47 protein-coding genes (2 of these 47 cut by a window edge) are annotated in these 57,671 nt (G+C 59.4%); 28 read left to right on the top strand and 19 right to left on the bottom strand.

Annotated features, from left to right (window positions below):
- Positions 1–323, top strand: partial view of a winged helix-turn-helix domain-containing protein gene (locus ACHZCU_RS07040; protein WP_319518208.1) — the end only. Its footprint begins 688 nt before the window's first position; only the last 323 of its 1,011 coding nucleotides appear in the window; its start codon lies beyond the left edge, outside the window; the stop codon is at positions 321–323.
- Between the two features lie 10 nt (positions 324–333).
- Here ACHZCU_RS07040 and ACHZCU_RS07035 read toward each other — a convergent pair whose 3' ends face one another.
- From ACHZCU_RS07035 to ACHZCU_RS07015, 5 genes are all read right to left on the bottom strand, one after another.
- Positions 334–1,545 (bottom strand): ROK family transcriptional regulator, encoded by a 1,212-nt coding sequence (locus ACHZCU_RS07035; RefSeq protein WP_319518207.1) that lies wholly within the window; start codon positions 1,543–1,545, stop codon positions 334–336.
- An 83-nt stretch (positions 1,546–1,628) separates the two neighbouring features.
- Entirely contained in the window at positions 1,629–4,655 is a 3,027-nt protein-coding gene (locus ACHZCU_RS07030; protein ID WP_319518206.1) for a glycoside hydrolase family 38 C-terminal domain-containing protein, read from the bottom strand.
- A gap of 26 nt (positions 4,656–4,681) precedes the next feature.
- Positions 4,682–5,524 carry a carbohydrate ABC transporter permease gene (locus ACHZCU_RS07025; protein WP_319518205.1) on the bottom strand — a complete coding sequence of 281 codons (843 nt, stop codon included), beginning with the start codon at positions 5,522–5,524 and terminating at the stop codon, positions 4,682–4,684.
- On the bottom strand, positions 5,521–6,453 hold the full coding sequence (locus tag ACHZCU_RS07020) for a carbohydrate ABC transporter permease (protein WP_394706033.1): 933 nt from the start codon (positions 6,451–6,453) through the stop codon (positions 5,521–5,523). The genes ACHZCU_RS07025 and ACHZCU_RS07020 overlap by 4 nt, the downstream gene beginning before the upstream one ends.
- A gap of 75 nt (positions 6,454–6,528) precedes the next feature.
- Entirely contained in the window at positions 6,529–7,833 is a 1,305-nt protein-coding gene (locus ACHZCU_RS07015) for an extracellular solute-binding protein (RefSeq protein WP_319518204.1), read from the bottom strand.
- Between the two features lie 127 nt (positions 7,834–7,960).
- Here ACHZCU_RS07015 and ACHZCU_RS07010 point away from each other — a divergent pair, with 127 nt between their 5' ends.
- Positions 7,961–9,004 carry a sn-glycerol-3-phosphate ABC transporter ATP-binding protein UgpC gene (locus ACHZCU_RS07010; protein ID WP_319518203.1) on the top strand — a complete coding sequence of 348 codons (1,044 nt, stop codon included), beginning with the start codon at positions 7,961–7,963 and terminating at the stop codon, positions 9,002–9,004.
- 427 nt (positions 9,005–9,431) lie between these two features.
- On the opposite strand, the gene ACHZCU_RS07005 is transcribed toward ACHZCU_RS07010, so the two are convergent.
- Positions 9,432–10,145 carry a GntR family transcriptional regulator gene (locus tag ACHZCU_RS07005; protein WP_319518202.1) on the bottom strand — a complete coding sequence of 238 codons (714 nt, stop codon included), beginning with the start codon at positions 10,143–10,145 and terminating at the stop codon, positions 9,432–9,434.
- A gap of 392 nt (positions 10,146–10,537) precedes the next feature.
- On the opposite strand from ACHZCU_RS07005, the gene ACHZCU_RS07000 reads away from it, so the two are divergent.
- On the top strand, positions 10,538–11,557 hold the full coding sequence (locus tag ACHZCU_RS07000) for a TRAP transporter substrate-binding protein (protein ID WP_319518201.1): 1,020 nt from the start codon (positions 10,538–10,540) through the stop codon (positions 11,555–11,557).
- Here ACHZCU_RS07000 and ACHZCU_RS06995 read toward each other — a convergent pair.
- Positions 11,542–11,682: a hypothetical protein gene (locus tag ACHZCU_RS06995; RefSeq protein WP_319518200.1), complete on the bottom strand. Its 141-nt coding sequence runs from the start codon at positions 11,680–11,682 to the stop codon at positions 11,542–11,544. The genes ACHZCU_RS07000 and ACHZCU_RS06995 overlap by 16 nt on opposite strands.
- A gap of 54 nt (positions 11,683–11,736) precedes the next feature.
- Here ACHZCU_RS06995 and ACHZCU_RS06990 point away from each other — a divergent pair, with 54 nt between their 5' ends.
- The 7 genes from ACHZCU_RS06990 to ACHZCU_RS06960 all read left to right on the top strand — a co-directional run bounded on the left by ACHZCU_RS06990 (position 11,737) and on the right by ACHZCU_RS06960 (position 19,542).
- Entirely contained in the window at positions 11,737–12,504 is a 768-nt protein-coding gene (locus ACHZCU_RS06990; protein WP_319518199.1) for an SDR family oxidoreductase, read from the top strand.
- A gap of 30 nt (positions 12,505–12,534) precedes the next feature.
- On the top strand, positions 12,535–13,455 hold the full coding sequence (locus ACHZCU_RS06985; protein WP_319518198.1) for a ribokinase: 921 nt from the start codon (positions 12,535–12,537) through the stop codon (positions 13,453–13,455).
- On the top strand, positions 13,448–14,455 hold the full coding sequence (locus ACHZCU_RS06980) for a phosphoglycerate dehydrogenase (protein WP_319518197.1): 1,008 nt from the start codon (positions 13,448–13,450) through the stop codon (positions 14,453–14,455). The genes ACHZCU_RS06985 and ACHZCU_RS06980 overlap by 8 nt, the downstream gene beginning before the upstream one ends.
- The gene (locus ACHZCU_RS06975; RefSeq protein WP_319518196.1) at positions 14,448–15,380 is read left to right on the top strand and encodes a dihydrodipicolinate synthase family protein; all 933 of its coding nucleotides are present in this window, start codon (positions 14,448–14,450) and stop codon (positions 15,378–15,380) included. Before ACHZCU_RS06980 ends, ACHZCU_RS06975 begins: the two co-directional genes overlap by 8 nt.
- 71 nt (positions 15,381–15,451) lie before the next feature.
- On the top strand, positions 15,452–15,952 hold the full coding sequence (locus ACHZCU_RS06970; RefSeq protein ID WP_319518195.1) for a TRAP transporter small permease: 501 nt from the start codon (positions 15,452–15,454) through the stop codon (positions 15,950–15,952).
- A complete protein-coding gene (locus tag ACHZCU_RS06965) occupies positions 15,952–17,232 on the top strand; it encodes a TRAP transporter large permease (RefSeq protein WP_319518194.1) in 1,281 nt (426 codons plus the stop codon). The genes ACHZCU_RS06970 and ACHZCU_RS06965 overlap by 1 nt, the downstream gene beginning before the upstream one ends.
- Positions 17,233–17,859: 627 nt before the next feature.
- Complete coding sequence (locus ACHZCU_RS06960) at positions 17,860–19,542, top strand: OFA family MFS transporter (RefSeq protein WP_319518193.1); 1,683 nt, start codon at positions 17,860–17,862, stop codon at positions 19,540–19,542.
- Between the two features lie 73 nt (positions 19,543–19,615).
- Here the strand turns inward: ACHZCU_RS06960 and ACHZCU_RS06955 are convergent, their stop codons facing one another.
- Positions 19,616–19,960: a hypothetical protein gene (locus ACHZCU_RS06955; RefSeq protein WP_319518192.1), complete on the bottom strand. Its 345-nt coding sequence runs from the start codon at positions 19,958–19,960 to the stop codon at positions 19,616–19,618.
- Positions 19,961–20,156: 196 nt separating this feature from the next.
- Here ACHZCU_RS06955 and ACHZCU_RS06950 point away from each other — a divergent pair, with 196 nt between their 5' ends.
- From ACHZCU_RS06950 to ACHZCU_RS06930, 5 genes are all read left to right on the top strand, one after another.
- Positions 20,157–21,038: a LysR family transcriptional regulator gene (locus tag ACHZCU_RS06950; RefSeq protein WP_319518191.1), complete on the top strand. Its 882-nt coding sequence runs from the start codon at positions 20,157–20,159 to the stop codon at positions 21,036–21,038.
- Between the two features lie 117 nt (positions 21,039–21,155).
- Positions 21,156–21,635: a formate dehydrogenase subunit gamma gene (locus ACHZCU_RS06945; RefSeq protein ID WP_319518190.1), complete on the top strand. Its 480-nt coding sequence runs from the start codon at positions 21,156–21,158 to the stop codon at positions 21,633–21,635.
- Positions 21,632–23,203, top strand: coding sequence for an NADH-quinone oxidoreductase subunit NuoF (locus ACHZCU_RS06940; RefSeq protein WP_319518189.1), 1,572 nt, complete (start codon positions 21,632–21,634; stop codon positions 23,201–23,203). The genes ACHZCU_RS06945 and ACHZCU_RS06940 overlap by 4 nt, the downstream gene beginning before the upstream one ends.
- A gap of 4 nt (positions 23,204–23,207) precedes the next feature.
- Positions 23,208–26,081, top strand: coding sequence for a formate dehydrogenase subunit alpha (fdhF, locus tag ACHZCU_RS06935; RefSeq protein WP_319518188.1), 2,874 nt, complete (start codon positions 23,208–23,210; stop codon positions 26,079–26,081).
- A gap of 53 nt (positions 26,082–26,134) precedes the next feature.
- The gene (locus ACHZCU_RS06930) at positions 26,135–26,359 is read left to right on the top strand and encodes a formate dehydrogenase subunit delta (RefSeq protein ID WP_319518187.1); all 225 of its coding nucleotides are present in this window, start codon (positions 26,135–26,137) and stop codon (positions 26,357–26,359) included.
- 323 nt (positions 26,360–26,682) lie between these two features.
- On the opposite strand, the gene ACHZCU_RS06925 is transcribed toward ACHZCU_RS06930, so the two are convergent.
- On the bottom strand, positions 26,683–28,863 hold the full coding sequence (locus ACHZCU_RS06925; protein WP_319518186.1) for a TonB-dependent siderophore receptor: 2,181 nt from the start codon (positions 28,861–28,863) through the stop codon (positions 26,683–26,685).
- A 117-nt stretch (positions 28,864–28,980) separates the two neighbouring features.
- Positions 28,981–29,883 carry an AraC family transcriptional regulator gene (locus ACHZCU_RS06920; protein ID WP_319518185.1) on the bottom strand — a complete coding sequence of 301 codons (903 nt, stop codon included), beginning with the start codon at positions 29,881–29,883 and terminating at the stop codon, positions 28,981–28,983.
- A gap of 138 nt (positions 29,884–30,021) precedes the next feature.
- Between ACHZCU_RS06920 and ACHZCU_RS06915 the strand changes: the two genes are divergently transcribed.
- Genes ACHZCU_RS06915 through fhuB form a run of 3 tightly spaced genes read left to right on the top strand, consistent with a single transcriptional unit; the run spans position 30,022 to position 33,669 of the window.
- A complete protein-coding gene (locus tag ACHZCU_RS06915; RefSeq protein WP_319518184.1) occupies positions 30,022–30,804 on the top strand; it encodes an ATP-binding cassette domain-containing protein in 783 nt (260 codons plus the stop codon).
- Positions 30,794–31,699, top strand: a complete 906-nt coding sequence (locus ACHZCU_RS06910; protein ID WP_319518183.1) for an iron-siderophore ABC transporter substrate-binding protein — start codon at positions 30,794–30,796, stop codon at positions 31,697–31,699. Before ACHZCU_RS06915 ends, ACHZCU_RS06910 begins: the two co-directional genes overlap by 11 nt.
- Complete coding sequence (gene fhuB, locus ACHZCU_RS06905; RefSeq protein WP_319518182.1) at positions 31,696–33,669, top strand: Fe(3+)-hydroxamate ABC transporter permease FhuB; 1,974 nt, start codon at positions 31,696–31,698, stop codon at positions 33,667–33,669. Before ACHZCU_RS06910 ends, fhuB begins: the two co-directional genes overlap by 4 nt.
- 43 nt (positions 33,670–33,712) lie before the next feature.
- Here fhuB and ACHZCU_RS06900 read toward each other — a convergent pair whose 3' ends face one another.
- Positions 33,713–34,729 (bottom strand): LacI family DNA-binding transcriptional regulator, encoded by a 1,017-nt coding sequence (locus ACHZCU_RS06900; RefSeq protein ID WP_319518181.1) that lies wholly within the window; start codon positions 34,727–34,729, stop codon positions 33,713–33,715.
- Between the two features lie 302 nt (positions 34,730–35,031).
- On the opposite strand from ACHZCU_RS06900, the gene ACHZCU_RS06895 reads away from it, so the two are divergent.
- The 8 genes from ACHZCU_RS06895 to ACHZCU_RS06860 all read left to right on the top strand — a co-directional run bounded on the left by ACHZCU_RS06895 (position 35,032) and on the right by ACHZCU_RS06860 (position 46,043).
- Entirely contained in the window at positions 35,032–36,321 is a 1,290-nt protein-coding gene (locus ACHZCU_RS06895) for a sugar ABC transporter substrate-binding protein (protein WP_319518180.1), read from the top strand.
- 163 nt (positions 36,322–36,484) lie between these two features.
- Positions 36,485–37,366: a carbohydrate ABC transporter permease gene (locus ACHZCU_RS06890; RefSeq protein ID WP_106307218.1), complete on the top strand. Its 882-nt coding sequence runs from the start codon at positions 36,485–36,487 to the stop codon at positions 37,364–37,366.
- Between the two features lie 10 nt (positions 37,367–37,376).
- A complete protein-coding gene (locus ACHZCU_RS06885) occupies positions 37,377–38,216 on the top strand; it encodes a carbohydrate ABC transporter permease (RefSeq protein ID WP_319518179.1) in 840 nt (279 codons plus the stop codon).
- A gap of 22 nt (positions 38,217–38,238) precedes the next feature.
- Complete coding sequence (locus tag ACHZCU_RS06880) at positions 38,239–39,333, top strand: sn-glycerol-3-phosphate ABC transporter ATP-binding protein UgpC (RefSeq protein WP_319518178.1); 1,095 nt, start codon at positions 38,239–38,241, stop codon at positions 39,331–39,333.
- Between the two features lie 74 nt (positions 39,334–39,407).
- Positions 39,408–41,348, top strand: a complete 1,941-nt coding sequence (locus tag ACHZCU_RS06875) for a heparinase II/III family protein (protein WP_319518177.1) — start codon at positions 39,408–39,410, stop codon at positions 41,346–41,348.
- Between the two features lie 32 nt (positions 41,349–41,380).
- The gene (locus ACHZCU_RS06870) at positions 41,381–41,710 is read left to right on the top strand and encodes a cupin domain-containing protein (protein WP_319518176.1); all 330 of its coding nucleotides are present in this window, start codon (positions 41,381–41,383) and stop codon (positions 41,708–41,710) included.
- A gap of 67 nt (positions 41,711–41,777) precedes the next feature.
- On the top strand, positions 41,778–44,036 hold the full coding sequence (locus tag ACHZCU_RS06865) for a glycoside hydrolase family 2 TIM barrel-domain containing protein (protein ID WP_319518175.1): 2,259 nt from the start codon (positions 41,778–41,780) through the stop codon (positions 44,034–44,036).
- 216 nt (positions 44,037–44,252) lie between these two features.
- Positions 44,253–46,043 carry a glycosyltransferase gene (locus ACHZCU_RS06860; RefSeq protein ID WP_319518174.1) on the top strand — a complete coding sequence of 597 codons (1,791 nt, stop codon included), beginning with the start codon at positions 44,253–44,255 and terminating at the stop codon, positions 46,041–46,043.
- An 18-nt stretch (positions 46,044–46,061) separates the two neighbouring features.
- Here ACHZCU_RS06860 and ACHZCU_RS06855 read toward each other — a convergent pair whose 3' ends face one another.
- Both ACHZCU_RS06855 and ACHZCU_RS06850 read right to left on the bottom strand, forming a co-directional pair.
- Positions 46,062–48,182: a transglycosylase domain-containing protein gene (locus tag ACHZCU_RS06855; protein ID WP_319519757.1), complete on the bottom strand. Its 2,121-nt coding sequence runs from the start codon at positions 48,180–48,182 to the stop codon at positions 46,062–46,064.
- Positions 48,183–48,653: 471 nt separating this feature from the next.
- On the bottom strand, positions 48,654–50,042 hold the full coding sequence (locus tag ACHZCU_RS06850) for a M20/M25/M40 family metallo-hydrolase (protein WP_319518173.1): 1,389 nt from the start codon (positions 50,040–50,042) through the stop codon (positions 48,654–48,656).
- 443 nt (positions 50,043–50,485) lie between these two features.
- Here ACHZCU_RS06850 and polA point away from each other — a divergent pair, with 443 nt between their 5' ends.
- Together polA and ACHZCU_RS06840 are read left to right on the top strand one after the other, a co-directional pair.
- Entirely contained in the window at positions 50,486–53,434 is a 2,949-nt protein-coding gene (gene polA, locus ACHZCU_RS06845; RefSeq protein ID WP_319518172.1) for a DNA polymerase I, read from the top strand.
- Between the two features lie 38 nt (positions 53,435–53,472).
- Positions 53,473–53,817: a multidrug efflux SMR transporter gene (locus tag ACHZCU_RS06840; RefSeq protein WP_106307242.1), complete on the top strand. Its 345-nt coding sequence runs from the start codon at positions 53,473–53,475 to the stop codon at positions 53,815–53,817.
- Here ACHZCU_RS06840 and phnN read toward each other — a convergent pair.
- The 6 genes from phnN to dapB all read right to left on the bottom strand — a co-directional run.
- The gene (gene phnN / locus ACHZCU_RS06835; protein WP_319518171.1) at positions 53,797–54,393 is read right to left on the bottom strand and encodes a phosphonate metabolism protein/1,5-bisphosphokinase (PRPP-forming) PhnN; all 597 of its coding nucleotides are present in this window, start codon (positions 54,391–54,393) and stop codon (positions 53,797–53,799) included. The genes ACHZCU_RS06840 and phnN overlap by 21 nt on opposite strands.
- A 3-nt stretch (positions 54,394–54,396) precedes the next feature.
- Positions 54,397–55,539: an alpha-D-ribose 1-methylphosphonate 5-triphosphate diphosphatase gene (locus tag ACHZCU_RS06830; protein WP_319518170.1), complete on the bottom strand. Its 1,143-nt coding sequence runs from the start codon at positions 55,537–55,539 to the stop codon at positions 54,397–54,399.
- A complete protein-coding gene (locus tag ACHZCU_RS06825; protein WP_106307382.1) occupies positions 55,536–56,240 on the bottom strand; it encodes a DUF1045 domain-containing protein in 705 nt (234 codons plus the stop codon). Before ACHZCU_RS06825 ends, ACHZCU_RS06830 begins: the two co-directional genes overlap by 4 nt.
- Positions 56,241–56,377: 137 nt before the next feature.
- Entirely contained in the window at positions 56,378–56,794 is a 417-nt protein-coding gene (gene fosX, locus ACHZCU_RS06820) for a FosX/FosE/FosI family fosfomycin resistance hydrolase (protein WP_319519756.1), read from the bottom strand.
- A 98-nt stretch (positions 56,795–56,892) separates the two neighbouring features.
- On the bottom strand, positions 56,893–57,528 hold the full coding sequence (locus ACHZCU_RS06815) for a 2,3-bisphosphoglycerate-dependent phosphoglycerate mutase (RefSeq protein ID WP_106307254.1): 636 nt from the start codon (positions 57,526–57,528) through the stop codon (positions 56,893–56,895).
- Between the two features lie 26 nt (positions 57,529–57,554).
- A protein-coding gene (gene dapB / locus ACHZCU_RS06810; RefSeq protein ID WP_319518169.1) for a 4-hydroxy-tetrahydrodipicolinate reductase crosses the window boundary here: on the bottom strand, positions 57,555–57,671 show its 3' portion. It continues 711 nt past the right edge of the window; 117 of the gene's 828 nt are visible here — the last part of the coding sequence; the start codon falls outside the window, past its right edge; its stop codon occupies positions 57,555–57,557.

Below are 57,671 nucleotides of genomic sequence, written 5' to 3'. Positions count from 1 at the left end.
TCAACGCTCATATTGCCGCCGGCCGGCCGGAAGATGAGTGGGTTGAACACGCGGCCAGTCGTCTGCTGGACGCGATTGTCGCGATCTCGGCCTTTGTATCGCCTGGCGAGTTCTGGATAGGTGGAAGCCTGCCTGAGCCGGTTCTCGATACAATCGTTGAACGAGTTGTTGCTGGCAAGGCATTGAAAGCAGGCCACTTCATCGCCACCCGCTGGATTCCCGCAGTTAATCGGCTTGAAGATACGGGGACAGCAATTGCGCGCGGTGCAGCCATGGTTACATTGAAACAGGCATTTTTACCGCTGCCTGCTTCAGATGGGTGATCAACAGCAGTCAGACTGCCATCTCGGTGTCGCTGTTGGCCAGTGGCGTTCTGGTTATCTGAGCTTTATCGGCTGAGGGCAATCCGAGACGATGCGCCAGCGCGATAGCCGCCGCGCCGAGAGCAACCGCATCGGCTGAGGCTGCGGCTCTATGCAGAGAGGGTGCGGTTTCGCCCCTTTTGGCGACCTCGTCATGCACATAAAGCAGCAATCTGTCGATCAGAAGCGCCGGAAGCCTGCCGCCAATGATAATGCCATCCGGATCGGCGATCATGCCGACATTGATAATGGCTTCGGCAAGTTTGACCGCAAAAGCCTTCAGCCAGTCGTCCACGATGGCCTTGCCGCTCGCGTCCAACGCCAGCAGGTCGGAAGGACGCCCGACGGAAAATCCCTGTCGGGCGAGACGGTCCTGCAGGATCAAAAGTGAAAACATGTCGCCAATCGGGCGCGTTTCACCATCCGGGAAGCTGTCGTCAAAGGCCAGTGGAACCCAGCCGATTTCCCCACTGAGGCCACTTGCCCCCTTGTGCAGACGCCCGTCCACGACCAGACTGCCTCCGAGACAGGCATTGACGAGGATATAGAAAAAGGTCGGCATCTCATCGCCGAGACCGTATTCAACCTCGCCGAGAGCTGCCGCATTGGCATCATTGTCTATGAAAACAGGATAATCGGCAAATTCAGCAATGGCCGCTCGCAAATCGAAGTCACGCCAGGCACGATAGCGCTCCGGCAGGCCGATAACGTCGACCTCGCCAAGCCAGTCCGGGATAGCAACCCCGATCCCGGCAAGCCTTTCCTTGTTGATCGCACCGCGACGCATAAAGTCCCGGATCGTGTCCTTCAGACACTTCATGACCGCTTTCGGCATCATGAAAGGCGTTTCATGATGCTCGTGATCAACGACCTGTCCGATTGCATTCACGGCAAGAATGGTCACATGGGAACGGTCGATATGCAGACCGATCGAGCACAGCCCGTCCGGATTGATCTCCAGTTCGATCGCCGGTTGCCCGCGCAGGCCGTGGCGGCGGCGCGCCTCTACCACCAGTCTGTCATCAAGCAACCGTTCGACGATACGGGTCACGGCCTGTTTGGTCAGTCTCGATTTCTCCGCAAGCTCCGTACGTGAGACCGGGCCGTGGCGATGGATTGCACCCAGAATCATAGCACGGTTGCGGATTGCGGCCTGACTGCCATTGGCTCCTGACAGTTTCATTGCTCCTGCGCCTCCGATACCTCTTATAGCCGTTTTTCATTGAAGAAGCAGCAATTGCAAGCCCGGATTGAGTTGGCGGTTTTCTATTTCTTCTCCAATATCCAGCTTTTGACCTCGAAAGGCATCAGTGCGTCTTCCGCCACAAGCGCTTCGAAAGGCTCCTCCATCAATGTCACTGCAGTGGAAACAGCAAATCCATCCGGCGGGCTGATCGCAATCACTCCGCGGCGACCGGCAGGCTCATAAACACGCAGAACAAGGTCTTTTTCGCTGTCCTCACGGCACTTCAACGCAGAAAGTGCGGCAGGAACGCCGGAAACGATCAGAGGCTGGTTTTCACAGACCACCTTGCCAGAAACCGAGAGCGTGAGCGGGGGCTGGTTCAAGAGTTCTGCCTCCTCGCGCACACCGGTGTCGTGCCATGGGCCTTCGTGCGGCATGATCGAATAGGTGAATGCCTGATATCCCTCGTCTGCAAGCGGGTCGGGATAGATTGGCGCGCGCAGAAGGGACAGGCCCAGAATGTTGCCCCGCGCGCTATAACCGTACTTTGCATCGTTCAGCAGGGCCACGCCGAAACCGTTTTCCGACATGTCGACAAAGCGATGGGCAGGAAACTCGAACGCCGTCTGCTGCCAGCTGGTGTTGGCATGCGAAGCCCGTTCTACAACGCCATAGGCGCATTCGCCGGTGACCTTGCCATGGTGAATGGCAACCGGCGTTTCGCTGCGCAACAGAACGCGCCGGTCATGCCAGTCAATCTCCGTATGAATATCGAGACGCGGGCTTCCTGCCATCAGCGAGAGCGTCTGAACGATACGCGAGTGGCGCCATTTACGGGCAATACGGATTGCAACGCGGTGCGGCCCGGTTTCAACCAAGGAAATGTCATCGACAGCGTCCACCGATTCTGCATGGGCCGCGTAATCGTCTTCAATGTCCCAGGCATCCCAGTTGCGCGGCTTGTCCATCGGATAGGCCATCAGCTGATTGCCCGGCCCGGCCATCGTTTCGCGCCCTGACGGCTTGTGAACGAGGCTTTGGATGGTGCCATCGTCGCCAAGCGTCACCTTCAAAAGATCGTTTTCGAGATGACGCTCACCGCCGGAAACCGACCCGGCGGGCTGCATGTCGTTATCGCTCAGGATATTGAGCGACAGCGGCGGCAGCTGTCTTGCGGCAGCGACCGGACCCTGCGGCCCTTCAAAACGCAGCGGCATCGGCTGAAGCGTTGGGTTGATGGCCAGAAGCACGCCATTGCCGCCATCATCGATGCGGTCGGCAATGGCCGTTAACCTGCCCTCGCGGCGTGTCCTCGCCGTTTCAATGATGCCCTCAAGTTCTTCGGCGGCGTCGCGATAAACTTCGGCGATGCTGGAACCGGGCAAAATGTCGTGGAACTCGTTCTTGAGAACCGTCCGCCAGCTTTCCTCCAACGACGCCGGGTAAACGCCGCCCGTGAGATAGTCGAGGCTTGCCAGTGTCTCGGCCGTGATCAGATCGCGTTCCGCACGTCGATGCAGTCGTTTGACGACGCTCTGGCTTGTATAGGTGCCGCGATGCAGTTCGAGATAGATTTCGCCGCGCCAGACGTTCAGCGATTTTGCCGACGCGGTCTCGTGCGCTGCATCGAAGAAATCCGAAACCAGCCCCCAGCGCGTCTCGGGCAAAACCGGGAACATCCGTAACTGTTCTTCGCGCCGCACCATCTCCGGCGTCACGCCACCGCCGCCGTCTCCATGACCGACACTGAAAAGCGTCGTGTCGTGGGTATCCTTCTGGCGGAAGTTGCGCCAGGTGTTCATGATCGAGTCGGGACGGACGACACCATTATAGCCATCGACGGGATTATCGAACGTATGCGTGAGCACCCGGCTGCCATCTAGGCCTTCCCACCAGAACAGGTCTGTCGGAAAGCGATTGGTTTCCGACCAGTTGACCTTGATCGTCAGAAAGCTGGTCATTCCGCCCTGCAGCAGAAGCTGCGGCAAGGCCGGTGAAAAGCCGAAGCAATCCGGCAACCAGCAAACACTGTGCCGCGCGCCGAAAACACGCTCGAAATAGCGCTGGCCATAAAGGATCTGGCGGCTGAGGCTCTCGCCGGTCGGCATATTGGTATCGGGTTCAACCCACATGCCACCGAGCACTTCCCACTGACCGATCTTCGACCGTTCGATAATGGCTTGTAGAAGCTCAGGATCGTCTTCTTCAAGCTGGCGATAGTAATGCGCGGTTGTCTGGTTGAAGCGGAAGTCTTGCGAACGCTCCATCAGGCGCATCGTGGTGTGAAAACTGCGACGGTTCTTCCGGCGCGTTTCCGCATAGGGCCATAGCCAGGCCAGATCGATATGGGCATGACCGGTGAGTGTGACGTGGCCCTGCGGCGGGAACCGTTCCCGCAGTGACTTCAACGCTGCGACAAGCGTATCGTAAACCGCGATCACGCTGTCCCGCTGGGTATCGGAGAGGCTTGCCGGATCATGCTTGAGCGGTGGCAACTGCCAGATTTTCTGCTGCATGGGGGCCGGTGCGGTTCGGGAAATGTAGTCGGCGGTCGACGATGGCCAGTCAAGAGCAGCAAGGGCGTCTTCGGCTGCTGCAACAAGATGTGGAACGGCATCGTGACCTTCGATAACCTCGATGGTTTCAGCGATCTGCCGCAACAGCAGCCAGAGATCGTCGACCGGCCTGTCGAGCCAGAATAGGTCTGCCTTTTCAAGGTGCGGCTTCTTGACCGGCACACCGAAGGGCGCCCGCGCGACCGTTTCAGAACTGATCGTGAAGCGCGCCGCCGGCGCGGGAAACTCCCGGTGAAAAACGTCGAGGCCGTGGCTTTTTTCAATGCCTTCGGACGCCTTGAACGTCACCAGGCTTTCGCCGCCAAGGTCGAGAAAGACTCGGGTGTCATCGAGTTTCCATGTAGACGGCACTTCAACATCAGCGGAAAAACACACTGGTCCCTTGTCGTGAGGCCAGGGGTCTCCAAGTGCGATAGATTGGCCGTTGAACTGCCAACCGGTGATGGTGATGGACGAGCGCGCGCGCCAGTATTCCAGTTCCTGCAGACGTACCTTGAGCCGTTCGAGGCGCTGAGTGAGGGTAAGTGACATGATAAGAATTCCGTATGAATGTTGGGTCAACCCTTGACGGCACCAGCCGTCATGGCGCTGAGGATGAGGCGCTGCAGCAGCAGAAAGGCGATGATGGCCGGGGCGACGGAAACCAGACAGGCTGCGGCCAGCACCTGCATGGAGGAATCGTTCTGCGTTCCGGCATATTGGAAAATGCCGACCGAAATCGGCGTGAGCGATTCCTTGGTAATCAGAAGGAACGGCACCAGAAATTGCGACCAGCTGGTGATCACGGCGATGATGAAGGCTGAGGCAATGCCCGGCGTTGATAATGGCAGGATGACCCTGAAAAACACACCGAAGTGACTTGCGCCGTCGATCAGCGCCGCTTCATCGAGACTGCGCGGAATGCCATCCATGAAGCCCTTCAGGATCCACGTGACCATCGGCACCACAAGCGCGGTGTAGACCATGATCGCACTGAACTGGTTGTCGAGCAGATTGAGGGAGGCCATGTAGCGATAAAGCGGGATCATGATGACCAGAGGCGAGATCATCTGAAGTGCAAGAATTGCCATCAGCCACGGCCCCTTGCCGCGCATTTTCAGGCGCGAAAACGCATATGCAGCAGGCAGCGCAACGGCCAGACACAAAACACCGCTCATGGTAGAAAGCTTGAGTGCGTTCCAGAGGTACAATCCGAACTTCGGCGATGACAGAATCTGAATGAAATTGTCGAGTGTCGGATAGTGCGGGATCAGACGGCTGACGCCCAGATAGATCTCCTTGCGGGTACGAAGCGCCAGCGACAAAAGCCAGAACAGAGGCCAGGCAAAAAAGGTGAAGCAGATCAGCATGAAGAGATAGCTGAATATGTCACCGATGCGGTTTTGAGTGGACGCCTTCATCGGCCCGCTCCTTTCGGCAGGAAGCGTGCATAGACAAGCGCAAGCCCAAGACTGATCACCAGCATCACAATCGACAAAACAGCGCCGACCGAAAGGTCGTAATTGCGGAAGATAACGTTGAACGTATAGAGCGAGAGGACCTCTGTCGCCCGGCCGGGGCCGCCGCCTGTCAGAGAAATGATCGCATCGAATACGTTGAGCGTCTGGATCGTGATCAGGATCATGTTGACGAGAATAGCCCCACGCAACTGCGGCAGCGTCACATAAAGGAAACGCTGTCCGGCACGCGCGCCATCAATGGACGAGGCTTCATAAAGTACGGGATTGATCGCTTTGAGTGCCGCATACATGACCACCATTGAAAATGCGGTGCCGCGCCAGACATTGGAGAGTACGGCTGACCAGACGGCGATATGCGGATCGGACAACCACTGCACAGGTCCCATGCTGAACAGTCGCAGAAGACTGTTCAGGCCGCCGAACGGTGCCTCGTTGAAGAGCATTTTCCAGATAATACCGCCCGCGATACCCGGGACGACCCAAGCGACCAGCGCCGTTGTGCGCAGGATTGTGGTGCCGAAAAGACGGCGCTTTTCGCCGCGTACGACAACCAATGCCACAGCCAGCCCCAAAATCTGCTGGCCGACGACGCTTGCGCCGGTGAAAACGAATGTCACGAACAGAATATGACCGAGCTCCGGTCGCCGCAGCGTATCGATGAAAGTCGAGAGACCATAACTTTCTCCCGGCTGCAGCAAGGTTGCATCGGTGAAAGCAAGTCGAAAGACCTCTGCTACCGGATAGAGGTAGAATGCGCCCAGGATAAGGATAAGTGGCATCAACCACGGCGCAACCGGCGCATTGTTGGCAGCGCTTCTCTTGCGCTTGCTCAGGGCAGCTGCATTTGCAGGACTGGATATTTTGGACATGAAGCGCTCCGCTTGAGATGCCGCGCAGGCAAAGTGTTAACCCGCGCGGCGGCGACCGGAAGTTACAGGCCGGCGTCAGAGCCGGTTGTAGGCGTCCATCGATGCTTTGAAGGCCTCATCGATGGCCGCTTCGGTCTCCTGCGAACCCGTCAGCACCTTGCCGAACATGATCTGGATCTGGTTGGAGATTTCCGGATAAACCGGAACGCCGGGTCTGGCATGGCCGGTTTCCAGCGCCTCTGCGAAAGCCTTGTTCGTAGGCGTGGAGAAGACGTCGTATTCTGAATAGAGGTCCGCGCGCGTCGGCAGCTGTTCCTGCAGTGCATTCGCCGGGCCCATGTAGACTTCGCGGGCAAGAGCTGCACACATTTCGACCTTTGCCGGATCGTCGCTGAAAGATGCAACAGTCCAGCCACCTGTTCCCGTCGCGCGCTGGTCGGCTGTTGGCCCTGGAAGGCGGGAAAACGTCCAGTTTTCAAATGTTTCGGGGTCAAGCGTATTGCGCAATTGCTGTAATTGCCAATTTCCGCCCACAAAGAGTGCAGTGGTGCCTGCGGCCGCGGCGGCGTTGAAGTCATCGTAATTGCCGATACTGGCGACCCGCTTCGGCGCGGCGCCGCTTTCCACCAGATCGCGATAGTAGTTGACCGCGTCGATGAATTTCTGACGGTTGTCGCCTTCGGCAAAACTGGGTTTGCCATTTTCGTCGACGAGTGTGCCACGCTGCGCCCAGAAATTCGCCAGCCAATCGAAGGTCGTCCCTTCATAACGAGCACCGTTGAAGAGAATGCCTTCCATTACCTCCTCCTGCGAATCAAGTGCCGCCTGCTTTGTTTCCTCCCAAGTCTGAGGCGCATCGGGAATGACTGACTTGTTGCGATAGAGGACGCGGAGATCCGTCGACCACCACCAGGCATAAATATCACCATCCTCGCCTGTTACTCCTTCACGCACAAACGGGAAAAGCTGGCTGATCTCTTCCGCACTGAAATAAGGCGAAAACGATTTGAGAACACCGGCTTCCTTGAACCTGGATAGCACGAAGGAATCCACCGCCGCGCAATCCGGCGCATTTCCGGACTGTGCCTGTTCAAGAATGCGGGCCTGTTCCTGGTTGATGTCGCCGGACATCATCTGCAGCTCCATCTTCCAGCCGGGATGATTGGCGATGAACTTTCGGTAGAGATCGGAATAGCCCGCCGCAAGCTCGGGGTCATTGTTGCGCGGCCCGTCTGTCGTCATGCGGAAAACCAGCGTGTTTTCTGCATCGGCGGGTCCAACGCTGTCGCCGGTAATAATGTCGCCGGCCGCCATGGCGGTGGTCGCGCCCATCAGCATGGTGGACGCAAGGATCAAGCTCTGAAGACGTTTCTTTTTCATGTGTTTTCCTCCCAAAAAACTGTTCTGACGATTTTCCGGTTGCCGGGTTGGCAAAATACTTAAAATACGTCATGAATTAGATTAAATCACCTTTGTTTTATGTCAAGCAACAATCTGGGAGGAAGCTATGGCGAAGGTAGATATAATTGATTTATATAAACAATTCGGCTCTCTGGAAGTTATTCACGGAGCTTCATTCGAAATTGATGATGGCGAATTCGTCATCCTGATTGGGCCGTCAGGTTGCGGAAAATCCACCATGTTGCGGATGATTGCGGGGCTGGAGGATACAACATCCGGCGAAATTCGCATCGATGGAAAAACCGTCAACGAGCTTGCGCCGCGCGACCGCGATATTGCGATGGTTTTCCAGGATTATGCGCTTTATCCGCATATGGATGTCGCCACCAATATGGGCTTTTCCCTCAAGCTGCAAGGACGTGACCGGCACTACATCGAAGAGTGCGTAAAAGCAGCGGCATCGATCCTCAATCTGGAGCATTTGCTTGATCGCAAGCCGGCGGCACTGTCAGGCGGGCAGCGTCAGCGCGTTGCCATGGGCCGCTCAATCGTGCGTGCACCCAAGGTCTTTCTGTTCGACGAGCCGCTCTCCAATCTGGACGCCAAGCTGCGCGTGCAGATGCGCTCGGAAATCCGCGAGCTGCAACAGCGGCTGAAAACCACGACGATTTATGTCACGCATGATCAGACCGAAGCCATGACAATGGCTGACAAGGTCGTTGTACTGAATGCGGGTCATATAGAGCAGATTGGCCACCCGCTGGAACTCTACCGCAATCCCGTCAATCTGTTTGTGGCAACCTTCATCGGTTCTCCGCAAATGAATATCATTACGGGACCGGCAGCGCAGGCTTATGAAGCACATACGATCGGCATCAGACCCGAACATCTCGGCGCCAGCCAAACAGGCGACGGCTGGAAGGGGCGGATCGTGTCGGCTGAATATCTGGGCAGCGACACCTTCATGACTGTCGAAACTGAAACCGCCGGACGGCTGAACCTGCGGACCGGTGGTGATGTTGATTTTGCCACAGGTACGGAGATCGTTGTCCAGGCAGCGCGCGAGAAAGTCCACCGCTTTGACGAAAATGGTCAAAAAATGGCTGACTGGCAACAGCCGCGGAGTCACGACACGTCCAAGGCCGAATGAATGACAGCGTTGGTTTGCAGGCCCGAACGGGCTTTCAAGGTTCCCGCAACGACGATGGTTGCAGTGACTTCGGTGGTTCGCTACGTGACTATGGACCCGCGCACGCGGTCAGACGGAAGTTTTTGTAGGGCGTGACCAAGCCTTGAATATTTCAATATTGTCCGCACAAATGAATCGGCAAGCAGATCCCGGATCTACTCTTCGATATGTATCCCGGGCTGTACTTTTTCGAGAAAATCAAATTGGAAGCGAGCGCAGTCCGGGTCTCAGAAATTCACGGTGCCGATCGGCACGATAGGTCTCTGAAATAGTTAAAGAGTGGACAGTGCCGCGCCGACTGACAGCCAAATGCCGCGCAAGCCACGGTGACGGGCGGTGCAGCATATCGAGACACCTCAACGCGTACAAGTGCGAGCCTATTGTCGGCCTATTCGGTGTCGGACGGCACCGTACCGCCGAGAGCGAGTGTCAGTGAGTTTTCTATGTGACGCTCCAGCGCTCGCTTTGCATTCTCGATATGTCCATCGCGCATCGGAACCAAAAATGCCAGATGCTCCCGGCCTATTCGTTCTGCGTTAAACGGCGTCACGCGAAGGCGGTATTGAACTGCCATCCGGATCTTAATCGAGTTCACCCGGTAGACATTCAGCGCCAGCTGATTCTGCATCGCTCCGATCAGTGCATTGTGCATCTCCCAGTCCAGCCGCTGAATTTCGTCGGCTTGGCGCTGGTCCTGTCCCGGCGCAACGTCCCGCGCGGTTTCGAACTCTCGGATCCAGTCTGCGATCAGGTCTTGAGGCAGATACTGCATTGCCGCTTCAACGGCAGCAAGCTCGAGAACTTTCCTCAACTCATAAGCCTCACGCACAAACTGAACGTCCATGCTCGGTACCATCAGTCCGCGTTTGGGGAGCGCCACCAGCAGGCCCTCGGTCTGAAAACGTGCAATCGCTTCGCGTACAGAGCCTAAAGTGGTCCCCGTCAAAGTTACCAGCTCACGCTGCGAAACGAGCTGTCCCGGCTTTAATTCGCCGGAGTTGAGGAGTGTCTCGATGCGGTCATATGCCTTGTCGCGCATCATTTGCTCGGGGCGTGCAGAGGCATGCTCGGTTTGGGCTGACTGACCGGCATTGTCTGTCATATGAACGTGTCCTGCTCTCGTGTAGCTGCGTGTAGCCGCATTATGCAGCTTAACATGTTAGATGGATGTCATTTGGCGTAACATCCGGTTTGGCGGGGTGAACTGCTACTTGTCAAGCGAGGGTTAACCGATTTGATGAAAAATCATCTGATTGCATGCTGACCGTTGACTAACATGTCAGATGGCCATATGCATTGAAAACCAACTCTATGGGCGGCGCTGATCGGAAGGTCGAGCGCAGGTTTCATCTCGTGCACGTAGCAGCCCAATGAGAGGGGCTGGGTGCGGTTGGTGTCGCGCAATGCGGCTAATGCGGGAAGAGGTTTGTCCGGCCGTGGGGGCGTTGAGAGTCAGGCCAATTGCCGCAGGTTCTGTTTTAAGGGAGGCTTTTTATGAACAGACTATTGATGACTGCTGCCGGTAGTGCGCTAGTGGCGATGCTCCAGATTCCTGCTGCGCATGCGGCGGACTACGACATGATCCTGTCGATGCAGGTGACTGATCCCGACAGTCCTATCTATCAGGCGTTCGAGTATATGGAAAAGGAAATCACCGAACGCAGTGACGGCCGTATCAACGCCAAGCTGTTTGGCGGCGGTGCCCTTGGTGGCGACCGTGAAGTTGCCGAGAGTATTGCCCTTGGAGATGTCCAGCTGACCACTATGAGCACTTCGCCATTGGTGCCGTTCGTGAAGCAGCTCGCCGTTTTCGATATCCCATATGTCTTCCCGGCAGACCCTGTAATGCAGCAGGAAGTGCTTCTGAATAGCGACTTCTCAGAGGGCCTGAAACAATATATGGAACCAAGCGGCTTCCGTCTTGCCGGGTTCTTTAATATCGGCTTTCGCCAGTTAACCACGTCAAGCGTTCCGGTTCGCAGCGTCGAAGATATTGAAGCAGCAAAGCTTCGAATTCGTGTGCAGGAAAACCCTTACCACATCGAGATGTGGAGCCTGCTTGGTGCCGCGCCAACGCCGATTGCATATACAGAGCTCTACGGTGCATTGCAGCAGGGTGTCGTCGACGGTCAGGAAAACCCTTACCTCAATATTCTGTCGGGCAAGTTCTACGAGGTTCAGGACTATCTGACCGAAACGAACCACATTCTTCTCGCAAACCTGATCCTCATGGACAATGCGTGGTATCAGACGCTTCCCGCCGATCTGCAGGAGGTCGTTGACGGTGTCCTTGACGACGCCATCGAGCACCAGTGGGCCGCACAGAATGACGCGCTGTCGAAACAGCGTGCCGAATTGGCCGAATATATGGAAATAATCGAGCTTACGCCTGAAGCGCTTGCCGAGTTCCAGGAGCGCACAGCTCCAATGATCGACCAGATCCGTGAGGATGTCGGCGATGATATCGTGGATGGCCTGCTCAATGCTATCGACCAGGCTCAGTCCAACAACTGATCCGTCATTAATGCCCTGGATGCGCGCTTCGAGCGCGCATCCTGCTGTTGATCGTTACCGATTAATTCAATGATCTTGAGGCCGAAAGTTCCAAGGGCCGTCTTCGCTCGGGCTTCTTTGGTCATCGCGTCTCGACGATCTGCCCGTATAGAGCAGACTTCGAACAAGGGAGGGAAAAAGTGATCAAGGAAATGTTCGATCTCAGCGGTAAGGTTGCTTTTATCAGCGGCTCCAGCCGCGGTATCGGATTTGCAATTGCAGAGGCCTTTGCAGATGCAGGCGCTACCGTTGTCATCAACGGACGAAAGCAGGAAAGCCTGCTCGAAGCCCAGTCCAGGCTCAGCGACAAGGGGTATTCCATTCATGTCATGCCCTTCGATGTGACCGACCCGCAATCGGTGTCGGCTGGAATCGCGAAGGTCGAAAATGAAATCGGTCCTGTCGACATTGCCGTCAACAATGCAGGCATTCAGCGCAGAGCTCCCTTCACCGAGATCTCTGAGGAGATCTGGCGTGATGTCATGGAAACGAACCTGAATGCCGTCTTCTTCGTCGGTCGCGAGGTCGCCGCCCGCATGGTGCCACGCAAAAGTGGGAAGATAATCAATATCTGCTCTCTGGCGAGTGAAGTCGGTCGTCCGAGCATAGTGCCATACACCACTGCGAAGGGTGCGGTACGCATGCTGACCAAGGGCATGTGCTGTGAGCTGGCAGGCCACAACATTCAGATCAATGGTATCGGTCCGGGGTATTTCCGCACTGAGCTTAATACCGATCTTTATGAGAACCGTGAGTTCAACGAATGGGTTTGCTCCCGAACGCCGGCTGGACGTTGGGGAGAGCTCGATGAACTGAAGGGCGTTGCCGTCTTTTTGGCGTCCGGCGCCTCGAGCTTCATGAATGGACAGGTGATCTATGTCGATGGTGGTTTGCTCAGCGGCATGTAGGCGTAGCAAGTCGCGACGGGAGATCGCAGAATGATTGTCAATTTTGGATCCTTGAACGCGGATTTGATTTATCGCGTCAGGGCTATCCCTGAGGCGGGGCAGACCATTTCCTCTCAGCACTTTTCTCTTCAGGCCGGCGGCAAGGGAGCCAACCAGGCGGTGGCTGCGGCATTGGACGGTGCGGTTGTTTTCATGGCGGGAGCAGTCGGGCGAGATCCGCTTGCCGAAGTCGCGCTACAGAACCTCAAAGCCTTCGGCATCGATATGGCCGGGATTGCTAGAGTGGATGAAAGGACCGGCAATGCCGCGATTATGGTGGACGCGCAGGGCGACAACCGGATCATCTTGTCAGCTGGCGCAAACGCCTTAGCCGATCAGGCGCTGATCTCTGACGAGATACTTAAGCGTGCCTCAGGCGTCGCGATGCAGCTTGAGACACCTATTCTGCAAGTTGAAGCCCTGCTGGAACGCTGTAGGCATCTCGGCGCCCGCAGCATCGTGAACCTGGCGCCGGCGGGTGAGATAGGGCGTGATGCTTTGCTTGCTGCCGATATCCTCGTGGTCAATGAAGATGAGGCTGAGAGCCTTGCCGCGATGCTTGGAGTTGATCCAACGGCCCGTGGGTTGTCCGGCGCGCTCGGAAGCGTCGTCATTCGTACGCTCGGCGGCGAAGGAGCAGAGTTTTGTGATGATGGTGAAACTCACTTTGTTCCGGCACGCCCCATTTCACCGGTGGATACGACAGCGGCCGGTGACTGCTTCATCGGCGTTTTTGCCGCAGCTCTCGATAGGGGCATGCCACTGAAGGCAGCCGTTGAGCGGGCAAGCCTTGCTGCATCCATCTGCTGCACGCGCGCGGGTAGCCAGACCAGCCTGCCAAAAGCGGCGGAGACTGACTTGATCCAAGGATTATCAATATCCCACCAGAATGTTTGGAAAGAACATGGCTGAAAGTAGAAAAATTCTCGTCAATACAGAACAGTTCAAAAACGGCGATCTGCTGTTTGCTCCACTCGAACAGGCCGGTTTTGAGGTCGAGGTCAACGAGACATTCAGACTGCCGAGCGAGAACGAGCTCATCGACAAGTTGCAGGATGGCGTTGTCGCGACGATTGCCGGCGGCGAGCCTTATACTGCGCGAGTGCTGAGCGCGGCGCCGTCACTTCGCATTATCGCCCGCTGGGGCGTCGGATACGATAAGGTAGATGTCGCAGCGGCGACTGGGGCCGGCATCCCTGTCGCCATGGCGTTCGGTGCCAATCATGAGAGTGTGGCGGAGTATGCCCACGCAATGGCGCTGACGCTCGCATGCCAGATTGTGCCACGTGACGAAATGGTCAAGTCCGGCAAATGGTTCTTTGATGGTTTTCACCCGGGCCTTTGGGGACGAGCAGCCGGTATTGTTGGGCTTGGTCGCATCGGCGGCGCAATGGCGCGGCGCTGTGTTGCTAGCCAGATGCTGACCCTCGTTTACGATCCGTTCGCTACTGATGAGCAAATTGCGGCTCTTGGCGCTGAACGGGCGGAAAGCCTGGAGACCCTGTTTTCGCAGGCCGACCTGATCTCGGTTCATGCCCCTTCTACGCCCGAGACCCGTCATATGGTGAATGCCAGACTGCTTGCCCTGGTCAAGCCGACCGCCATTTTGGTCAACACCTCGCGTGGACCGCTGATCGATGAGACGGCTCTCGTGAGTGCGCTGGAAGAAAAACGCCTCGGCGGTGTGGGGTTGGATGTTTTCGAAACGGAACCGCTGCCCGAGGGGTCGAAGCTTCGCTCATTCCCCAATGTAATTCTATCGCCGCACGTATCTGGCATGGACAAGATGGCAGAACGGTTGGTGACGGAGCGCTGCGTATCAAACATTCTCAATTATCTGGCCGGCGATCACGAGGCCATAAGGCCCTACGTGGTCAACCCCGGCATATTGAAAGGCGAAAGCAATGCATAAGCGGATCGAAGGTATTATTCCTGTCATGATTACCCCGTTCGGCGGGGACGGGAAGATCGATTACGCCGGACTGTCACGCTTGATCGAGTGGTATATCGCCAACGGATGTGATGCGCTGTTTGCCGTCTGCCAGTCGAGCGAGATGCTTTTCCTCAATCTCGAAGAGAGAGTTGAGCTGGCGAAGTTTGTAGTCAGCACCGTCGATGGTCGCTTGCCCGTGGTCGCTTCCGGCCATGTCAGTGACACGCTCGACGAGCAGGCGCATGAACTCAGCGCAATCGCCGAGACCGGGGTCGATGGTATTGTTCTCGTCACCAACCGTCTCGATGCTGCTCGGAAAGGTGGATCGGCCTTCCTTGATGACCTCGGTTGGTTGCTGGAGAGGTTGCCGGAAACGCTGCCGCTTGGACTCTATGAATGCCCGGCACCCTACAGGCGACTGCTGAGCGACGACGAGTTGATGTTTTGCGCACGATCGGGCCGCTTCTCGATCCTCAAAGATGTGTCTTGCGATCTCGAAACGGTTCAGCGGCGGGTCAAGCTCACAGAGAAGACGTCTCTTGCCGTTGTAAATGCAAATGCTGCTATCGCGCATGCGGCCATGCTTTCCGGCTCAAAAGGCTTTACGGGCGTATTCACCAACATTCATCCCGATCTCTACAAGTGGCTTCTCACCGAAGGCGAGAAATATCCGGATCTCGCGAACGAACTTGCGGTATTTCTGGCTCTTGCCGCAATGGCCGAACCGATGGGCTACCCGAAGCTTGCAAAACTTTATCACAAGCGTCTTGGCACGTTTGAGGGAATCGACAGCCGAGCGGTCGACTTTGACATCACGGAACGGTTCTGGGCGGTCGAAGCGCTTCTCGCCCATATTGAGACTGGAACGCGTCAGTTTCGTGAAAAGATCGCTCGACTGAGCTGAAGTAAGAATGTGGCGGGCACGGACAGGTTGACTGTGCCCGTTGGTATTCATGGATACATCGGGAGGAATGCATGAAGGCCCTGCGTTATCTTGAACGGTATTTCGAGCGCATCCTGCTGACCATTGCGCTTCTGGTCATGGCAACGGTTCTGTTTGCCCAGGTTATCATGAGGTATTTCCTGCGCTCGCCCTTCGTCTGGTCGGAGGAACTGGCGCGTTATGTGCTTGTCTGGGCGGCCATCATCGGCGTTAGTCTGGCTGTGCGTGAAAGAAAGCACATCAGCGTTGATTTTTTGCCGCTTATTTTTGGCGAGAGAAGCTATCGTATTTTCGCTGTCATCGCGCATATCGGTGTTCTGGCATTCAGCTTCATAATGATCTCGGCAAGCATTCCACTGATTGAACGTCTGCAGGCGATCGGGCAGACCTCTCCGGCACTCGGCATCCCCATGTGGATGGTCTATGCGGCTATTCCTGTGGGTTTCAGTCTGACGCTTTTGCGCACAATCCAGGCTCTGGTGATGGACTTCGTCTCTCCCCGTATTGAACTGAACGAACAGGGAGACATATGATGTATCCAGCGCTTTCTATCATCTCATTTTTCGTTCTTCTTCTTCTTACGGTTCCGGTTGCAATCGCCTTGGGCTTTGGCGCGATCATTCCCGGCTGGTTTGGTGCACCTGTGAACACGGGGCAAACCGTTCGAACGATCGTAACCGCGATTGACTCGTTTCCTTTTCTTGCGGTTCCGCTTTTCATGATGGCGGGCGACCTGATGACCAAGGGCGGCCTGGCGAGTCGCCTGTTCAGCTTTGCTGATGCTATCCTTGGTCGTTTGAACGGCGGTCTGGCGATCGCGACAGTGCTGGCCTGCATGCTGTTCGGTGCGATCTCCGGTTCATCGCCAGCGACGGTCGCCGCAATCGGGGCCATGGCGATCCCGCTTCTCACAAAACAAGGCTATGATCTTCGCTTTGCGACCGTACTGGTAACGACAGCGGGTACCCTTGGCGTTATCGTTCCGCCGAGCATTCCCATGATCATTTATGGCATGTCCGCCAATGTGTCGGTGAGCGCTCTCTTTATCGGCGGCGTTTTCCCCGCATTGCTAATCGGCCTGCTACTGATGGCATATGCATTCTGGTACGGGACCCGGAACAAGGAAACTATCCAGACCGCTGCGGGCAAGGTCTCAAAGCTGCAGGCAGTGCGGGAAAGCTTCTGGGCACTGCTGGCACCGGTAATTGTGCTTGGAGGAATCTATTCGGGTGTTTTTACGCCCACCGAAGCCGCTGCAATCGCCGTTGCGTACAGCGCATTCGTGTCGATGGTCATTTTCCGGGAGCTGACGCCCTACGGTGTGGTCAAGACAGTTGCCGGAACAGCCCTGACGATTGCGCCGATCCTCATCCTCGCTGGAACCGGCGCGGCCATAGGGCGCACGCTCAATCTGCTCGGGGTTCCCTCCATGATCGGCGAACTGATTGGAGGCAACGTCTCTGATAAGCTTGTTCTGCTGTTGCTGATCAATGTAATGCTGTTGATTGTCGGTATGGTCATGGAAACCATTGCGGCGATCATTGTCCTCACTCCAATACTACTACCTTTGATCACGCAGTATCAGGTCGATCCGGTTCATTTCGGACTGATCATGACTGTGAACCTTGCCATCGGTTTCATCACCCCACCTGTCGGTTCCAATCTCTACATCGCTAGCGGATTGACCGGGCTTAGCGTTGTGAAGATTGTTCAGGGACTGATGGTGCCCTTGTCTCTGCTTCTTCTTGGCCTGATGGTAATCACCTATTGGCCGCAACTTACGTTGTGGCTGCCTTCGGTCGTCGGAGGTTGACCTCCAGAAGAGTTGAAATTTCTACAAGACGAATCCCAGCTGAACTGCATCCCGTGACGCCGAACAGAGTGCGGGCTACGACGCTGATCGGCAGGATAAGTCTCTGAAAACTCACATCTAGCAGGCCATAGGCCGCACCAAGGTCGCCCTTTCGTCCCGGAGAGACTTCATCGTGGCCGAACACATAGTCGAGACGAAAAGTCTTCGGATATCGTGCCTTTAGAGCCCTTCAGGGTTTGCCCAAACCGGCCCCCCACTTTGTCGAAGCCCTTCGCCATAGCTATGGCTATGCCGCGCGGGCTTCTTCGCTTGGAATGACCGGTTTGGGCAAACAGAACTGTTTCCATATAAAACTGAAGGGCTCTAGCCAGAGCAGGACTTGCACCAGAGATACCTGCTGGGCTCTCGGGACGCGCGCAGATCATCAGTCAAACGTTTTATTTACTTAAGGTCGAACAGGCGTAGAATGCCGACCCTCCGAGGTGTGCTCAACTGGGGGCTGTGCAGATTTTCTGCCAGCCTGAGGCGTGTTGACGCTTTATCGGTCTCGGAGAAACCGAACTGCGCCCCGGCGACCGGCCGATCAGGCGGGTGTGGGCGACAGGCGTTCTTGGGAGGGAACGACGCATGTTTGACAAGCTGAAGAAGGAACATATCGTCGCAAGAGACGGTTTCAACCGCTGGAAGGTTCCGCCGGCATCCATCGCCATCCACCTGTGCATAGGCTCCGTCTATGCCTGGAGTATCTTCAACCCGCCGCTGGTCAAGCAGTTCGGCGTGGTTGCGCCGGCGCCGGGCGACTGGAGCCTGTCCTCCGTCGTCTGGATTTTCTCCGTGGCGATCGTGTTTCTCGGGCTGTCGGCCGCCTTTGCGGGCAAATGGCTGGAGGAAGTCGGCCCGCGCATGGTCGGCGTTGTCGCCGCGTTCTGCTGGGGCGGCGGGCTGATCATCGGCGGGCTCGGCATCATGACCCACCAGCTCTGGCTGCTTTATCTCGGCTACGGTGCCATTGGCGGCTGTGGGCTCGGGCTTGGCTATGTCTCGCCGGTCTCGACGTTGATCCGGTGGTTTCCCGACCGGCGCGGCATGGCGACCGGCCTTGCGATCATGGGTTTTGGCGGCGGCGCGATGATCGCCACGCCGATCCAGGAATTCCTTCTCGGGCTCTATTACAAGGCGCCGCAGTTTCTCGGGCCGCAGGATGCCGTCAACATCGTCATCGAGGGCGGCAAGCGCATGGCCGAGGTCAATGGCCAGCTTGTCGAAGTGGTGGTGGCCACCGTCCGGCAGGCGGCCGAAGCGCCCATCGCCATTGATCCCGGCGTCTACGTCGTGGGCACCGGCAATACTGGCGCGGAAGGGACGTTCTTCACGCTCGGCATCGTCTATTTCGTCGTCATCATGATTGCGGCCTTCTCCTACCGGGTGCCGCAGGAGGGCTGGAAGCCGGAGGGCTGGACGCCGCCGACGGCGGATGCCGCCTCGCGCAAGATGATCACCCAGAACCATGTTCACATCGATCAGGCGCTCAAGACGCCGCAATTCTATCTGTTGTGGATCATTCTCTGCTTCAACGTGACCGCCGGCATCGGCGTGATCGGCGTGGCCAAGACGATGATGACGGAGATTTTCGGCACGACGCTGCCGCTGATCGTCAATTCCGCCTTTGCGGCGACCTATGTGTTCATGATTTCGGTGTTCAACATGCTCGGCCGGTTCTTCTGGGCCTCGATGTCGGACTATATCGGACGCAAGAACACCTATTACTGCTTCTTCGTCCTCGGCACGATCCTCTACCTGTCGATCCCGTTCGCCGCGCATCAGGTCAGCATCAACCCGGCAGTGTTGTGGCTGGTGATGTTCTATGCCGCGACGATGATCATCTTCACCATGTATGGCGGCGGTTTTGCCACCATCCCGGCCTATCTGGCGGATATCTTCGGCACCAAATTCGTCGGCGGCATCCACGGACGGCTGCTGACGGCGTGGAGCACGGCGGGCGTTCTCGGTCCGCTGGCAATCACCGGCCTGCGCAACATGTCGCTGAACAGCGCGCTCCACGATCTGGCGTCGAAGGTCGATCCGGCGGCGTTTGCCGAGAAATTCGGCGCCGGCATCGATCAACTCGACCAGCTGATCGCCGCCAAGACGGTCACCATCGCGCAACTGATGGAAATCGCGCCGGCGGGCACCGTCGATCCGACGCCGAGCCTCTACAACACGACCATGTATGCCATGGCCGCGTTGCTGGTCATCGCGCTGATCGCCAATGTGCTGGTCAAGCCGGTGCATGAGAAGCACCATATGTGAGCCGGTTCCCGGTCCGGCCCCGGCGGCGGCAGAGCGTTGCCGCCGGGGTTTCAGCGGGTTCCGCCGGAGCGGTTCAGCCGCCGGTCAGGTCCACATGACAGATATACTTGCCGTAGACCCAGCCCATCGGGCCGCTCGGGTTGTCGGCTTCCGACAGCGAACGCATGACCATGACCTCGCGCCAGCCGCGCGTGTCGTAAGGTTCGAGGGTCAGGACGAAGGTGCCGGGACCGAGGCGGGCAATCTCGTTGCACTTGGAGGAGCCGCAACTGCGCAACGACAGATAATTGTCGCCCTGCGGGTCGAGATGGCAGACGGCGTAAACCTCGCCCGAATAGGCATCGACATGCGCCGGCAGGGCGATGATGGCCAGACCGGCAACAGCCGGAGCCAGCCATTTGAACAATTTGACAGACATTTCAACCTCCCTTGTTCGCGATAGTGTAACCGCGGGCTGCATTCCGCCATTGATTGCAATCAAGTCTTGAAGAAAGCCTTGAGGGGGGATGACCGGACCCTGTTTTGACGCGGCGCCGAAGGCAAAACCGGTCTCCACTTCACCTGGAATTGCTCTAGAATGAGCGCGAGAAACGGCCGTCCCGGATGGAATAAGCATGATCGAAAAACTGGAAATGTTCATAACCCTGGCGCGTGAGCAGCATTTCGGGCACGCGGCGGAAGCCTGCGGGGTTTCGCAGCCGGCGCTTTCGGCATCGATCAAGCAGCTTGAGGAGCAGCTGGGCGTTCTTCTGGTGCTGCGCGGCTCGCGCTATCAGGGGCTGACGGCCGAAGGCCAGCGGGTGCTGGAATGGGCGCGGCGGCTGGTTGCCGACGCCCGCACCATGCAGCAGGAGCTGAAGACCATTCGCGATGGCTTGAGCGGTCATCTGAAGGTGGCGAGCATACCCACCGCGCTATCCTATGTTCCCGCACTCACGGCGCCGTTTGTGGCGAGCAATCCCGGCGTCACCGTCTCCGTGCTGTCGCGCTCATCCGCCGAAATTCTCTCGCTTCTGGAAAATCTCGAGATTGACGTCGGCATCACCTATCTCGAAAACGAACCGGTGGGAAAGGTCACGCAGATCCCGCTCTACCGGGAGACCTATTGTCTGGTGACGCATGTTGATACCCATCTCGGCGACGCCAGGCGGATCACATGGAACGATGTCAGCCGCCTGCCGCTCTGTCTTTTGACGAAGGACATGCAGAACCGGCGCATTCTCGACGGTATTCTCACGCAGGTCTCCGCCGATGTCGCGCCGACGCTTGAATCGGATTCCATCGTCACCCTGTTTGCCCATGTGCAGACCGGGCTGTGGTCGACCGTCATGCCGGAGAGCCTGGCAACGACGCTTGCAAACGAGACCCTGAAAACCATACCGATCATCGATCCCGTGGCCGGTTCGCAGATCGGTCTCGTCGCCACGCACCGCGAGCCCTACGCGCCGTTGATCTCGGCCTTTTTGCGGCAGGTGCGTCATCTGGCGCAAGTATAAAACATGATTATTAAAGTCATCTATAAGTAAATGCCATTGACTGACGGAACTGCGGCATTGATCAACCACCGGTCGATATGACATTTTTCAAGTCTGGTTCTGTGGAGGAGCGACTTGATGAACGTGAATGTGCAAAGGGAGGCGGTTTCCGCACGCACAGCCGCAATTATCGAAGATCATCTGCAGCGCGAAGCGCCGCTGCTGCCGATCCTGCACGATATACAGGTGGAATTCGGCTATGTGCCGGAAACCGCGTTGCGGCTTGTCGCTGAAAAGCTGAACCTCAGCCGCGCCGAAGTGCATGGCGTGATGAGCTTTTACCACGATTTTCGCCGCGAACCCGCCGGTCACCATGTCCTGAAGATCTGTCGCGCCGAGGCCTGCCAGTCCATGGGCGGGGAGGCGCTGGCCGATGGTCTGCGCGCCGCCCTTGGCCTCGACTGGCACGAGACAACGGCGGACGGCAGGCTGACGCTCGAACCCGTCTACTGTCTGGGCCTGTGTTCCTGCGCGCCGGCGGCAATGCTGGATGATGCGATCTATGGCCGGCTTGATGAGGCGACGCTGAAGGATGTCGTTGCGGAGGCCGGACAATGAAACCTGTCATTTTCATTCCTTGCGATGCCGCAGCCGTCGCCGTTGGCGCCGACAGGGTGGCATCGGCGATTGCCGAAATGCTCGCTGCGCGTGGGCTGGATGCCGAGATCGTGCGCAATGGCTCGCGCGGCCTGCACTGGCTGGAGCCGATGGTTGAAGTGCGCACCGACCATGGCCGCATTGCCTATGGCCCGGTCAAACCATCCGATGTCGAAAGCCTGTTCGATGCGGGCTTTCTGGAAGGCGCGGAGCATCCGCTTTTCCTTGGCAAGACGCGTGACCTGCCGTTCCTGAAGAAGCAGACGCGCCTGACCTTTGCCCGTTGCGGCGTGACGGACCCGTTATCCGTCGCTGACTACCGCCATTACAAGGGGCTGCGCGGTCTGGAAAACGCAGTCGCCATGGAAAGCGCGGATATCGTCCAGACCGTCACCGACAGCGGCCTTCGCGGTCGCGGTGGTGCGGGTTTTCCCACCGGCATCAAATGGGACACGGTGCGCAAGGCGGCAGGCGCACAGAAATATGTCGTCTGCAATGCCGATGAAGGCGACAGCGGCACCTTTGCCGACCGGATGATCATGGAAGGCGATCCCTTCGTTCTGATCGAGGGCATGGCGATTGCGGGCCTCGCAACGGGCGCGACCAAAGGCTATATCTACACCCGCTCGGAATATCCGCATGCGATTGCAACCATGCGCAAGGCGATTGAAGTCGCGCGCCGCGAGGGCATTCTGGGGCCGTCGGTGCTGGGCTCCGGGCATGCTTTCGATATGGAAATGCGCGTCGGCGCCGGGGCCTATGTGTGTGGCGAGGAAACCTCCATGCTTAACAGCCTCGAGGGCAAGCGCGGCGTTGTGCGCGCCAAGCCGCCGGTTCCCGCGCTTCAGGGCCTATTTGGCTGTCCGACCGTGGTCAACAATGTGCTGTCGCTGGCCTCCATCCCGCTGATCCTCGATCGCGGCGCGGATTATTATCGTGATTTCGGCATCGGCAAATCGCGCGGCACCATGCCGATACAGCTTGCCGGCAACATCAAGCATGGCGGGCTGTTCGAAACCGCCTTCGGGATCACGCTCAATGAACTGATCTACGATATTGGCGGCGGCACGGCGAGCGGCCGGCCGGTGAAGGCCGTGCAGGTGGGCGGCCCGCTCGGCGCCTATTTTCCGACGAGCCACTTCGATATCCCCTTCGATTATGAAGCCTTCACCGCCAATAACGGGCTGATCGGCCATGCCGGCATCGTCGTCTTCGACGATACGGCCGACATGATGAAACAGGCGCGCTTCGCCTTTGAATTCTGCGCGCTGGAAAGCTGCGGCAAGTGCACGCCCTGTCGCATCGGCGCGGTGCGCGGCGCTGAGGTGATCGACAAGATCGCCGCCGGTGCCGGGGTTGCTGAGCAAAAGGCGCTTCTGGACGACCTGTGCAACACGATGCGGCTTGGTTCGCTCTGCGCGCTGGGCGGTTTCACGCCTTATCCGGTTTCAAGCGCGCTCAGCCATTTCCCTGAGGATTTCGGGCCGCGACCTCAGTCACAGACCCAACCGGCAGAAGCAGCGGAGTAGTGATATGTCCCTGATCAAGGAAATAGATTACGGCACACCGGCTTCGAAATCGGAAGAGACGGTTAGCCTGAAAATCGACGGCTTCGACGTCACGGTTCCTGCGGGAACATCGGTGATGCGTGCGGCCATGGAAACAGGGATCGCCATCCCCAAGCTGTGCTCGACCGACATGGTCGACGCCTTCGGCTCCTGCCGGCTCTGCCTGGTGGAGATCGAGGGACGGCGCGGCACGCCCGCCTCCTGCACCACGCCGGTTGCCGATGGCATGGTGGTTTCGACACAGACCGACAAGCTGAAGACGCTGCGCCGCGGGGTGATGGAGCTTTATATCTCCGACCATCCGCTCGATTGCCTGACCTGTGCTGCCAATGGCGATTGCGAATTGCAGGATATGGCCGGCGCCGTGGGCCTGCGCGATGTGCGCTACGGCTATGACGGCGGCAACCATGTGAAGACGCGCGACGGCGTTGGCGAGGTGAACGCCCGCTACCTGCCGAAGGACGAGAGCAACCCCTATTTCACCTACGACCCGTCGAAATGCATCGTCTGCTCGCGCTGCGTGCGCGCCTGCGAGGAAGTGCAGGGCACGTTCGCGCTGACGATTGAAGGGCGCGGTTTCGAATCCCGCGTGTCGCCCGGCAGTTTCGGCGACGATTTTCTCGGCTCCGAATGCGTGTCCTGCGGCGCCTGCGTTCAGGCCTGCCCGACGGCAACGCTGCAGGAAAAATCGATTTACGATATCGGCCAGCCTGAACATTCCGTCGTCACCACCTGCGCCTATTGCGGCGTTGGCTGTTCGTTCAAGGCGGAGATGCGCGGCGAGGAACTGGTGCGCATGGTGCCCTACAAGGATGGCAAGGCCAATCACGGGCACTCCTGTGTCAAGGGGCGTTTTGCCTATGGCTATGCCAGCCACAAGGACCGTGTCCTGAACCCGATGATCCGCGAAAAGATCACCGACCCCTGGCGCGAGGTTTCGTGGGAGGAGGCGCTCGGCTTCGCCGCGTCCCGGCTGCGCCGGCTTCAGGCGAATTACGGACAGGATTCGATCGGCGTGATCACCTCGTCGCGCTGCACCAATGAAGAGACCTTTCTGGTGCAGAAGCTTGCCCGCGCCGTTTTCGGCAACAACAATACCGATACCTGCGCCCGTGTCTGCCATTCGCCAACCGGCTACGGCCTCGGCCAGACCTTCGGCACCTCGGCGGGAACGCAGGATTTCGACAGCGTCGAAGATGTCGATGTCGCGCTTGTCATCGGCGCCAACCCAACCGACGGACATCCGGTGTTCGCCTCGCGGCTGAAAAAGCGGTTGCGGCAGGGGGCCAAACTCATCGTCATCGACCCGCGCCGCATCGATCTGGTCCGGACGCCGCATGTCGCGGCAAGCCATCATCTGGCGCTGCGCCCGGGCACCAATGTCGCCGTCGTCACCGCGCTTGCGCATGTGATCGTCACCGAGGGGCTTTATGACGAGGCCTTTATCCGCGAGCGCTGCGACTGGGACGAGTTTCAGGATTACGCGGCCTTTGCCGCCGAACCCGCCAACAGCCCGGAAACCGTCGAGGCGCTGACCGGCGTGCCGGCTGACGCGGTTCGCAAGGCCGCACGGCTTTATGCGAAAGGCGGCAATGCGGCGATTTATTACGGCCTTGGCGTTACCGAACATTCGCAAGGGTCAACCACCGTCATCGGCCTTGCCAATCTTGCGATGATGACCGGCAATATCGGTCGCCGCGGCGTCGGCGTGAACCCGCTGCGCGGCCAGAACAATGTGCAGGGCTCCTGCGACATGGGCTCCTTCCCGCACGAACTGCCGGGCTATCGTCACGTCAACAACGCGGATGTCCGCGATATCTTTGAAAAGGCCTGGGGCGTTCCGATCCAGGATGAGCCGGGCTTGCGCATTCCCAACATGCTGGACGCCGCCGTCGATGGCACCTTCAAGGGGCTTTACTGCCAGGGCGAGGACATTCTGCAGTCCGACCCCGATACAAAGCATGTTTCCGCCGGTCTGGCGGCGATGGAATGCGTCATCGTCCATGACATCTTCCTGAACGAAACGGCGAATTACGCCCATGTCTTCCTGCCGGGTTCGACCTTCTTGGAAAAGGACGGCACCTTCACCAATGCCGAACGGCGCATCAACCGGGTACGCAGGGTGATGTCGCCGAAGGCCGGTTATGCCGACTGGGAGGTGACGCAGCTGCTTGCCAATGCGATGGGCGGCAACTGGAATTACACGCATCCCGCCGAGATCATGGCGGAAATCGCCGCGACCACGCCGAGCTTTGCCAATGTCACCTATGAACTCTTGGACGAAGAAGGCTCGGTGCAGTGGCCCTGCAATGACAAGACGCCGGAAGGCACGCCGATCATGCATGTCGACGGTTTCGTGCGCGGCAAGGGGCGCTTCATCCGCACCGATTATGTGGCGACGGATGAGAAGACCGGCCCGCGCTTCCCGCTGCTTTTGACCACCGGGCGTATCCTCAGCCAGTATAATGTCGGCGCGCAGACGCGGCGGACGGAAAATGTCGTCTGGCACGAGGAGGACGTTCTTGAAATCCATCCGCATGACGCCGAGCTTCGCGGCGTGAAAGAGGGCGACTGGGTGAAGCTGCAGAGCCGGTCCGGCGAAACCAGCCTCAGGGCGAAGATCACCGACCGGGTGTCGCCGGGCGTCGTCTATACCACCTTCCACCACCCGGCCACGCAGGCCAATGTCATCACCACGGATTTCTCCGACTGGGCGACGAACTGCCCGGAATACAAGGTGACGGCGGTTCAGGTTTCGCCGTCCAACGGACCGACGGACTGGCAGGAAGAATATGAGAGCTTTTCAAGACAGGCCCGGCGGGTCGAGGCGGCGGAATAAAATGGTCTGCCGCCGGCAAACATGGCGGAGATGTCTTGTGGAGGACATGGCAAATGGCACCTGAAAAGCTCACCTATATGGCAAACCAGATCGCGGCCTTTTTTCGCACCCGCCCGCATGAGGAAGCGGTTGCAGGCGTGGCCGACCACATCAGCAAATTCTGGGAGCCGCGCATGCGCATCCAGCTTTTCGAGATGCTGGAAAACCCCGACAGTGGTTTCGATCCGCTGGTGATAGAAGCCGGCGACCGCATCCGTCCGGTGGTCAAGCACGGCTGAGCGCGCTGCCGCATTACCTGCATCTGCGCGACACATAGAATGTTTTCAATGGCTTGTGTGAGACTGGAGGCCAACGCTCACGCGGGCCTGCCTCGAAGCTAGATGTCTCCTCGCCTGCCGGGGGCTGCTGCATCGGTGGGGGAAGGGGCCGGATGCGGTGTGACGAAACGCCTCCATTTCCTGCGTTAAGGTTCTGCCCACCTATGCCCACCGGGCTCTCGCAATCCTGACCCGATTTCAGGCGTTGGCGTTCTCATCGCAATGGCGAGGTGTTTTGCAGAAACCTGCTGACGGAGAGCGCAGCTGTCGGCACCAAGGATGGTCTACCACTTCTTGCCGAGGCTTGCCGTGATGGTGCGGCTCTGGCCGTAGCCGCAGACGTTCAGCCCCTGGCAACCGGCGACATATTCCTTGTCGAACAGGTTGACGACGTTGATTGCGGCGGTCCAGTCATTCCTCTCATAAGAAACGTTGAGATCGAAGACCGTTGAAGCTGGCACCTTTTCGGTGTTGGCCATGTCGGCCCAGCTTTCGCCCTCGAAGCGAATGCCGCCGCCAAGGCTGAGGCCTTCAAGCGCGCCCTCCGGCACGGTGTAGGTCAGCCATGCTGCAGCCGTCACATTCGGGACCAGGTAGGGCTCGTTGCCGATCAGCGACGGGTCGGCATGGTCCTTGATCTCCTGGCTCTGCCAGGTGAACGAACCGAGCAGCTTCCAGTCGTCATTGAGATTGACCTTGCCCTCGAATTCGACGCCATCGGCATCGACCTGGCCGACCTGGCTGTCGAGGAAGGTCAGCGGGTCTGTGACCGTCCAGTTGTTCTTGGTGATGTGGAAGACCGAGGCGGTGAACAGGCCGTCAAAGGCAAACGGCTGGTACTTCAGCCCGCCTTCCACCTGATAGCCATCTTCCGGCTCGAGCGGCCCATCGATGCTGTTGCCGATCAATGGATTGAAGAAGGTCGAGGCGCTGACATAGGGCGTGATGCCGTTTTCGAATTCGTAAGCCAGGCCCGCGCGGCCGGAGACGGCGTTGTCGTTCGAGCGGTAGGAAACACTGCCGAGGTGATCGTCGAGATCGGTGTGCACATAATCGTAGCGGCCGTTCAGGGTGGCGATGAAGCCGCCGCCGAAACGGATCTGGTCCTGCGCGTAGATGCCGAGCTGCTGCTGGGTCAGCGTCTGATCGAGATAGACGCTGTTGGCCGGCTGCGGCACGCCATGAACCGGGTCGATGACGCTGATCGGCGTAGCGGTCGATGATGCCTGCACACTGTCGAGCTGGTAATATCTGTAGTCCAGGCCGACAAGGATGTCGTGATCGAACATGCCGGTGGTGACATTGCCGTTCAGGCGGTTGTCGGCGGCAAAGCTGTCGACCGTGGTCTTGTGGTTGAAGCCAAGGCGGGTCAGATAGGCGCCATCGGCGGCAGGCTTTGTCAGAAAGCCGGTGCCTGTCGCCGGATCATAGTAGCCATAGGGATAAGGCTGGTTTTCCTTGCGCATGACATGGCCGTAACGCGCATTCGATGTGAAGGTCCAGTCGCTGTCGAAGGTATGCTCGAATTCGTAGCCGACCAGCATCTGCTGGATCAGGCCTTCATCCGTGGATGGCTCGCCGTAATTGGCATCGCGCGGGATACGGCCGAAATATTGCGGCTCGACCGTGCCGTAATAGGGCAGGAAGCCGTTCGAACCGGTGTTCTGGTCGAGCGAGGAATAATAGGCGTAGATGTTGAGCGCGGTCTGATCATCCGCAGACCATGTGATCTGCGGCATCAGAACGCCGCGAAAGTCCTCCGACTGGTCGGCATATTGGTCGCCGCCGGAGACCTTGCCGGTAAAGCGCCAGGAAATGCCGTTGTCTTCGGTCGTACCGTTGGTATCGAGGTCGAGATAGGCATTGCCGAAATTGTTGATGCCGATTTCGCTGTAGGTGAAGTTCTCCGGCTGCGGTCGCTTCGATACCAGATTGACGATGCCACCCGGATTGGAGCCGCCGTAAAGCACTGAGGCCGGGCCCTGCAGCACTTCCACGCGCTCCAGGAATGTCGAATCGATCTGGAAACCGCCGAAACCGTAGGACCACAGGTTCAGGCCGTCGAGATACATGCCGGTCTGGCTTGCATCGAAGCCGCGCACATAGATCCAGTCCGTATCCTGATCGGCGCCGAAGGGCTGGGCGAACACGCCGGCGGTATAGCGCAGCGTTTCATCGACCTTGGCATTTGCGCCGCGGTCGTCCAGTTCATCGCGCCCGATGACCGAAACGAACTGCGGTATCGCGGCAATCGGCGTATCGTTCTTGGAACCGGTCCGCGTTTCGCGCGCGACATAGCCGTCGACCGGGCCGGTTCCATCACCGCCGTCAACTGTGACGTCGACGGGTTCCAGCACAGTGACCGCATCCTGCGCAAGGGCCGGAACGGCCGTTGCCAGTAGAGCCAGGGCGGCACTGGTTTTGAGCAGGAAGACGGGACGGGCGGAAAGGTAAACTCGGGACATGATCGCTGCCGGTACGGTGTTGCGGAGAATTAATGTGAGTCATTAACTCAGGTATAAGGCCGGCGCTTGCACAAATCGGCTCGCAGTAGAACGGATTTGGTTCAAAATGTGGCGCGGTCAGGTCGCCGCCGCAGGGGCGACGCCGTTGGCCGCCCGCCAGCGGGAAGGCGTCATGCCGGTCACGCGGCGGAAACTGCGCGAGAAGTGTGCGGTGTCGGCGAAGCCGGCCTGAACGGCAATCGTCGTGATCGGGATGGTCGGATTTCTGAGTTCATCCTTGATGCGCTCGATCCGGTGGTTCATCTGCCATTGCTGGGGTGAAAGGCCGGTGCTCGCCTTGAACGCGTGGCTGAAATAGGAAGCAGAAAGTCCGATCAGACCTGCCAGCTCCTCCAGCGGAATGCGCCGGGCGGAATGGGCGGCGATGTGTCCTGTCACCTGTCGGACCTGCCAGTCGGCAAGCTTGCTGCGCGGTCGCGGCTCATCCGGCGGCACGCCGAGAAGGCCGACCAGGAGCGCGTTGATGAGCCCGTCGCCATAGAGATCGTGCAGCGGGTTTTCCGCGGCAAGTTCGGCAGCCAGAAGGCCGGCAATCTGGATCAGCCGTTCATCGTTCAGCATGAAGCGCGGCTCGCTCAGCGCGGCCGTGTCAAAACGACTGCCCAGCCTGCGGCTCAGCGTCCCGGCATCAAAGTGAAGGTCGAGGTGGCGCAGTCCTTGTACTGCGGTCAGCTCGGTCTGCATCTCCATGCCGGCGGGGATGAAATGCAGGGCGCGCACGCCGCAATCCGGCAGTTTGCGCCCACCGATTTCCGACATGGTGAAGGCCCCTTGCGGGCCGGACCGCGTTTCAAGCAGAACGAAGATGCGCGGGTCACGGCTGACGTAATAGCCACCCGCCATCGCGCTGCAATCGACATCCCAGAGGTCGGCGACCAGATCGCCGCCAAAACGATGATGCCGGCTGCCGACAACGGAAAATCCCTCAATATCGATTTCCATCCGCGGAAAGTGTTTCACCGAAGAACTATCCAACGTTGCCAGATGCGTCACGTAAAAAACTTGAAAGTAAATATCATCTTTATTATGGAAGCTTCAAGCCGCCCGCCCTGGTTTCAGGATGATCCGATGGACTTTGCCGCCAGTTTAACGCCCCAAATGACGCAAGATGCCGGTTTTCAAACCGAAAACCTGTCGTTTTCTGTCGAAGACAGGCCGCTGCTTTCGGACATCTCCATCCGTTTTCCAAAAGGTTCGGTTTCAGCACTGGTCGGCCACAACGGGTCCGGAAAGTCGACATTGCTGAAGCTTCTCGCGCGTCAGCAAAACCCGTCGGCCGGGCGCGTTCTCTTTGACGGCGGGCCGGTGGAGGCGATTGCAGCGCGCGATTTCGCCCGCAGCGTCGCCTATCTTGCCCAGGATACAGGCGGCGCCACCGGCATGACGGTGCGCGAGCTGGTGGCCTGCGGCCGCTACCCCTGGCATGGCGCCATTGGCCGCTTCAGCGAGACGGACCGCAACAAGGTGGAGGCGGCGCTTGTTATGGCCGGGCTTGCCGCAATGGCGGAGCGGATGGTCGACACGCTTTCCGGCGGAGAACGCCAGCGCGCCTGGATCGCCATGTTGATTGCCCAGGATAGCCGCTGTCTCCTGCTCGACGAGCCGACATCCGCGCTCGACATCGCCCATCAGATCGAGGTGCTGAGCCTCATCAGGAAACTTTCGCACGAAAACGGCCTGTCGGTGATCATCGTCCTGCACGACATCAACATGGCGGCCAGGTTTTCCGATCATCTCTATGCGCTGAAAGCGGGACGGCTTGTGGCCGACGGCGCGCCATCCGTTTTCCTCAATCGCGATACGCTGCGCCAGATTTATGGCGTCGAGATGGATGTCCTGCCCCATCCGAGCCAGTCTGTGCCGCTTGCCTATGTCCGCTGAACCGAAGCGCCGCGCAATCATCAGGCGCCGCACGCTCCTGTCCCTGCTGCCGGCCACCATGCTGGCGCCGGCGTTTTCGTCGCGGGCGGCAACGTCGCGAACGATTGCCTGCCTCGACTATGCCGGCGCTTCGACACTGCTTGCCCTCGGCGTGACACCAGCAGCCGTTGCCTCGCTTGACGGCTGGGCGCAATGGGTCGGCGCGCCGGCCATGCCGGAAGGCGTCGCCGATCTCGGCTCCTCATGGGAAATCAGCTTCGAAGTGCTCGCCGGACTGAAGCCCGACCTGATCCTGACGACGCCGTTCCTCTCCCATCTGACGCCACGGCTTGAGCCCTATGCCCCGGTTCTCAGCCTTGATGTCTACGGACCCTCGGGCGGGCCGGTTCTGGAAAATGCCGCAGCCGCGACGCGCCTTCTTGGCAAGACCGTTGACCGCGCGGGCGAAGCGGAGAGTTTCCTTGAAAAGGCCGAGGCAATCTTCGACGATTGCGCCGAACGGCTCGAAAAACGTGCCTTGCCGCCCGTCGCTGTCATCTCCTTTCTCGATGAGCGCCATGTCCGGGTCTATTCCAGTCCGGGGCTTTATGACGCCGTCCTGAGCCGGCTCGGCCTTGCCAATGCCTGGCAGGGAGAAGCCAATTACTGGGGCTATGAGACCGTCTCCGTCGCCGATCTTGCACGCATAGGCGACCCTTCGACCCGGCTCGTCATCGTCGAGCCGCTGGCCGACGATATTCTTCCGCGCCTTGAGCATAGCCCGCTCTGGCGCGCGCTGCCCTTTGCCGCGCCTGAGCGGCGCGTCGTGCTTCCGCCCGTACTGCTGTTCGGCATGGTCAACGAAGCCGTCCGCTTTGCAACGCTCCTGACCGAGGCCATGGAGGCGCGGGCATGAGCAGGGCACAGTTCGGACCGGCGGGCATCAGCCTTCTTCTCGGTGGTCTCGGCATGGCGATTGCCATCTGGCTGATTGCGGCGCCGGCAGAAAGCCCGGTAGAAAGCGTTGTCGGGGGCAGCTACGATATCGGCCGGATGGTGCTCTGGAACGCCATCCTGCCTCGCATGGCCACCGCACTTGTCTGCGGCGCGGCCCTTGCGCTTTCCGGCGCCATCTTCCAGCAGGTTCTGCGCAATCCGCTTGCCTCGCCGACAACGCTCGGCGTGTCCGCAGGCGGCGGGTTGGCACTGGCGCTTGCCATGCTGTTTGCCCCGGCGCTCCTCGGTTTCGGCCGCGACCTCGTTGCGCTTGCAGGCTCTGCGGCGGCTGCCGGTCTCGTGCTGGTGATCGGCGCGCGACAGAATTTCTCCCCGATTGCGCTGGTGATTGCCGGCCTCATCGTCGGTCTGTGGTGCGGCGCGCTTTCGGCTGTGCTTCTGCTCCTGAACGAGCGCTATCTGGCCGGTCTCTTCATCTGGGGTGCGGGCTCGCTCGCCCAGCAGAGCTGGCAGGTTCCGCTCGTTCTTGCCGTCAAGTTCGCGGTGCTTTCGGGTCTCACCGCCCTTCTGATCCGCCCGCTGACGTTGATCGACCTTGGAGATGCGGGTGCGAAATCGCTCGGCGTCAGTATCAATTTCCTGCGTCTTGCGGCGATGGCGGTTGCCGTGGCGTTTGCCGCGATCGTCACCAGCGCGGTCGGCGTTGTCGGCTTTGTCGGTCTCGTCGCCCCCACGCTCGCCCGCCTGACCGGCGCGCGGCGCCCCGTCGAAATCCTGATCTGGTCCGCCGTCATCGGGGCGGCACTGCTTTTCCTCACAGACAATGCGGTTGCGTGGTTTTCGCAAGGCGGTGGCGGGCTTGTGCCGACCGGCGCGGTCACCGCCGTCTTTGGCGCGCCGCTTCTGATTGCGCTGTTGTCACGCCTCAAGATCCGCCATCGCCGGCCCGAGGCCGCGTTGCGTGCCGAGCCCGGCGCGCGCACCAGGCTTGGCCTTTCCGCCATCATCAGCCTCATGATTGTCGCCCTCGCCCTGTTCATTGGCCGCAACGGAACGGGCGCCTTCACCGTCCTGACGCCCGATCTCTTTGCAGCTATCGCGCCGTTACGCGCGCCGCGGATACTGGTGGCCTTTCTTGCAGGCGCGATGCTGGCGGTTGCCGGCGTCATCCTGCAGCGGCTGACAGGCAACGAGATGGCCAGTCCCGAAATCCTCGGCATCGGCGCCGGTGCAACGCTTGGCGTGACGGCCGGCGTGCTGATCTTTGCGACGCTGCCGCTTGCCGCGCAGTTCGCAACGGCCGCCGCCGGCGCGCTTGCCGTCATCGCCGTCATCTTCCTGCTTGCGGTGCGTTCCGGACTGGCGCCGGAGCGCGTCCTGCTTGGCGGCATTGCCTTGACGGCGCTGGCCGACGCCGTGATCGGCTTTCTCGGCGCAAGCGGCGATCCGCGCGCGCTGTTTCTGATGCGCTGGCTGAGCGGATCGACCTATAGCGCCAACTTTCCGCTGGTTGGCCTTGCCGCACTTGTCCTTGCTCTCATCCTGCCGCTTGCGCTGCTCTTCCGGCGCTGGCTTGTCTTCCTGCCGCTCGGCGATGCCGTGGCCGCAGCGCGCGGCGTCGACGTGACGCGGGCGCGCAGCGTGCTGCTGCTTCTTGCCGGGGTGATGAGTGCCGCCGCGACGCTTTGCGTCGGACCGCTCAGCTTCGTCGGGCTGATGGCACCGCACGCCGCGCGCCTTCTCGGCCTCAGGCGGCCCGCCGACACGATCATCGGCGCGGCGCTTCTGGGCGGCGGACTGATGACGCTTGCCGACTGGGCCGGCCGCATCGTGATCTTTCCCTACGAAATCCCGGCCGGCCTTGCCGCCTCGCTCATCGGCGCACCGTTTCTTGTGATGTTGATGCGCGGGCGGGCAAGAGGCGTGTAGAAGGCGCGCCATACCGCAATAGCGCTCGGCATGCCGGGAAAGCCTATTTTGCCAATTGCTTTGATTTGACCGTGCGCCGGGTCGAATCGCGGATGATCAAGGCCGGTTCCGGGGCCAGGCCTTCGGGGCAGGGCTTGTCTTCGATCATCGCCATCATCTGTTTCATCACGACCTCGCCTGTCATCTGGCTGCAGACGTCCACGGTTGTCAGCGGCGGTGTGACGTATCGGCTTGTCGGAATGTTATCGATGCCGGCGAAGGCGATGTCTTCGGGCACATTGAAGCCGAGCGCGCGCGCCTCACTCATCAGGCCGATCGCGACAAGGTCGTTGCAGCCGATGATGACGTCCGGTCGATCCTGGCACAGCAGAACCCGCGCTGCCGCTCTTTCCCCGGCCTCGCTTGTGGGTTCTTCAACATCAAAGACCTGCAATTCCAGGCCGGCCGGCTCTAAAACCTCCCTGAGGCCCCGCAGGCGTTCAACGTTCCAGGCCGCGCGTGAATAGCCGACATAGCCGAATTTGCTGAACCCCTGCCGAACGAGGAACTGCGCCAGCAGGGATGCAACCTGAACGCTGTCTGTCCCAACCGTCGTGACGTCATCGCGTTCGGGCTGGCCGAGGAAGGCAACCGGCTTGTCGAGTTCGGCCAACCAGTCGGCGACATCCTGGGGAACGCGCGCGCTGACAATCAGTCCGTCGGTGCGCGGGGAAAGGGCGGCAAGCAGCGGCCGGGCTGCCGAAATGCTTTCCTCCATATCCACGACAAGAAGGTTGTAGCCGTTTTCCAGTGCGACGCGATTGGCGCCTTTGACGACATTGGCGTAGTGCGGATTGGCGATATCCATGACGGCAAGCCCGATTGCCGTTGTCCGGCCGGTCACCATCGAGCGGGCGAGCGGATTCTGGCTGTAGCCCAGATCCTGTATTGCGCTGCGCAGCTTGTCTTCCACGGCCTGAGAGAAAGATTGCTGCCTGTTCACATATTTGGAAACGGTTGCAATGGATACGCCGGCCTTTTCGGCAACATCGCGTATTGTCGGTCTTTTCTGGCGGCCCATGCGAGATAAACGCTTTCCTAGTTTTCACATTTCTTTGAGAATGAAGCGGCTTTGCATTCACCTTCAGAGGCAGGGCGCGCTCAAATTGGCGAAAAATACGCTATCTCAGGTCGATTTTGCATTCATTATAGCATTACGGGCAATTTATATCACGCGAAAATTTTAGTTAAACGTTTTCTTGATTCGCTCGAAAAACTGTGCGTATAGTCCCGCCATGCTCATCAGAGCAGACCTGCCGTGGATACGCTTCAGGCAATGTCCGGGAGGCGTGCAGGGATATGAAAACTTTGAGGAGGTTTCCCATGAAGAAAACAGGAGCGCTTGCAGTCCTCGCGCTGGCAAGCACAACACTCGCTTCGGCAGCCCATGCCGCCGATTCACTGGAAGTCTGGATGCGCTACGGCGATGCCGAACGCCCCACGATCGAGCGCATCATCGATGGCTTTACGGCTGAAACGGGCGTCGATGTCGATCTGTTTCTGGCCAATATCGATTTTGAAACGCGCCTCGCGCGGGCAGCGGCAGGCGGAAGCCTCCCGGATCTGATCATCAACGATGCAACGTCCATGGGGCAGCTTCAGGACATGGGCATCGTCAAGCAGATCGACCGGGAATCGATCACCGGCGGCGATCAGCTTTATGATGTGGCCTGGAACAGCGTTCATGCGCCCGACGGCAATTACTACGGCGTTCCGACCTCGGCGCAGGCGTTCGCGGTTTTCATCCGCAAGGACTGGCGCGAAAAACTTGGTTATGACGTGCCGCAAAACTGGGACGAACTTTATAACCTCGCCAAGGCCTTTACCGAAGAAGACCCGGATGGCAACGGCGCCGATGACACCTACGGCTATGTCATGCCGCTTTCGAGCACGCGCGGTTATGCCTCCTGGTTCATGTCCGATCTGATCTGGCAGGCGGGTGGTCAGTTTCTTCAGCCTGAGGGCGATGGCTATGTCTCATCCATGGCAACGCCCGAGGTCGAGGAAGCCGTCGGCTTTGCCCGCAAGATGATCTGCGAAGGTTATGCCCAGCCGGCGGCGATCACATCCACCACCGGTGATGCGACGCCTGTGTTTTCTTCCGGTCAGGCGGGTATCTATCGCTCGGGTCCCTATCATATCGCGGCATTCGTCCGTGAGCCGGGCCGCGACAAGTTCGAGGTTGTGGCGCCGCCGGCCGGGCCTGCCGGGCAGGCAGAGCTTGCCGAGGGCGAAGCGGCATTCGTGATGGTCACCACGGACCACGAGGACGAGGCCAAGCAGTTCATCGAATATCTGATCTCCGAAAAGGGGCAGGAAACCGGTATGGCTGCCGGCACCGGCGACAATGCCATTGTCCGCCTTTCGGTCAACAAGAACGTGGATACCAAAGAGGTTCAGCCCGATCCGGCATGGGCGACCTATGCCGATCTCTACGCTTCTTCCGCACGCTATTTCCCGAGCGTGCCGAACTGGAAGCCGATCCGCCAGGCCGCTGCCGATGGTCTCAACCAGGTGCTTTCGAGCTGTGATTCCGACATCATGGCTGGCCTTGAAAACACCGATGAGGTCATCAACGCGGAACTCGACCTGCAGGGCGTCCTCGCCAAGTAAGGTCTGCTCTGGTCCGGCGCCGCGCCGTTGCCTCCCCTGCGGCGCGGCGCCGGACGACCGGTCGGTGGCCGGCTGAATTCACTACCGTCACAGTTTCGCAATTTCAGGTGCCGGCGCATCGTCTGGCGCTGACCGGTTTTTCCGGCGTCAAGCGGAGGAGCATATGCGGCTTCATTCCAAAAACCTCAGATGGATCGTGCCCTGGCTGTTTCTGGCCCCGGCCCTGATCGTCTTTACCTGGTTCAAGTTCGTCCCCATTGTCAGGGGGCTGATCATGAGCTTTTACAAGGTGAAGTTTATCGGCGCCGATCAGTGGGTCGGACTGGCCAATTTCGAACGCGCTTTTTCCGATAGTGCGCTGCATGCGGCAACGCTGAACACGCTTGTCTATGTCGTTGTCACGACCATTGCCGGCGGCGTGCTCGCCTTTGCCGTTGCGATGGCGCTGGAAGGTCAGGCCCGGCATATCCGGCTGATCCGTACCGCGATCTTCTTCCCGGCCGTGACATCGATTGCCGTTCTCGCCGAAATCTGGCGCATCCTGTTCTATCCGGGCACAACGGGTGTCGTGAACCAGATGCTCGGCGTTTTCGGCGTGGCGCCGCAGGGGTTCATGTCAAATCCGGATCAGGCGCTGTTCGTCGTCATATTGCTGCAGATATGGAAGAACGTGCCTTACAATATGGTGATCTTCATCGCCGGTCTCGCAGGCATCAACCGCGAGCTTTACGATGCTGCCGATGTTGATGGCGCAAGCCCATTGCGCAAGCTCTGGCACGTCACGATCCCCGGTCTCGTGCCCGCCTTTTCCGTTGTGATCATGCTGTCTCTCATCCGTGGTTTCCGCGTCTTCACCGAGATTTACACGACAACCGGTGGCGGCCCCGCCGGCGCGACCGAAGTGATCATGACCAATATCTTCAAAACCGGTTTTGAACGCTTCGACTATGGCTACGCATCCGCCGTTTCCTTCCTGCTGTTCGCCTTCACCGTGTGCCTGACGATCGTGCATGTCACCGTGAAGAACCGCATTGACCGGACGTGAGGGTTCACCAATGAAAATGACAATCCCGCAACGTATCGCCCGTGGTCTGGTCTATGCCTTGCTGCTCATCGTGTTCTGCGGACCTTTCTGGGGGATCGTGGCCACGGCGTTTACGAAGAACACCGTTCAGCCGGGGCAGCTGGTCCTGTGGCCTAGCCAGCCGACGCTCGATCACTTCATCTATGCCTGGACGGAGGTGAGGGTCTGGATCTACCTGTTCAACTCCCTGTTCGTGGTCGTGATCGCGACTGCGCTGCAGACCATCGTCAGCGCGCTGGCCGCCTATGCCCTGGCGCGCAAGAAGTTCCGTGGTGCCGCCATTGTCAGCCTGGCAATCCTTTCGACGATGATGCTGCCGGATGAGGTGATTGCGATCCCGCTCTACCTGATCCTGCACGCCAAACTGCCGATCCTGCATACGTCCATCTACAATACCTATGCGGCGATGATCCTGCCGGTTGTCGGCTGGGCGTTCTCGGTCTTCCTTCTGACGGAGTTCATGAAGGCGATCCCGCGCGATCTCGAGGATGCCGCACGTGTCGACGGGGCCAATGAGCTTCAGATTTTCTGGCGCGTTGTCCTGCCGCTGGTCAAGCCGGCGCTGGGAACGGCAACCATCTTCGGGTTCCTGATGATCTGGGATCAGTATCTGCTGCCGCTGATCGCCGTTGACGACCGCAATCTTTATACCATGCCCGTTGTTCTGCGCTCGCTGCGCGTCGACGAGATCATGCAGCAGAACATCTTTATCGCCGTCACGGTTATCGCCACGGTGCCCTGCATCGTTGTCTACCTCCTGCTTCAGAAACAGTTCAACCGCGGGCTCATGTCCGGCGCGGTCAAGGGCTAAGTGAAAGGTTCAGGTGAGAAAAATGGGTTCAGTAAGCCTTCATAATGTCAACAAGTCCTTCGGCGCAGTCGACGTGATCCATGATGTGTCACTGGATATCGAAGAGGGGGAGTTCTGTGTTCTGATCGGTCCGTCAGGGTCGGGGAAATCGACCTTGCTGCGGATCATTGCCGGGCTTGAGGACGTCACAAGCGGCACGGTTCGGATCGACAACAAGGACGTGACCGACCTGCCGCCCAAGCAGCGGGATATTGCCATGGTGTTCCAGACCTATGCGCTTTATCCGCAGATGACCGTTGCCGAGAATATGGGTTTTGCCCTGAAACTTGCGGGCATGCCGAAAGCGCAGATCGCCGAAAAGGTTCGCCAGACCGCCCAGATGCTTGAGCTTGAGCCACTGCTTCAGCGCCTGCCGAAAGCGCTTTCCGGCGGTCAGCGTCAGCGCGTGTCCATGGGCCGCGCCATCGTTCGCGATCCGTCGGTCTTCCTGTTCGATGAGCCGCTGTCGAACCTCGATGCAAAACTGCGCGTGCAGGTGCGCGGTGAAATCGCCGACCTGCATCGCCGTCTCGGTACGACATCGGTCTACGTCACCCACGATCAGGTCGAGGCCATGACGCTGGGACAGAAGATCGTCGTCCTTCGGGAGGGCCGGGTCGAGCAGGCCGGACCACCGCTGACGCTTTATGATGATCCGGTGAACACCTTCGTGGCCAGCTTCCTGGGCACCCCGTCGATCAATCTGATCGATGCGCATGTGGAAGGCGGGCACGGCGAGGCCGCCGCACGGCTGGCCGACGGCACCCTGCTTTCGCTGGGGGTCGGCCATGACTGCCGTGAGGGGCAGGCGATCCGCTACGGCATCCGCCCCGAGCATGTCAGTATCGTCGCGGGGCATCAGGACAATGGCATCTCCGCCACGATCCACTCTATCGAAAACACCGGTTCAGACATGGTCATCATGTCGGATGCGGAAGGCTATCGCATTACCACGGCCTTCAAGGAACAGCGCCCGCTGGAAACAGGCCAGGCCGTAACGATTATTCCTGATCTTTCCAAGGTGCGTGTCTTCGATGCCGAAAGCGGAAAGCGAATCCGGCGCAGAGAAGACAGCTGAAGCTTCAGCAAATTCTGAAATGACGCGCCGGTGGCTTCACGGTCGCATGCGCATGCCCGAACGGGAAAATTGAAATGTTCAAAGACGCGATGAAAATCGAACGGCTCCTCGAAGGGCTGCAAAAAAACAAAGACTGGAAACCCTTCCCCGGTATCGAGGAGCGGGACCGGTGGAAAGCCGCGGCCGAGGACCCGGACCTCGAAATCCCGGTCGAGGCGATCATCGCGGTTGCCGATACGCTGCTGGACGAGCAGGTCGATCCCCTGACCGGCACCATGTATATGAATTTCATGACCAATGGCGACCGGGTTTTCTACGAGGAAAACTACTTTCGCCGCCGGTATGAGCTCTCTCACCTGGTTATCGCGGAATGCCTCACGGCAAAGGGAACCTATCTTCCGAAGATCATCGACTATCTCTGGGAAATCCTCGGCGAGATCAGCTGGTGTGTGCCGGCGCATAATTTCGCCGGCCAGCACGATATGGTGATGTTCAAGCAGGCCAATCCCTGGAAGGAAGACGATCCGCTGCCGGTGCCGGGTGACGATTATCTTGATCTGTTTGCCTGCGAGACCGCCGCGACGCTGGCCGAAACCTGCTATCTGCTGAAGCATTCATTGCTGGAAACCGTGCCTTCTCTCTATCATCGCATTCACGGTGAAATCGACCGGCGCACGCTGCAGCTTCTGGAAGGTCCGAAGCTTTATGGCTGGTATCTCGGGCGCAACAACTGGACGGCGTGGTGCGCGCATAACCTGTTGCTCGCCGCCTGCTACACGGTTGAGGACGAGCAGCGCCTTGTCAGCCTCGCGCTGAAGCTTATGGTGCCCATGCAGCGCTTCTTTGACACGATCGAACCATCGGGCGCCTGCATCGAAGGGCCGGGCTACTGGGTTGTCAGCGCGGGGCGTCTTGCCGGTTTTGTAAGCCTTGTCGAAGACCGTTTCGGCATTGACCTGAAGGTGCGGGAAAACGAGAAATTCCGTCATTTCGGCGAACATATCCTGCCGCTCAATATCGGCGGAGATCTGTTCGTCAACTTTGCCGACGGCAGCCTGAAACTGGACCTCGATCAGGGACTTCTGAGCCGCTATGCCGGGCTGATCGGCTCCGAGCAGCTTGCAAGCCTTGTCAGCGACGATATCGACCGGCTGGCTGCGCGCAAACGCGCCAATCCGGGCAGAGCCCGAGGCCGGAACGATTATGCCCGCCAGTTTCTCGTCCACCTGACGCGGCTCTTGTTCTGGACCCCGGAAAACCGCAATGCGGCGCCGCGGATCTGCGAAAAAAGCGTTTGGCTGGCCGATATGCAGATGATGATCGCCCGCTCCGATGAACGGCCCGGCACAGGCCTGATGCTCGGTGCGATTGCCGGGAGCAATGATCCGGAGGTCAACCATCATTCGCACAATGATGTCGGGCATTTCAGTGTCTATCTTGACGGCGAGCCGATGATCATCGACCTCGGGCAGGGCGCCTATTCGCGCTCCACCTTTACCGAAACGCGCTATGATATGTGGCACATCAGCTCGAAAGGGCACAATGTTCCCTCAATCAACGGGCAGCTGCAATATGCAGGCGAGGGGGCCGCGGCGCGCGATGTCATCTATGAGCGCGATGGCACCTCGAGTATTCTCAGCCTTGATGCCAGCCCGGCCTATTTCAAGACGCCCGGTGCCGTGCGCATCCAGCGCGAGATCATATTCAGCCACGAGACCGCTGAAATCCGGATCAACGACGACATATCGCTGCGTGAGGACCTGAGAGCGTTTGAACTGCCTCTGCACGTCTCCGACCGGGAGATCGCCGTTCAGGAGGACGGATCATGCCTCATTGCAGGCGAAAAGCGAACGCTCGTCGTCGCGCCGGACAATCTGCGCATCAAGGGTGTGGAGCCGATTGAAATCACAGACCCGCGCCATCTGGAAGTCTGGGGTTCACGTGTCTTCCGAATTCTTTTCGAAGCCGATGATCTCGCCAGAGCCAGTTTCGGTCTGAAAATCAAGGTTCAATGATCAACGGCTCAAAAGGCTGACTGGAGAAAAACATGTTTGTTTACAGCGATGCGGTTGATGTCGAGGACCTGGGCGACGGCGTGAGCCGCAAGATCCTCGCCTACAGCGAAAACGGCATGTCGGTTGAGGTTTCGTTTGAAGAAGGCGCCATCGGCCCGCTTCACCACCACTATCATGAGCAGTTCACCTATGTGCTGTCAGGTGAATTCGAATTCACCATTGGCGATGAAATCCGGGTCGTGAAAGCGGGCGACTTGCTCTACAAGGCCCCCGATGTGCCACATGGCTGCCGGTGCCTGAAGGCCGGCAGGTTGCTCGACACGTTCGTGCCGATGCGTGAGGATTTCATCAAGCCGTCCTGAACAGTCCCGGCCCGGCCATCCGACGTCCTTGCGACGTCATGCTTTGTATTCCCCGTGAGGCATTTTGATGCGTAAAACCGTTTCCTTCAATCAGAACTGGATATTCCATCCCGGTTTCGATCCGGCTTCTGCGGGGCGGCCTCAGGATGGGCAGGCCGTGACGCTGCCGCATAACGCCGTCGATCTGCCGTTCTCCTATCTTGACGAAAAATCCTACTGGAAGGCCTTCACCTATCAGAAGCGCTTCATCGCGGAGCCGGACTGGGAAGGGCAGGCGGTCTCCCTGATTTTCGACGGCGCGATGGCCGACAGTGTTGTCTATCTGAATGGTGTGGAGGTTGCAGCCCATGCCGATGGCTACACGCCGTTTGAGGTTTCCCTGTCCGGCCTGCTGCGCGAGGGGGAAAATCTTCTCACGGTGAAGGTCGACGGGACGGAAAATCCGGCTATTCCGCCATTTGGCGCGCGCGTCGACTATCTGACCTATGCCGGCATCTACCGGGATGTCTGGCTGCAGGTGAAACCCCGGATTGCGATTGCCGGCTGCAAGGTGGAAACGCCGGATGTTCTGGAAGACCGCAAGCGCGCCTGCCTCGCCGTCGAGATCGCCAATCCCGACAATCTCTCCCTTGCCGGTGGGCACATTGAAGCGCAACTTTTGACCGCATCCGGTGATGTTGTCGCAACGACGTCTCAGCCTGTTGCGGGCGACAGGGTGGCGCTTTCTCTCGATGGACTTTCCGGCATCGCCCTCTGGGATGTCGAAAATCCCGTCCTCTATACAATTGCGTTGAAGATGGTCACCGACAGCGGTGAAGATGAAATGCGCGTGCGTTTCGGTTTCAGGTCCGTTGAATTCACGCCGGAAGGGTTTTTCCTGAACGGCCGGCATCTCAAGTTGCGCGGTCTCAACCGGCATCAGTCATTCCCCCATATCGGCTATGCACTTGGCCGTGCGGCCCAGATCCGGGATGCGGACATCCTCAGGCACGAATTGAAACTCAATATCGTTCGAACCTCTCACTATCCGCAGTCGAAATGGTTTCTCGACCGCTGTGATGAAATCGGCCTGCTTGTCTTCGAGGAAATTCCGGGCTGGCAGCATGTGGGCGACGAATCCTGGCAGGCTGCATCGATTGCCAATGTGCGCAGCATGATCCGGCGTGACTGGAACCATCCGTCAATCGTGATCTGGGGGGTCAGGATCAATGAATCCCGCGATGTGCATGATTTCTATGCCGAGACCAACCGGGTTGCCCACGCGCTGGATCAGACGCGGCCGACGACCGGGGTGCGCTGCATCACGGACAGCGAATTGCTGGAAGATGTTTATGCGATGAACGATTTCATCCTCAATATGGAGGAAATCGACGGCCAGCGGCCCCGCACGGCATTGCGTCCGCGTCGGGAAGTGACCGGTCTTGCCCATCCGGTGCCCTATCTCGTGACAGAATATAACGGCCATATGTTCCCGACAAAGGTCTATGATCAGGAACAGAGACAGGCAGAGCATGTGACCCGGCATCTGGATGTTCTGGATGCCGCCTATGGCGATCCCGAAATAGCCGGCGCGATCGGGTGGTGCGCGTTTGACTATAATACGCACAAGGATTTCGGTTCCGGTGACCGGATTTGTCATCACGGCGTGATGGATATGTATCGGGAGCCGAAATTTGCGGCCTATGTCTATGCCAGCCAGTGCGATCCGGACGAGGATGTCGTCCTGAAACCGGTGACCTACTGGACCCGCGGTGAACGCAATCACGGCGGCGTTCTGCCGCTGATCATCCTGACCAATTGCGATGAGGTCGAACTGGATTTTGAAGGCTTTGCGCCACGCCGTTTCCGGCCGGATCGCAATACCTATCCCCATCTTCCCCACGCCCCCGTGATCATACGGCGGGAAGATTACCCCGGCGCGGAGTTCGGGCACTGGGGCATGGGCTGGCAGAACGTTTCCTTCACCGGTTATGTCGATGGCAAGGTCCTGAAGACGGTGCGCTACGTGTCGGACCCGCTTCCTCAAGCGCTTTCCGTCACGCCCGATAGCACCAGCGTTGCCAACGGAGACTGTGTGCGGGTGATGATCCGGGTGCTCGATCAGGTCGGCAACAAGCTTCCGTTTCTGTTCGAACCGGTCTCGGTTCGCATCGAAGGGCCGGCGAAACTCGCGGGACCTTCGCTTTTCTCTCTCAATGGCGGCGCCGCCGGATTCTGGCTGAATGTCACCGGTACGGGAAAGATCACGGCCACGGTTGAGGCGGAAGCACTGGGTAAAACCAGCATTGCCCTGGAAGCTGTCGCTGCCGACGCGCCATCTGTTTAATTCTGGCCGTGCTTCAGTGTGTACGTGGCCGCCACTCGTCCTGATTCTGACGGGGAACATGTCGCCGATATCCGTATCGGAGTTTTCGTGCTGCACACAGAATTTGCCATCTATAGTTGTGTGCGACTACACTGCCGAGGCATGCAGGCTTGTCACGGACAACCGAGTCTTGTCGTGACCGGGTAGCAGATTCGTTGAAACCACGGCAAACACGGCATGATCTCCAGGGAAATTTTCATTTCGGTTGTCTATTCCGAGCCGGCTCCGCTGGTGAAAACCGGATATCTCAATCCGATCCAGACCGGACGGGCGCTTGGCGGACCTGCGATCGAAGGCGCGCTTGGCGATGACACCGGTCGCAACAATTCAAGCGAGGCCGTTTTCTGGAACGGACTGACCGCGCTCTACTGGATGCGGCACAATGTGGATGCGGAACATTATGGCCTGATGCAGTCTCGCAGGCTGCTCGCATTTGCCGAAAAGAAACCGCGCGGCCTGTCATTTGGCGAGGTTACCGCCGCTGAATATGTCAAATATGGCTGGCGCGATGATCTGATCGAAAAGGCCTGTCGGGGCGCCGATATCCTGACGCCGCCCATGCGTCCGCTTCATCTTTCAGGGCTGCCCGACATCGTCATGACGGCGTCGGATTTCTTCGCCCACCAGCATCATGCCGCCGACCTGACCCTGGTTGAGGGGATCGTCAAGGCGCGTGCCCCGCAGATTTATCCCTATCTGGTGCAGGTCCTGACCGGCAGGCGGATCTTTCCCGATTCCATTTCGGTGATGCGCAAACCGTTCTTTCTAGAATATGCCGATTTCCTGATCGATACGCTGGAGACGGCACAGCAGCGCATCGATGTATCCGGCTATGATGCCTTCCAGCAGCGCGTCGGCGGATTTCTGTCGGAATACCTGACCTGCGCCTATGTTGCCTATGCCAAATCCGTGCATGAAGCGAAGGTTCGGGAATTGCCGCTGGCGACGGGCGTGCGGCCGCGCCCTCCCGTTTCGCCGGATCAGGTGCTTTCAAAGGCGCGATCCAGACGCGATCAGGGCGCCGGACCGGTGCAGGACGACGCATCCGCTCGGGGCGATATCAATATTGTGCTTGCGGTTGACGACAATTACGTCCCGCACGCCGCCGTGACCATGCTTTCGGCGCTGAAAACAAGCGCGGTACCGTCGCAGCTGCGGTTTTTCGTGCTGAACGGACACAGTATTTCGCAGACAAACCGTGCGAAGCTCGAGGAGCTGGTGAAAGGGGCGGGCGGGCGTCTCGGCTTCATCGATATCGATGACAGGGACCTGCGCTGGCTGCCGCTTAATCGCGATTACATTTCGATAGCCACCTATTATCGGTTGGTGATGCAGGACTACCTGCCGGCAGACGTCGAAAAGGCGATCTACCTCGATGCAGACACCGTTGTTGTCGAACCGCTGGAAAGGCTATGGGCGATCGATCTTGAGGGGCATCCCGTCGCGGGCGCGCCGGACGATGCCGGCCTGCATCAGGCGCGCCGCCTTCGCCTGGATGCGGCGCATCGCTATTTCAATGCCGGGATCATGGTGTTCGATATCGCCCGCTTCCGGGAAATGGAACTCACAGATGAAATCCTCGCGATTTTCCGCGCGCAGGGACCCTTCATCATCTCGCAGGATCAGGACATCCTCAACATTCTGTTCTGCAACGATACCAAGCTGTTACCGCTTTGCTGGAATGCCGGAACGCGCATCTATCGCTCCAATCCGCTGGAGCCGGCCTATAGTGAAGCGGAGGCCCTTGAGGCGGCCCGGGCACCGGCAATCGTGCATTTTACCGATGCCAAGAAACCCTGGCATACCAAATGCACCCATCCTTTCACGGAACTCTACTGGGATTACCGCAATGAGACGCCTTGGGCCGAAGGTTCAGCACACAAGCTGAAACGCAGGCTGGTCCAGCGGGTGCGGCGCTGGTTGAGGGCGTCCGATCGGCGCTTCGAAAGGCACCTTCGGGCATCCTGATTTCCAGGTGGTTCCGCTTCAGCCGCCGCCCAGAAACTGCAGGATGCCGCCGCGTTTGCGCTCGGCGGGCTGGGGTTGGGCATCGCCGACATTGGCGGGCGGCGTGGCGGTGTTTTTGTCGCCCTTGCCGAGACGCCCGAGCAGTTCGACGAGCGTTTTCGGCTCGCCGTTATCCGGCGCGGCCGGTGCGGATTTCGGCCGCGGGTCGATCAGCCTGCCGCCGCCGTAAAGCGGTTGCGGTTTGAGGCCGTGATGGGCCTTTGCCATGAAATCGTGCCAGATATTGGCCGGAAGCTTGCCGCCGGTCACATTCTTCATCGGTGAATTGTCGTCATTGCCGACCCACACACCGGTGGTCAGGTTGGCGGTGAAACCAACGAACAGCGCGTCGCGGGACGATTGCGTGGTGCCGGTCTTGCCGGCGACCTGCCAGCCCGGGATTTGCGCCGCACCGCCGGTGCCCTCGGTCACTACCCGCATCAGCATGCCGTTCATGTTGGCGGCAATCTGCGGGGAGAGCACGCGCGGCGGGTTGGCGTGATCGACCTGATAAAGCCGCTGTCCGCCGGTGGTTTCAACCCGCTCGATCACATAGGGCGTCGCCTTGAAACCGCCATTCATGAAGGCGGTATAGGCACCCGTCAGCTCGATGAGCGAGACTTCCGAGGTTCCAAGCGCAAGCGAGGCATTGGCGGTGATGTCGGAGGTGATGCCGAGCCGGTGGGCAAGGCTGACCACCTGTCCGGGGCTTGCCTCCATCACAAGCTGGGCGGCGATGGTGTTGACCGAATGGGCCAGCGCCTTCGTCAGCGTCATCGGGCCGGAATAGGTCTTTTCGTAGTTTTCCGGGGTCCAGTTGTCGATGGTGATCGGCGCGTCATTGCGGACCGAACCCGGCCGGTCGCCGATTTCAAGCGCCGTGGCGTAGACGAACGGCTTGAAGGCCGAACCCGGCTGGCGTTTGGCGGTCACGGCGCGGTTGAACTGGCTCTTGGAATAGTCGCGCCCGCCGACGAGCGCCCTGACGGCGCCGGTCGCGTCAACGGCAACCAGTGCGCCCTGTTCCACACGGTCCTTCCGGCCGTTGGCATCAAGTGCGGCCTGAAGGCTTTGCTCGGCGTTCCGCTCAAGACCGGGGTCGATGGTGGTGTGGACGACGATATCGGTGTCAACCTCGCCGACAATCGGTTTGAGACGCTGCATCACCATGTCGGCAACATAATTTTCCGCGCCCGACCAGTAGCTTGGTGCGCGCGTCGGTTCACGCGCCATGGCGGTTGCCATGTCGCTGTCATCGATCATGTTCTGGTCATGCATCGCGCCGAGCACCACCTGCGCGCGGGCTTCGGCCGCTTCGGGGTCGCGGGCAGGCGAGAGCCGTGAAGGGGCTTTCAGAAGGCCGGCCAGAAGGGCGGCTTCGCCCAGCGTCACGTCGCGCGCGGACTTGTTGAAATAACGTTGCGAGGCTGCTTCCACGCCATAGGCGCCGGACCCGAAATAGACCCGGTTCAGATACATCGCGAGGATCTGGTCCTTGGTATATTTGTGCTCCAGCCACAGCGCCATCAGCGCTTCCTGCACCTTGCGTTCCAGCGTGCGGGCGTGGGAGAGCAGCACATTCTTGGCCAGTTGCTGGGTCAGCGTCGAGCCGCCCTGCACCATGCCGCCATGGGCAACATTGGTGATCATCGCGCGGGTGATGCCGATGGGATCGACGCCGAAATGGGAATAGAAGCGCCGGTCCTCGATGGCGACCACGGCCATCGGGATATAGGGCGACATTTCGTCGATCGACAGCGCTTCGCCGCCGGTGGCACCGCGATTGGCGATCAGCGAGCCGTCGGTGGCGACGATCTTGACGTTCGGCGCACGATCGGGAACCGCCCATTCATCGACCGGCGGCAGTTTGGCGCCATAATAGATGATGATGCCGACAACGGCGATCGCGCCCCAGACGGCGGCCACCATGCCCCAGTAGAAGATGAAGCGCAGAAGCCTGAACAGCGGATTGGACGAACGGGCCTGTGCCTTTTTTTTCTTCTTGCCCTTTTTCTTTCGGGCAGGCGCGGGGCTTCCCCCGCCGCCCATGCCGAAGAGGGTGGGTTCTGTTCTTTTGCGATTGTTCTTTTTCTTCGCCATGGCGATGCGGCCGGCACCTTCCGTTATCGTCATCAAGTCTAGCGGGGCGTCTTTAAGGTGGTATTAAGACGCGAACGTGTCCGCCGCCCCGAAGCCGGAGATAACCGGCTTCAGGGTTAACGGGGGATGAACGAAGACCCCGTCTCGAAAAGATGAGACGATTGTCCAGGTCATATATTCCGGGGACCGTTCCAATCTTTCTTCATACAGGCGACATGGTCGGACTCATGCCCATCACTCGGAGTCATGCTCGGGCTTGACCCGAGCATCCAAACACATTTCGCATAAGGCACGGCATTGGGACGTTAAGCCACGCGCTGCAAAGATTCGGAGCAGGTGCCCACATCAATCGCAAAGCACACGTCTGGATCCTCGGGTCAAGCCCGAGGATGACGCCGAGTAGGGCGAGGGTGCGGTCATCCCGACATGTCCGTGCCGATACAGAAGCGGAAACCGTATCCGGCCGCGCTTCTATTTCGCCAGTGCGTCGAGGATGCGGATCCACGAACGGATGCCCTTGTGATAGGAGGTCAGCTCGTATTTCTCGTTCGGCGAATGGATACGGTCGTCATTGAGCCCGAAGCCGACGAGCAGCGAATCCATGCCGAGCTTCTTCTGGAAATCGCCGACAATCGGAATGGAACCACCCATGCCGATGACAACGGCCGGCTTTGGCCACTCGTCGGAAAGGGCGGCCTGCGCCTTTTTCAGGAACGGCGCGTTATAGTCCAGATGAATGGCCGGCGAACCGCCATGCGGATGGAATTCGACCTTGCAGTCGGACGGGATTTTCGAGCGGACATAGCTGTGGAAGCTATCGCGGATTTTCGCCGGGTCCTGCGTGCCGACAAGGCGGAAGGAGACTTTTGCGGAGGCCTGTGCGGCAATCACCGTCTTGAAGCCTTCGCCGGTATAACCGCCGGTAATGCCGTTGACTTCCGCCGTCGGGCGTGTCCAGGTGAGTTCCAGCACCGAGCGGTCCTTTTCGCCGGCTGGTTCTGAAAGGCCAATGGCGCCAAGGAAACGCTGGTCGGTTTCGCCGAGCTGCTCCCAGCCTTTTTTCACGTCTTCGGGTGTTTCTTCGACACCGTCGTAAAAGCCCGGCAGCGTTACCCGGCCGGTTTCATCGTGAAGACCGGCAAGGATCTCGGTGAGGATATGGATCGGGTTGGCGGCAGCGCCACCGAAGAAACCGGAGTGAAGGTCACGGTCGGCCGCGGTGATCACCACTTCATCGCCGACGAGGCCGCGCAGCGTCGCGGCAATGGCCGGTGTTTCGCGGTCCCACATGCCGGTGTCGCAGACGAGTGCGAAATCGGCCTTGATCAGGTCGCCATGTTCTTCGAGGAAGGCCGGCAGCGACGGCGAGCCTGATTCTTCCTCGCCCTCGAACATGATGGTGATCTTGACCGGCAGTTCGGCATTTTCCTCGCGATAGGCCCGGCAGGCCTGCAGAAAGGTCATCAGCTGGCCCTTGTCATCGCTGGTGCCGCGTCCGGTGATGATCTTGTGGCCGGGCTCAACCTCCTTCACCTTCGGGGTAAAGGGATCGTCTTCCCACAGTTCGAGCGGGTCCACCGGCTGCACGTCGTAATGGCCGTAAAACAGCACATGCGGCGCGCCTTCGGGGGCGTTCTCGCTGTTTGCGACCACCATCGGGTGGCCCTTGGTCGGATATGCCTTTGCGCTGAAGCCAAGGGTTTTCAGTTCGCCCACGAGCCAGTCGGCGGCCTCTGCGCATTTTTCCTTGTAGGCCGGATCGGTGGAGATCGATGGAATGCGCAGGAGTGCGAACAGCTTGTCGAGGCTGGAGGGCAGGTTGTCGTCAGCGCGCTTTAGCAGCGTTTCAAGTTCAGTCATGGGAAAACCTCGGTCTGGCACGAAATATGTGGTCGGACCATAGAGTGAGTCCCGGTGTTTTGGAAATACATGATTGCAGGATATCGGGCCGGACGGATGGATCGCGGGCAATAAAAAGCCGCCATGGCCTGGAGGGGGGCTGGCCATGGCGGCTACTTTTTAAGACAAAGGCCGGAGAGGGGGGATGGAGCCTTTGTCCTATATGTCTGACGAGGCGGGGGACGAGCCTCCATCAGGCACCGGCGCCAACGTGCGCCGTTGAGATGTATTTGTACTTCGAAATGTGTCGATTCAAGGGAAACGACAGAGCGATTTGTTACAAATCGGTAATTTGATTAAATTCAAAATCCTTTTCGTTGAAACTTCTGCAGATACAGTTCGTGCAATGGTTGAAATCCTGCTTTGCGATGGACCTTTTTCCGCGCGCGGGCTATGGATTCGCCATGAAAAAAGACGACCATCTCTTCCTGATCGACGGTTCGGGGTTCATCTTCCGCGCCTTTCATGCGTTGCCGCCGCTGACGCGCAAATCCGATGGCCTGCCGGTGGGCGCGGTGTCGGGTTTCTGCAACATGCTGTGGAAGCTTCTGACCCAGGCGCGCGATACCTCCGTCGGGGTGACGCCGACGCATCTGGCGGTGATTTTCGACTATTCGTCGAAGACCTTCCGCAAGGAAATCTATCCGGAATACAAGGCCCAGCGCCCGCCACCGCCGGAAGAGCTGGTGCCGCAATTCGCGCTCATCCGCGAGGCGACGCGCGCCTTCAACCTGCCCTGCATCGAGATGGAAGGTTTCGAAGCCGATGACATCATCGCGACCTACGCGAAAATGGCGGTCGCGGCCGGGGGCGATGCCACCATTATCTCGTCCGACAAGGACCTGATGCAACTCGTCGGGCCGAATGTGCATATGTATGACGGCATGAAGGACCGGCAGATCGGCGTCGATGAGGTCGTCGCCAAATGGGGCGTGCCGCCGGAAAAGATGATCGACCTGCAGGCGCTGACCGGTGATTCGATCGATAACGTTCCCGGCGTTCCCGGGATCGGCCCGAAAACGGCAGCCACGCTTCTCGAACAGTTCGGCGATCTCGATACGCTTCTCGAACAGGCCGAGACCATCAAGCAGAACAAGCGCCGCGAAAACATCATTGCCAACCGCGAACTGGTGAAGATTTCGCGTCAGCTGGTGACGCTGAAGCAGGATTGCCCGGTCGAAACGCCGCTCGATGCGCTGAAGCTTGAGGATCAGGACGGGCCGAAGCTCGTCGCCTTCCTGAAGGCGATGGAATTCAATTCGCTGACACGGCGCGTTGCCGAGGCGACGGGTGCGGAAGCTGCGGAAATCGAACCGGCGAAGGTCGAGGCCGAATGGGGTTCCGACACTCACGGGCCGGATATGGAAACCGGTGACGGCGACACCGCGAAAGAGGCATCGGCGGATACCGGCGGCGGCAATACGCCCGCCGATCTGGCAAAGGCCCGCGCCGCCCGTTTTGCCGCGCTTCCGATCAACCGCGATGCTTACGAGACCATTCGCGATATCGACGCGCTGAATGCCTGGATTGCAGAGGCGCGGGACAGGGGGCTTTGCGCCTTCGACACGGAAACCACCTCGCTCGACGCCATGCAGGCCGAACTCGTCGGCTTTTCGCTGGCGCTTTACGACGAGGACGAGAAGGACGATAGCAAGGCCATTCGCGCCGCCTATATTCCGCTCACCCACAAGGCCGGTCAGGACGACCTTCTGGGCGGCGGGCTTGCCGAGGGGCAGATCGATTTCGATACCGCGCTTGCCGCGCTGAAGGGCCTTCTGGAAGACGAATCGGTTCTGAAAATCGCGCAGAACCTCAAATACGACTACCTCGTCATGCTGCGTCATGGCATCGCGGTGAAGAATTTCGACGATACGATGCTGCTGTCCTATGCGCTCGATTCCGGCATGGGCGGGCACGGCATGGACGCGCTTTCGGAAAAGTGGCTCGGCCACCAGCCCATTCCCTTCAAGGACGTCGCCGGTTCGGGGCGTAATATGGTGACCTTTGACCATGTCGATATCGCAAAGGCCACGGCCTATGCGGCGGAAGATGCCGATGTGACGATGCGGCTGTGGCTGGTGTTGAAGCCGCGCCTTCCTGCCGAACATGTCACGACAGTCTACGAGCGGCTTGAGCGGCCGTTGGTTCCGGTTCTGTCGCGCATGGAGGAACGCGGCATTTCCGTCGACCGGCAGATCCTGTCGCGGCTTTCCGGCGAGCTGGCGCAGAAGGCTGCCGGGCTGGAAGAGGAAATCTACCAACTGGCCGATGAGAAATTCAATATCGGTTCGCCCAAGCAGCTTGGCGAAATCCTGTTCGGCAAGATGGGGCTGCCCGGCGGCAAGAAGACCAAGAGCGGCCAATGGTCGACCTCGGTTCAGGTGCTCGACGACCTCGCTGCCGAAGGCCATCCGCTGCCGTCGAAAATCGTCGAATGGCGGCAGATGACCAAGCTGAAATCGACCTATACCGATGCGCTGCCGGGCTATATCCACCCCGACACAAAGCGGGTCCACACCTCCTATTCGCTGGCCGCGACATCGACGGGCCGGCTCGCGTCTTCGGAGCCGAACCTGCAGAACATTCCGGTGCGCACGGTGGAGGGGCGGAAAATCCGCACGGCCTTCATCGCCAATCCCGGTCACAAGCTTCTGTCGGCCGACTACAGCCAGATTGAACTTCGGGTTCTGGCCCATGTTGCCGATATCGCGCAGCTGAAACAGGCCTTTGCCGATGGCATCGACATTCACGCGATGACGGCATCGGAGATGTTCGGCGTGCCGGTGGAAGGCATGCCGGGCGAGGTGCGCCGCCGCGCCAAGGCGATCAATTTCGGCATTATCTACGGCATTTCCGCCTTCGGTCTTGCCAACCAGCTCGGCATCGAGCGTTCGGAAGCGGGCGACTATATCAAGCGCTATTTCGAGCGTTTCCCCGGTATCCGCGACTATATGGAAGCCACCAAGGCGGCCGCGCGCGACAATGGCTATGTCGAGACGATTTTCGGCAGGCGGATCCATTATCCGGAAATCAAGTCGTCGAACCATCAGGTCAGAAGCTTCAACGAACGCGCCGCCATCAATGCGCCCATTCAGGGCTCGGCCGCGGATATCATCCGCCGCGCCATGGTGCGTATCGAGCCGGAGCTGCAGGCCGCAGGCCTTGCCGAGACCACGAAAATGCTGCTGCAGGTGCATGACGAACTGATTTTCGAGGTCGAGGACGGCGATGTCGACAAGGCGCAGACGCTGATTGTCGATGTGATGGAAAACGCTTCCATGCCGGCCGTCTCGATGGCCGTTCCGCTTCAGGTCGATGCTCGCGCTGCCCACAACTGGGACGAGGCGCACTGAACTATCTCTGGTTCCGTTTTTGAAGAAAAGGACGTGCGATGAACCCGGCGCTGGCCGCCTACGGCACTCTTGGGATTGCGATTGTCTGCGAAGTGATCGGCTCGACCCTGTTGCAGAAGTCGAACGGTTTCACGCGGCTTTTGCCGACAATCGGCGTGGTGGTGTTCTATCTCGTCGCCTTCTACTGCCTGTCGCAGGCGCTGAAGACCATTCCGCTGGGCGTGGCCTATGCCATCTGGGCCGGGCTCGGCATCGTGCTCACGGCCGCCGTCAGCATGGTCGTGCTGCGCCAGAACCTCGATATCGCCGCCTGGGTCGGCATCGCCATGATTGTCGGCGGCGTGCTGGTGATGAACCTGTTTTCAGGCGCTGCCGGGCACTGAGTTTCCGTCGCCCGTTCTTCCGGCGAGGCTTTCCGTGATGACACGGACAAACCGCGTGCCGGCGTCTTCCAACGCGCCCGAATTGTCGATGTCGATCACATCGAAATCGCCGTGAACCTTCATGGTCGAGCGGGCGAGGCGTTCGCGGATGTCCTCGCGCGTTTCCCGCCCGCGCGCTTCAAGCCGTGCGGCGCGGATTTCCGGGCGCGCGGTGACGTTGACGACGGTCATTGCCGCAAAGGCGTCGCGGAAAAGCGGCAAGGCCGGGCGTGAGCCATTGGCAATCGCGATGCCGCCTGATGCCACGAAGGCGCGGTGTTCATCGGGAATGCCGTATTCAAGCCCGTGAGCGCTCCAGTGGACGGCAAAGCCGCCGGCTTTCCGTGCTGCGGCAAATGCCTGTGGCGTCATCGTCTGATGGTCTTCCGTCGCCCCGTCGCACGGCCGGGTGATGACGCGCTGGACAAACCGGACATCGGGATGGCTGTCAAAGGTCTTTGCCGCATAGCCGATCAGGCTGTCCTTGCCTGCCCCGCTCGGGCCGACGACGACGATGATCCTGCCGGCGTTTCCCATTGCTCAGGCCACCCGCTTTCCCGCCCGGAAGACGGCGCCCACGACCGGCACGTCATCGGTGCGCCTGACACGCACGAGATCGGCGCGAAGGCCCGGGGCGATGCGCCCGCGATCATCGAGACCGGCGGCGCGCGCGGGCGTTGCCGTCACCATGGACAGCGCCTGCGGCAGGGAAATGCCGACCGTTTCGTCATCGGCCAGAATAAACGGCGCATGAAGCAGGCTGAACGGCACATAATCCGACGACAGCACGTCGAGCACACCGGCAGCGGCCAGATCGCGGGCGGCGATATTGCCGGAATGCGATTTGCCGCGCACCACATTGGGCGCGCCCATCAGCACCGAAAGGCCTGCCGCATGGGAGGCCTTCGCCGCCTCGAAACTGGTGGGAAATTCCGCGATCCGCACGCCATGGCCAAGCGCTTCCTCCACATGCGCCAGAACCGCGTCGTCATGGCTGGCAACGGCAATGCCGCGGGCGGCGCAATGGTCTGAAATCATCTGCCGGTGCTTTTCGGCATAGGTGGCGGAGGCGGCCTGCCGGCGTGCGATAAAGCGCTCGAAAGCATCATCGTCCAGCGCGTGTTTCGGCTTGTAATAGCGCCGGTATTGCTGGAGGTCGGCAAACTGGCGCTGGCCCGGCGCGTGGTCCATCAGCGAGGCGAGCCGCACATGCGGGTCATCCTCGAAGGTGGCAAAATGGTCCATGACATTGGCGGCGGAAACCTCGCAGCGCAGGTGCAGGAAATGCTGCGCCCTCAGCCGGTCTTCCTTTTCCGCGTTGATGATCGCATCTGCCATGGCCCGCATCTCGCCGGCCTCGAAGCCGTCGGTGTCGTCGGCGCCCATGCGCAGACAATCGAACACGGTGGTGATGCCGGAAGCGGCAACCTGCGCGTCATGGGCCTGAATTGCCGCCGTCTTGTTCCAGCGCACGCCGGGGCGTGGCGCATAATGGCCTTCCAGATGATCGGTATGAAGCTCGACAAGGCCGGGGATCAGCAGGTCGCCGCCGAAATCCTCGCCGGTGCCGGCATTTCCCTCGGATATTTCCGCAATCCTGCCATCGCGGATAACCAGCGTGCCTTCGACGATCGCATCCTCGAGCACGATCCGGGCATTGGTGAAAACGGTCTCTGCGCTCATGTCTCGGGGTCGTCCTGGCCGGAAAGCGGCTGCCAGCGTCGGATCGTGAAGGGCGCGCCGCGCCGCTCCTCGACAAACAGGCCGAGACCGCCGATCTCCAGCGGTTTGCCGGTAAACGGTGCAAAATAATCGGTCACTTCCGTTTCGATGACATGGGCATCTGTACCGGTCACGGGGCCTGTCAGCGTCATGTGAAAGCGGAACTCATCGAAGACGTAAGGATAGCCCCAGCGGATCATGTTCTCGCGCTGGGTCTCGGTCAGCGTTTCGGGCTTGCGGCGCGCGATCTCGTCATTGAGCAGCGGTGCGCGCATCGGTTCGAAATGCTCCACCACATCGGCGGCGAAGGCCTGCAGCACGTCATATTCGGCGGCAGGAATGAGGGCGTAGAACTTGCCGAGCTTGCCGAGCGTGATTTCGGGGATGGAAAACGGTTTCCGGTTGCGGCAGAACACATCGAAGGTCGCTTCGAGTGCGGAGGGCGAGATGTTTTCGGCCAGCCGAAAAGGGGCCTTCATGGTGGCGTGAAAGCCGTAGCGCGCGGCAGCGGCCGTGACCGCGCTCATGCGGCCGGCGGGCAGAGCGATATTTTCGGGAAAAGACCGTTCCTCGCCCGAAAAGGCGTCATAGCCAAGCCAGCGGCTGGCGGCGATCGTCAATGGATCGTCTGCGGGGGGCGTGAAGTAAATGGCGTATCGCAAACCGGTTTCCTTGCACAAAACCTTGTGTGTGAAGTCGAACGTGACGGGATTCGCGAGGCTTTGCAAGCGGATCGAACCCCTGACTTGATGAATGCCGGGAACAGGCTACAGGTTCCCTCTTCCGCCTGTTTACCGTCTCATGTCGGTTTGCTGCCGGCCGCATAGCGCCGGAGCCGTTCCTTGAGCGTTCCGGTGTGAAGTTCGAACAGGTGGTTGTCGTCATCGTAGAAATAAAGCGACCGGCCTTCGCCTTCAACGCGCGGGCGCGGCGGCAGGAGTTCAAGGCCAAGTGCTTCGATGCGGGCGCGGTAGCGGTCGAAGTCTTTCTCGGGAATCTTGAAAGCGATGTGATTGTAGCTGGTCGCGGGAAGGGGCGTGCCTTTCATGATCGCCACCCAGATGTCTCCGATCAGGAAGAATTTTTCCGGCGAATGCGAGAAGGTCGCGCTGCCGCTGGCATAGACTTCCTCGGCATCGAAAATGCCCTCCAGAATGCGGCTCATGCGTTCGAGATCGGAAACGATGAACGTCATGTGCGAAAGGCCTTCGATCATCGGCTCTCCTTTCAGGTTTTGCATCAGCTATTTCTGAAAAACAAAAAGGGCGATCCGAAGACCGCCCCGTTTTCCTGTCAAAACCGCGCGTTGCCGGCTCAGTGTGCGCCGGACATGTCGCCGAGGATTTCCTTGGTGGCGACAGTGGAGTCGGCTTTCAGCGTGTAGACGATCGGTACGCCGGTGGCGAGGTTGAGCTTCAGGATCTCCTCCTGGCTCATGCGGTCGAGCACCATCACCAGCGCGCGCAGCGAATTGCCGTGGGCGGCGACCAGCACCTTTTCGCCCCTGAGAACACGCGGCAGGATTTCCTGCATGTAATAGGGCCACACGCGCGCGCCGGTATCCTTCAGGCTTTCGCCGCCGGGCGGGGGCACGTCATAGGAACGGCGCCAGATGTGAACCTGTTCCTCGCCCCATTTTTCGCGGGCGTCATCCTTGTTGAGGCCGGCGAGATCGCCGTAATCGCGCTCGTTGATTGCCTGATCGCGAATGGTTTCGAGATCGCTCTGGCCGATTTCATCGAGAATGATCTGGCAGGTGTGCTGGGCGCGCGTCAGCGCCGAGGTGAAAGCGATATCGAACTTCATGCCCGCCTCGGCAAGCGCCTTGCCGCCGGCGGTGGCTTCCTTGACGCCGAGTTCGGTCAGGTCAGGGTCCTTCCAGCCGGTGAAGAGGTTCTTCAGGTTCCATTCGCTTTGGCCGTGGCGCACGAGAACCAGTGTTCCGCTCATGTCTGTCTTCCTTCAAAAAGTCTCTGTTAGTGTGTTTTGGCAAGCCCGAGCACGTCGAGCATGGAATAAAGTCCGGGTTTTTCGTCCTTGCCCCAAAGGGCGGCCTGAACCGCACCGCGGGCAAAGATCGAACGATCGGTCGC

It is taken from the genome of uncultured Martelella sp., assembly GCF_963677965.2.
GTDB lineage: Bacteria > Pseudomonadota > Alphaproteobacteria > Rhizobiales > Rhizobiaceae > Martelella > Martelella mangrovi.
The sequence above is the reverse complement of the archived record's forward strand: the minus strand, read 5'-3'. Positions and strand labels throughout refer to the sequence as shown.

Coding starts and splice junctions, on each gene's coding strand:
- ACHZCU_RS07035 (WP_319518207.1), bottom strand. CDS start 1,545: ATGAAACTGTCAGGAGCCAATGGCAGTCAGGCCGCAATCCGCAACCGT.
- ACHZCU_RS07030 (WP_319518206.1), bottom strand. CDS start 4,655: ATGTCACTTACCCTCACTCAGCGCCTCGAACGGCTCAAGGTACGTCTG.
- ACHZCU_RS07025 (WP_319518205.1), bottom strand. CDS start 5,524: ATGAAGGCGTCCACTCAAAACCGCATCGGTGACATATTCAGCTATCTC.
- ACHZCU_RS07020 (WP_394706033.1), bottom strand. CDS start 6,453: ATGTCCAAAATATCCAGTCCTGCAAATGCAGCTGCCCTGAGCAAGCGC.
- ACHZCU_RS07015 (WP_319518204.1), bottom strand. CDS start 7,833: ATGAAAAAGAAACGTCTTCAGAGCTTGATCCTTGCGTCCACCATGCTG.
- ACHZCU_RS07010 (WP_319518203.1), top strand. CDS start 7,961: ATGGCGAAGGTAGATATAATTGATTTATATAAACAATTCGGCTCTCTG.
- ACHZCU_RS07005 (WP_319518202.1), bottom strand. CDS start 10,145: ATGACAGACAATGCCGGTCAGTCAGCCCAAACCGAGCATGCCTCTGCA.
- ACHZCU_RS07000 (WP_319518201.1), top strand. CDS start 10,538: ATGAACAGACTATTGATGACTGCTGCCGGTAGTGCGCTAGTGGCGATG.
- ACHZCU_RS06995 (WP_319518200.1), bottom strand. CDS start 11,682: ATGACCAAAGAAGCCCGAGCGAAGACGGCCCTTGGAACTTTCGGCCTC.
- ACHZCU_RS06985 (WP_319518198.1), top strand. CDS start 12,535: ATGATTGTCAATTTTGGATCCTTGAACGCGGATTTGATTTATCGCGTC.
- ACHZCU_RS06980 (WP_319518197.1), top strand. CDS start 13,448: ATGGCTGAAAGTAGAAAAATTCTCGTCAATACAGAACAGTTCAAAAAC.
- ACHZCU_RS06975 (WP_319518196.1), top strand. CDS start 14,448: ATGCATAAGCGGATCGAAGGTATTATTCCTGTCATGATTACCCCGTTC.
- ACHZCU_RS06970 (WP_319518195.1), top strand. CDS start 15,452: ATGAAGGCCCTGCGTTATCTTGAACGGTATTTCGAGCGCATCCTGCTG.
- ACHZCU_RS06965 (WP_319518194.1), top strand. CDS start 15,952: ATGTATCCAGCGCTTTCTATCATCTCATTTTTCGTTCTTCTTCTTCTT.
- ACHZCU_RS06960 (WP_319518193.1), top strand. CDS start 17,860: ATGTTTGACAAGCTGAAGAAGGAACATATCGTCGCAAGAGACGGTTTC.
- ACHZCU_RS06955 (WP_319518192.1), bottom strand. CDS start 19,960: ATGTCTGTCAAATTGTTCAAATGGCTGGCTCCGGCTGTTGCCGGTCTG.
- ACHZCU_RS06950 (WP_319518191.1), top strand. CDS start 20,157: ATGATCGAAAAACTGGAAATGTTCATAACCCTGGCGCGTGAGCAGCAT.
- ACHZCU_RS06945 (WP_319518190.1), top strand. CDS start 21,156: ATGAACGTGAATGTGCAAAGGGAGGCGGTTTCCGCACGCACAGCCGCA.
- ACHZCU_RS06940 (WP_319518189.1), top strand. CDS start 21,632: ATGAAACCTGTCATTTTCATTCCTTGCGATGCCGCAGCCGTCGCCGTT.
- fdhF (WP_319518188.1), top strand. CDS start 23,208: ATGTCCCTGATCAAGGAAATAGATTACGGCACACCGGCTTCGAAATCG.
- ACHZCU_RS06930 (WP_319518187.1), top strand. CDS start 26,135: ATGGCACCTGAAAAGCTCACCTATATGGCAAACCAGATCGCGGCCTTT.
- ACHZCU_RS06925 (WP_319518186.1), bottom strand. CDS start 28,863: ATGTCCCGAGTTTACCTTTCCGCCCGTCCCGTCTTCCTGCTCAAAACC.
- ACHZCU_RS06915 (WP_319518184.1), top strand. CDS start 30,022: ATGACGCAAGATGCCGGTTTTCAAACCGAAAACCTGTCGTTTTCTGTC.
- ACHZCU_RS06910 (WP_319518183.1), top strand. CDS start 30,794: ATGTCCGCTGAACCGAAGCGCCGCGCAATCATCAGGCGCCGCACGCTC.
- fhuB (WP_319518182.1), top strand. CDS start 31,696: ATGAGCAGGGCACAGTTCGGACCGGCGGGCATCAGCCTTCTTCTCGGT.
- ACHZCU_RS06900 (WP_319518181.1), bottom strand. CDS start 34,729: ATGGGCCGCCAGAAAAGACCGACAATACGCGATGTTGCCGAAAAGGCC.
- ACHZCU_RS06895 (WP_319518180.1), top strand. CDS start 35,032: ATGAAGAAAACAGGAGCGCTTGCAGTCCTCGCGCTGGCAAGCACAACA.
- ACHZCU_RS06890 (WP_106307218.1), top strand. CDS start 36,485: ATGCGGCTTCATTCCAAAAACCTCAGATGGATCGTGCCCTGGCTGTTT.
- ACHZCU_RS06885 (WP_319518179.1), top strand. CDS start 37,377: ATGAAAATGACAATCCCGCAACGTATCGCCCGTGGTCTGGTCTATGCC.
- ACHZCU_RS06880 (WP_319518178.1), top strand. CDS start 38,239: ATGGGTTCAGTAAGCCTTCATAATGTCAACAAGTCCTTCGGCGCAGTC.
- ACHZCU_RS06875 (WP_319518177.1), top strand. CDS start 39,408: ATGTTCAAAGACGCGATGAAAATCGAACGGCTCCTCGAAGGGCTGCAA.
- ACHZCU_RS06870 (WP_319518176.1), top strand. CDS start 41,381: ATGTTTGTTTACAGCGATGCGGTTGATGTCGAGGACCTGGGCGACGGC.
- ACHZCU_RS06865 (WP_319518175.1), top strand. CDS start 41,778: ATGCGTAAAACCGTTTCCTTCAATCAGAACTGGATATTCCATCCCGGT.
- ACHZCU_RS06860 (WP_319518174.1), top strand. CDS start 44,253: ATGATCTCCAGGGAAATTTTCATTTCGGTTGTCTATTCCGAGCCGGCT.
- ACHZCU_RS06855 (WP_319519757.1), bottom strand. CDS start 48,182: ATGGCGAAGAAAAAGAACAATCGCAAAAGAACAGAACCCACCCTCTTC.
- ACHZCU_RS06850 (WP_319518173.1), bottom strand. CDS start 50,042: ATGACTGAACTTGAAACGCTGCTAAAGCGCGCTGACGACAACCTGCCC.
- polA (WP_319518172.1), top strand. CDS start 50,486: ATGAAAAAAGACGACCATCTCTTCCTGATCGACGGTTCGGGGTTCATC.
- ACHZCU_RS06840 (WP_106307242.1), top strand. CDS start 53,473: ATGAACCCGGCGCTGGCCGCCTACGGCACTCTTGGGATTGCGATTGTC.
- phnN (WP_319518171.1), bottom strand. CDS start 54,393: ATGGGAAACGCCGGCAGGATCATCGTCGTCGTCGGCCCGAGCGGGGCA.
- ACHZCU_RS06830 (WP_319518170.1), bottom strand. CDS start 55,539: ATGAGCGCAGAGACCGTTTTCACCAATGCCCGGATCGTGCTCGAGGAT.
- fosX (WP_319519756.1), bottom strand. CDS start 56,794: ATGATCGAAGGCCTTTCGCACATGACGTTCATCGTTTCCGATCTCGAA.
- ACHZCU_RS06815 (WP_106307254.1), bottom strand. CDS start 57,528: ATGAGCGGAACACTGGTTCTCGTGCGCCACGGCCAAAGCGAATGGAAC.